At 71.8% G+C, this 54,945-nt stretch carries 56 protein-coding genes and 4 tRNA genes; 38 read left to right on the top strand and 22 right to left on the bottom strand.

What is annotated here, in order from left to right:
• Positions 1-147: 147 nt before the first annotated feature.
• From AB0B35_RS14615 to AB0B35_RS14595, 5 genes are all read right to left on the bottom strand, one after another.
• Positions 148-1,290, bottom strand: a complete 1,143-nt coding sequence (locus AB0B35_RS14615; RefSeq protein WP_360536031.1) for an Mrp/NBP35 family ATP-binding protein — start codon at positions 1,288-1,290, stop codon at positions 148-150.
• Positions 1,291-1,418: 128 nt separating this feature from the next.
• Positions 1,419-1,949, bottom strand: a complete 531-nt coding sequence (locus AB0B35_RS14610; protein WP_361045095.1) for a DUF1003 domain-containing protein — start codon at positions 1,947-1,949, stop codon at positions 1,419-1,421.
• A 138-nt stretch (positions 1,950-2,087) separates the two neighbouring features.
• Positions 2,088-3,338, bottom strand: a complete 1,251-nt coding sequence (locus AB0B35_RS14605; RefSeq protein WP_361045092.1) for a CBS domain-containing protein — start codon at positions 3,336-3,338, stop codon at positions 2,088-2,090.
• 38 nt (positions 3,339-3,376) lie between these two features.
• Positions 3,377-3,865 (bottom strand): hypothetical protein, encoded by a 489-nt coding sequence (locus tag AB0B35_RS14600; protein ID WP_361045084.1) that lies wholly within the window; start codon positions 3,863-3,865, stop codon positions 3,377-3,379.
• Positions 3,866-3,982: 117 nt separating this feature from the next.
• Positions 3,983-4,915, bottom strand: a complete 933-nt coding sequence (locus AB0B35_RS14595) for a DMT family transporter (protein ID WP_361045081.1) — start codon at positions 4,913-4,915, stop codon at positions 3,983-3,985.
• Positions 4,916-5,044: 129 nt separating this feature from the next.
• On the opposite strand from AB0B35_RS14595, the gene AB0B35_RS14590 reads away from it, so the two are divergent.
• On the top strand, positions 5,045-5,770 hold the full coding sequence (locus AB0B35_RS14590) for an HAD family hydrolase (protein WP_361045078.1): 726 nt from the start codon (positions 5,045-5,047) through the stop codon (positions 5,768-5,770).
• A gap of 213 nt (positions 5,771-5,983) precedes the next feature.
• Here AB0B35_RS14590 and AB0B35_RS14585 read toward each other — a convergent pair whose 3' ends face one another.
• The gene (locus tag AB0B35_RS14585) at positions 5,984-6,751 is read right to left on the bottom strand and encodes an SDR family NAD(P)-dependent oxidoreductase (protein WP_203691209.1); all 768 of its coding nucleotides are present in this window, start codon (positions 6,749-6,751) and stop codon (positions 5,984-5,986) included.
• 89 nt (positions 6,752-6,840) lie between these two features.
• Between AB0B35_RS14585 and AB0B35_RS14580 the strand changes: the two genes are divergently transcribed.
• Positions 6,841-7,494, top strand: coding sequence for a DUF4190 domain-containing protein (locus tag AB0B35_RS14580; protein WP_361045075.1), 654 nt, complete (start codon positions 6,841-6,843; stop codon positions 7,492-7,494).
• Between the two features lie 33 nt (positions 7,495-7,527).
• On the top strand, positions 7,528-8,679 hold the full coding sequence (locus AB0B35_RS14575) for an SAM-dependent methyltransferase (RefSeq protein ID WP_361045072.1): 1,152 nt from the start codon (positions 7,528-7,530) through the stop codon (positions 8,677-8,679).
• Positions 8,680-8,804: 125 nt separating this feature from the next.
• Here AB0B35_RS14575 and AB0B35_RS14570 read toward each other — a convergent pair whose 3' ends face one another.
• The 6 genes from AB0B35_RS14570 to AB0B35_RS14545 all read right to left on the bottom strand — a co-directional run bounded on the left by AB0B35_RS14570 (position 8,805) and on the right by AB0B35_RS14545 (position 14,800).
• On the bottom strand, positions 8,805-9,851 hold the full coding sequence (locus AB0B35_RS14570) for a hypothetical protein (protein ID WP_361045069.1): 1,047 nt from the start codon (positions 9,849-9,851) through the stop codon (positions 8,805-8,807).
• A gap of 25 nt (positions 9,852-9,876) precedes the next feature.
• Complete coding sequence (locus AB0B35_RS14565) at positions 9,877-10,815, bottom strand: biliverdin-producing heme oxygenase (RefSeq protein ID WP_361045066.1); 939 nt, start codon at positions 10,813-10,815, stop codon at positions 9,877-9,879.
• 120 nt (positions 10,816-10,935) lie between these two features.
• Positions 10,936-12,666 (bottom strand): DEAD/DEAH box helicase, encoded by a 1,731-nt coding sequence (locus AB0B35_RS14560; RefSeq protein ID WP_361045063.1) that lies wholly within the window; start codon positions 12,664-12,666, stop codon positions 10,936-10,938.
• Between the two features lie 297 nt (positions 12,667-12,963).
• Positions 12,964-13,623, bottom strand: coding sequence for a ferritin-like fold-containing protein (locus AB0B35_RS14555; RefSeq protein WP_361045060.1), 660 nt, complete (start codon positions 13,621-13,623; stop codon positions 12,964-12,966).
• Positions 13,624-13,769: 146 nt separating this feature from the next.
• The gene (locus AB0B35_RS14550; protein WP_120317219.1) at positions 13,770-13,997 is read right to left on the bottom strand and encodes a DUF3107 domain-containing protein; all 228 of its coding nucleotides are present in this window, start codon (positions 13,995-13,997) and stop codon (positions 13,770-13,772) included.
• Between the two features lie 149 nt (positions 13,998-14,146).
• Entirely contained in the window at positions 14,147-14,800 is a 654-nt protein-coding gene (locus AB0B35_RS14545; protein ID WP_144121707.1) for a TetR/AcrR family transcriptional regulator, read from the bottom strand.
• 296 nt (positions 14,801-15,096) lie between these two features.
• Here AB0B35_RS14545 and AB0B35_RS14540 point away from each other — a divergent pair, with 296 nt between their 5' ends.
• The 5 genes from AB0B35_RS14540 to AB0B35_RS14520 all read left to right on the top strand — a co-directional run bounded on the left by AB0B35_RS14540 (position 15,097) and on the right by AB0B35_RS14520 (position 22,110).
• Positions 15,097-17,688, top strand: coding sequence for a hypothetical protein (locus AB0B35_RS14540; protein ID WP_361045058.1), 2,592 nt, complete (start codon positions 15,097-15,099; stop codon positions 17,686-17,688).
• Positions 17,689-17,771: 83 nt separating this feature from the next.
• Positions 17,772-18,614: a DUF3152 domain-containing protein gene (locus AB0B35_RS14535; RefSeq protein WP_361045055.1), complete on the top strand. Its 843-nt coding sequence runs from the start codon at positions 17,772-17,774 to the stop codon at positions 18,612-18,614.
• Entirely contained in the window at positions 18,614-19,492 is an 879-nt protein-coding gene (locus AB0B35_RS14530) for a DUF3152 domain-containing protein (RefSeq protein ID WP_361045052.1), read from the top strand. The genes AB0B35_RS14535 and AB0B35_RS14530 overlap by 1 nt, the downstream gene beginning before the upstream one ends.
• A gap of 209 nt (positions 19,493-19,701) precedes the next feature.
• Positions 19,702-20,883 carry an adenylyltransferase/sulfurtransferase MoeZ gene (gene moeZ / locus AB0B35_RS14525; RefSeq protein ID WP_361045049.1) on the top strand — a complete coding sequence of 394 codons (1,182 nt, stop codon included), beginning with the start codon at positions 19,702-19,704 and terminating at the stop codon, positions 20,881-20,883.
• Between the two features lie 366 nt (positions 20,884-21,249).
• On the top strand, positions 21,250-22,110 hold the full coding sequence (locus AB0B35_RS14520; protein WP_360536064.1) for a squalene--hopene cyclase: 861 nt from the start codon (positions 21,250-21,252) through the stop codon (positions 22,108-22,110).
• Positions 22,111-22,189: 79 nt separating this feature from the next.
• Here the strand turns inward: AB0B35_RS14520 and AB0B35_RS14515 are convergent, their stop codons facing one another.
• A complete protein-coding gene (locus AB0B35_RS14515) occupies positions 22,190-23,434 on the bottom strand; it encodes a glutamate-5-semialdehyde dehydrogenase (RefSeq protein ID WP_361045046.1) in 1,245 nt (414 codons plus the stop codon).
• Positions 23,435-23,612: 178 nt separating this feature from the next.
• Entirely contained in the window at positions 23,613-24,728 is a 1,116-nt protein-coding gene (gene proB, locus AB0B35_RS14510; RefSeq protein WP_361045043.1) for a glutamate 5-kinase, read from the bottom strand.
• A 151-nt stretch (positions 24,729-24,879) separates the two neighbouring features.
• On the opposite strand from proB, the gene AB0B35_RS14505 reads away from it, so the two are divergent.
• On the top strand, positions 24,880-25,173 hold the full coding sequence (locus AB0B35_RS14505) for an MGMT family protein (protein WP_361045040.1): 294 nt from the start codon (positions 24,880-24,882) through the stop codon (positions 25,171-25,173).
• Between the two features lie 94 nt (positions 25,174-25,267).
• On the opposite strand, the gene AB0B35_RS14500 is transcribed toward AB0B35_RS14505, so the two are convergent.
• Complete coding sequence (locus tag AB0B35_RS14500; RefSeq protein ID WP_361045037.1) at positions 25,268-26,671, bottom strand: gamma-glutamyltransferase; 1,404 nt, start codon at positions 26,669-26,671, stop codon at positions 25,268-25,270.
• 28 nt (positions 26,672-26,699) lie between these two features.
• Between AB0B35_RS14500 and AB0B35_RS14495 the strand changes: the two genes are divergently transcribed.
• From AB0B35_RS14495 to AB0B35_RS14480, 4 genes are all read left to right on the top strand, one after another.
• Positions 26,700-28,088: an MFS transporter gene (locus AB0B35_RS14495; protein ID WP_361045034.1), complete on the top strand. Its 1,389-nt coding sequence runs from the start codon at positions 26,700-26,702 to the stop codon at positions 28,086-28,088.
• Positions 28,089-28,220: 132 nt separating this feature from the next.
• A complete protein-coding gene (locus AB0B35_RS14490; protein ID WP_361045031.1) occupies positions 28,221-29,240 on the top strand; it encodes a hypothetical protein in 1,020 nt (339 codons plus the stop codon).
• 48 nt (positions 29,241-29,288) lie between these two features.
• Positions 29,289-29,810: an NADH-quinone oxidoreductase subunit B gene (locus AB0B35_RS14485; protein WP_144121717.1), complete on the top strand. Its 522-nt coding sequence runs from the start codon at positions 29,289-29,291 to the stop codon at positions 29,808-29,810.
• A gap of 52 nt (positions 29,811-29,862) precedes the next feature.
• A complete protein-coding gene (locus AB0B35_RS14480; protein WP_361045028.1) occupies positions 29,863-31,170 on the top strand; it encodes a DUF2252 domain-containing protein in 1,308 nt (435 codons plus the stop codon).
• A gap of 10 nt (positions 31,171-31,180) precedes the next feature.
• Here the strand turns inward: AB0B35_RS14480 and AB0B35_RS14475 are convergent, their stop codons facing one another.
• Together AB0B35_RS14475 and AB0B35_RS14470 are read right to left on the bottom strand one after the other, a co-directional pair.
• Complete coding sequence (locus AB0B35_RS14475; RefSeq protein ID WP_361045025.1) at positions 31,181-32,002, bottom strand: hypothetical protein; 822 nt, start codon at positions 32,000-32,002, stop codon at positions 31,181-31,183.
• Positions 31,995-32,495 carry a SigE family RNA polymerase sigma factor gene (locus AB0B35_RS14470; protein WP_360536082.1) on the bottom strand — a complete coding sequence of 167 codons (501 nt, stop codon included), beginning with the start codon at positions 32,493-32,495 and terminating at the stop codon, positions 31,995-31,997. The genes AB0B35_RS14475 and AB0B35_RS14470 overlap by 8 nt, the downstream gene beginning before the upstream one ends.
• 131 nt (positions 32,496-32,626) lie before the next feature.
• On the opposite strand from AB0B35_RS14470, the gene AB0B35_RS14465 reads away from it, so the two are divergent.
• The 9 genes from AB0B35_RS14465 (at position 32,627) to htpX (ending at position 41,625) form a co-directional block, all read left to right on the top strand.
• Entirely contained in the window at positions 32,627-33,187 is a 561-nt protein-coding gene (locus AB0B35_RS14465; RefSeq protein WP_361045022.1) for an NADH-quinone oxidoreductase subunit C, read from the top strand.
• Complete coding sequence (locus AB0B35_RS14460; protein WP_361045019.1) at positions 33,184-34,140, top strand: complex I subunit 1 family protein; 957 nt, start codon at positions 33,184-33,186, stop codon at positions 34,138-34,140. The genes AB0B35_RS14465 and AB0B35_RS14460 overlap by 4 nt, the downstream gene beginning before the upstream one ends.
• A 44-nt stretch (positions 34,141-34,184) precedes the next feature.
• On the top strand, positions 34,185-34,694 hold the full coding sequence (locus tag AB0B35_RS14455) for an NADH-quinone oxidoreductase subunit I (RefSeq protein ID WP_120317202.1): 510 nt from the start codon (positions 34,185-34,187) through the stop codon (positions 34,692-34,694).
• The gene (locus AB0B35_RS14450; protein ID WP_361045016.1) at positions 34,691-35,230 is read left to right on the top strand and encodes an NADH-quinone oxidoreductase subunit J; all 540 of its coding nucleotides are present in this window, start codon (positions 34,691-34,693) and stop codon (positions 35,228-35,230) included. Before AB0B35_RS14455 ends, AB0B35_RS14450 begins: the two co-directional genes overlap by 4 nt.
• The gene (nuoK, locus tag AB0B35_RS14445) at positions 35,230-35,586 is read left to right on the top strand and encodes an NADH-quinone oxidoreductase subunit NuoK (RefSeq protein ID WP_361045486.1); all 357 of its coding nucleotides are present in this window, start codon (positions 35,230-35,232) and stop codon (positions 35,584-35,586) included. Before AB0B35_RS14450 ends, nuoK begins: the two co-directional genes overlap by 1 nt.
• Entirely contained in the window at positions 35,583-37,352 is a 1,770-nt protein-coding gene (locus AB0B35_RS14440) for an NADH-quinone oxidoreductase subunit L (protein ID WP_361045013.1), read from the top strand. The genes nuoK and AB0B35_RS14440 overlap by 4 nt, the downstream gene beginning before the upstream one ends.
• A 102-nt stretch (positions 37,353-37,454) precedes the next feature.
• Entirely contained in the window at positions 37,455-38,933 is a 1,479-nt protein-coding gene (locus AB0B35_RS14435; RefSeq protein WP_361045009.1) for an NADH-quinone oxidoreductase subunit M, read from the top strand.
• A gap of 11 nt (positions 38,934-38,944) precedes the next feature.
• A complete protein-coding gene (locus AB0B35_RS14430; RefSeq protein ID WP_361045484.1) occupies positions 38,945-40,459 on the top strand; it encodes a proton-conducting transporter membrane subunit in 1,515 nt (504 codons plus the stop codon).
• Positions 40,460-40,749: 290 nt separating this feature from the next.
• Positions 40,750-41,625, top strand: a complete 876-nt coding sequence (gene htpX, locus AB0B35_RS14425) for a zinc metalloprotease HtpX (protein ID WP_360536094.1) — start codon at positions 40,750-40,752, stop codon at positions 41,623-41,625.
• Between the two features lie 206 nt (positions 41,626-41,831).
• Here the strand turns inward: htpX and AB0B35_RS14420 are convergent, their stop codons facing one another.
• Positions 41,832-42,326: a YajQ family cyclic di-GMP-binding protein gene (locus AB0B35_RS14420; RefSeq protein WP_361045006.1), complete on the bottom strand. Its 495-nt coding sequence runs from the start codon at positions 42,324-42,326 to the stop codon at positions 41,832-41,834.
• Positions 42,327-42,452: 126 nt separating this feature from the next.
• On the opposite strand from AB0B35_RS14420, the gene AB0B35_RS14415 reads away from it, so the two are divergent.
• The 3 genes from AB0B35_RS14415 (at position 42,453) to AB0B35_RS14405 (ending at position 44,582) form a co-directional block, all read left to right on the top strand.
• Positions 42,453-42,536 (top strand) — tRNA-Tyr (locus AB0B35_RS14415).
• 262 nt (positions 42,537-42,798) lie between these two features.
• Entirely contained in the window at positions 42,799-42,990 is a 192-nt protein-coding gene (locus AB0B35_RS14410) for a hypothetical protein (protein WP_361045004.1), read from the top strand.
• Positions 42,991-43,229: 239 nt separating this feature from the next.
• A complete protein-coding gene (locus AB0B35_RS14405) occupies positions 43,230-44,582 on the top strand; it encodes an MFS transporter (protein ID WP_361045001.1) in 1,353 nt (450 codons plus the stop codon).
• Between the two features lie 28 nt (positions 44,583-44,610).
• On the opposite strand, the gene AB0B35_RS14400 is transcribed toward AB0B35_RS14405, so the two are convergent.
• The 3 genes from AB0B35_RS14400 to AB0B35_RS14390 all read right to left on the bottom strand — a co-directional run bounded on the left by AB0B35_RS14400 (position 44,611) and on the right by AB0B35_RS14390 (position 46,235).
• Positions 44,611-44,742, bottom strand: a complete 132-nt coding sequence (locus tag AB0B35_RS14400; RefSeq protein ID WP_361044998.1) for a hypothetical protein — start codon at positions 44,740-44,742, stop codon at positions 44,611-44,613.
• Between the two features lie 115 nt (positions 44,743-44,857).
• Positions 44,858-45,670, bottom strand: a complete 813-nt coding sequence (locus AB0B35_RS14395) for a class I SAM-dependent methyltransferase (protein WP_361044995.1) — start codon at positions 45,668-45,670, stop codon at positions 44,858-44,860.
• A 10-nt stretch (positions 45,671-45,680) separates the two neighbouring features.
• Positions 45,681-46,235: a GNAT family protein gene (locus tag AB0B35_RS14390; RefSeq protein ID WP_361044993.1), complete on the bottom strand. Its 555-nt coding sequence runs from the start codon at positions 46,233-46,235 to the stop codon at positions 45,681-45,683.
• A gap of 77 nt (positions 46,236-46,312) precedes the next feature.
• On the opposite strand from AB0B35_RS14390, the gene AB0B35_RS14385 reads away from it, so the two are divergent.
• Positions 46,313-46,900 (top strand): TetR/AcrR family transcriptional regulator, encoded by a 588-nt coding sequence (locus AB0B35_RS14385; RefSeq protein ID WP_361044990.1) that lies wholly within the window; start codon positions 46,313-46,315, stop codon positions 46,898-46,900.
• 40 nt (positions 46,901-46,940) lie between these two features.
• On the opposite strand, the gene AB0B35_RS14380 is transcribed toward AB0B35_RS14385, so the two are convergent.
• The gene (locus tag AB0B35_RS14380; protein ID WP_203692245.1) at positions 46,941-47,162 is read right to left on the bottom strand and encodes a hypothetical protein; all 222 of its coding nucleotides are present in this window, start codon (positions 47,160-47,162) and stop codon (positions 46,941-46,943) included.
• A 273-nt stretch (positions 47,163-47,435) separates the two neighbouring features.
• Here AB0B35_RS14380 and AB0B35_RS14375 point away from each other — a divergent pair, with 273 nt between their 5' ends.
• The 12 genes from AB0B35_RS14375 to rplA all read left to right on the top strand — a co-directional run bounded on the left by AB0B35_RS14375 (position 47,436) and on the right by rplA (position 54,849).
• Positions 47,436-47,651, top strand: a complete 216-nt coding sequence (locus tag AB0B35_RS14375; protein ID WP_361044987.1) for a hypothetical protein — start codon at positions 47,436-47,438, stop codon at positions 47,649-47,651.
• Between the two features lie 50 nt (positions 47,652-47,701).
• Complete coding sequence (locus AB0B35_RS14370; protein WP_361044984.1) at positions 47,702-50,230, top strand: sensor domain-containing phosphodiesterase; 2,529 nt, start codon at positions 47,702-47,704, stop codon at positions 50,228-50,230.
• A 106-nt stretch (positions 50,231-50,336) separates the two neighbouring features.
• Positions 50,337-50,409, top strand: a tRNA-Thr gene (locus AB0B35_RS14365).
• Positions 50,410-50,449: 40 nt separating this feature from the next.
• Positions 50,450-50,522 (top strand) — tRNA-Met (locus AB0B35_RS14360).
• 176 nt (positions 50,523-50,698) lie between these two features.
• Complete coding sequence (gene rpmG / locus AB0B35_RS14355) at positions 50,699-50,866, top strand: 50S ribosomal protein L33 (RefSeq protein WP_018347744.1); 168 nt, start codon at positions 50,699-50,701, stop codon at positions 50,864-50,866.
• A gap of 74 nt (positions 50,867-50,940) precedes the next feature.
• Positions 50,941-51,390, top strand: a complete 450-nt coding sequence (locus tag AB0B35_RS14350; RefSeq protein ID WP_361044981.1) for a MaoC family dehydratase N-terminal domain-containing protein — start codon at positions 50,941-50,943, stop codon at positions 51,388-51,390.
• 1 nt (position 51,391) lies between these two features.
• Positions 51,392-51,799: a MaoC family dehydratase gene (locus AB0B35_RS14345; RefSeq protein WP_360536117.1), complete on the top strand. Its 408-nt coding sequence runs from the start codon at positions 51,392-51,394 to the stop codon at positions 51,797-51,799.
• A gap of 151 nt (positions 51,800-51,950) precedes the next feature.
• A tRNA-Trp gene (locus AB0B35_RS14340) sits at positions 51,951-52,023 on the top strand.
• Between the two features lie 226 nt (positions 52,024-52,249).
• A complete protein-coding gene (secE, locus tag AB0B35_RS14335; protein ID WP_360536119.1) occupies positions 52,250-52,642 on the top strand; it encodes a preprotein translocase subunit SecE in 393 nt (130 codons plus the stop codon).
• 68 nt (positions 52,643-52,710) lie between these two features.
• Complete coding sequence (gene nusG, locus AB0B35_RS14330) at positions 52,711-53,373, top strand: transcription termination/antitermination protein NusG (RefSeq protein ID WP_239167327.1); 663 nt, start codon at positions 52,711-52,713, stop codon at positions 53,371-53,373.
• A 241-nt stretch (positions 53,374-53,614) separates the two neighbouring features.
• On the top strand, positions 53,615-54,046 hold the full coding sequence (rplK, locus tag AB0B35_RS14325; protein ID WP_120317156.1) for a 50S ribosomal protein L11: 432 nt from the start codon (positions 53,615-53,617) through the stop codon (positions 54,044-54,046).
• 89 nt (positions 54,047-54,135) lie between these two features.
• The gene (rplA, locus tag AB0B35_RS14320) at positions 54,136-54,849 is read left to right on the top strand and encodes a 50S ribosomal protein L1 (protein WP_361044978.1); all 714 of its coding nucleotides are present in this window, start codon (positions 54,136-54,138) and stop codon (positions 54,847-54,849) included.
• Positions 54,850-54,945 lie beyond the last annotated feature (96 nt).

The raw sequence follows: 54,945 nt of genomic DNA, 5'->3' as shown, positions 1-54,945 counted from the left end.
CACAATTCCATGATCGACGCGCGGGGTTCGGCTGCGTGGGCCAACGGGCGACGGCTCAGGGCCCCGGACGATTCCGGGGCACTGAGCCGTCATGAGCTGCGTGGCGCTGCCCTAACCCATGGCCCGTGAAGGGCCGGTCGGTGCGGGTCAGCGCTTGGCGGGGGAGAGGCCGAGGGACTTGCCGACGAGAGACTCGCGGCGCAGGGCCAGGCGGTCGGCGATGGCGTTGAGGGCCTTGCCGGCGGGGGAGTCCGGACCGGCCAGGACGGCGGGGACGCCGTCGTCGCCGGCTTCGCGTACACCGGTGTCCAGCGGGATCTGGCCCAGCAGCGGCACCGACGCGCCGGTGAGGCGAGTCAGCGAGTCGGCTACGGTCTGCCCGCCGCCGGCCCCGAAGACCTCCATCTTGCTGCCGTCGGGCAGTTCGAGCCAGGACATGTTCTCGATGACGCCGACCAGGCGCTGGTGGGTCTGCAGGGAGATCGCCCCGGCGCGCTCGGCGACCTCGGCGGCCGCGGCCTGCGGGGTGGTGACGACCAGGATCTCCGCGGTCGGCAGCAACTGGGCCAGCGAGATGGCGATGTCGCCGGTGCCCGGGGGCAGGTCGAGCAGCAGCACGTCCAGGTCGCCCCAGTACACGTCGGCGAGGAACTGCTGCAGGGCGCGGTGCAGCATCGGCCCGCGCCAGACGACGGCGGCGTTGCCGCTGGTGAACATACCGATGGAGATGACCTTCACGCCGTGTGCCTGCGGCGGCATGATCATGTCTTCGACCTGGGTGGGGCGGCCCTGCACGCCGAGCATGCGGGGCACCGAGTGGCCGTAGATGTCGGCGTCGACCACGCCGACGGACAGGCCCCGGGCGGCCAGCGCCGCGGCCAGGTTGACGGTGACGCTGGACTTGCCGACGCCGCCCTTGCCGGAGGCGACCGCGTACACGCGGGTGCGGCTGCCGGGCTGCGCGAACGGGATCACCGGCTCGGCCGCGGCGTTTCCGCGCAGCCGCTTCTGCAGGTCCTGCCGCTGGTCCGGGCTCATCACGCCGAAGTCGATCTCGACCGAGGCCACCCCGGCGACGGTCTTCGCCGCCGCCGTGATGTCGGTGCGCAGGGTGTCCTTGAGGGGGCAGCCGGCGACGGTGAGCAGGATGCGGACGTACGCCACACCCGCGTCGACCTTCACCGACTCGACCATGCCGAGCTCGGTGATGGGACGCTTGATCTCCGGGTCGTTCACGGAGCCGAGCGCGGCCAGGACTGCCTGGTCGTCGGCGTGCACAGCGGTGGACATGCGCCCATGCTACCCGCGGCATCGATCATGACCGCGGAACGCGGGGACCGGGTGGTACGCGCAACATTCTCGCAACCCGTTGCCCCGGTTCGCCCGATCGTGGGACCATCAGACGAACCGGCCGCGCGTCATGCCCCTTGCGACGCGCGGCTCTTCTTTTCCTTGCGCTCGGCCTTCTCCTGCTGGTGCCGCCGGTTCGCCGCGTCGTCCAGCTCCTCGGCCAGCTTGAGCAGCTCCGAGCGGATGTAGTCGCGGGTTGCCACCTCGTTGAGGGCCATGCGCAGCGACGCGATCTCGCGGGCCAGGTACTCCGTGTCGGCCTTCTGCGCCTGGGCGCGGCGGCGGTCCTCATCGAGGGTCAGGCGGTCGCGGTCGGCCTGGCGGTTCTGGGCGAGCAGGATCAGCGGCGCGGCGTACGACGCCTGGGTGCTGAAGAACAGGTTGAGCAGGATGAACGGGTACGGGTCCCACTGCAGCCCGAACACGCCGATCAGGTTGATCAGGATCCAGACGATCACGAAGACCGTCATGTAGACGAGGAACTTCGCGGTGCCCATGAACCGGGCGAACTTCTCCGCGAAGTTGCCGAACGCGTCGGGGTCCCAGCGGGGCAGGCGGATGGTGCGCGGCTCCCGCGGCTGGTCCAGGCGGTCGCTCATGCCTCCTCCTCGCTGCGCTCGTCGGTGGCATGCCTGCTGAGCCTGATGATTCGCTCGCGAGGCTCGCTCATGCCTCCTCCTCGCTGCGCTCGTCGGTGGCATGCCTGCTGTGCCTGCTGATTTGCTCGCGAGGCTCGCTCATGGGGTGCGATCCGCGGCGCGTTCCTGCTCCCGCCAGTCCCGCGGCAGCAGGTGGTCGAGCACGTCGTCCACGGTCACCGCGCCGACCAGCCGGTCGGTCGAGTCCACCACCGCGATCGCGACCAGGTTGTAGGTCGCCATCCGGCGGGTGACGTCGGCCAGCGGCAGGCTCGGCGACAGCGGCGTGATGTCGCGCTCCAGCACCCCGCCGAGCAGGTCGCCGGGCGGTTCGCGCAGCAGCCGCTGGAAGTGCACCACGCCCAGGTAGCGCCCGGTCGGCGTGTCGATCGGGGCACGGCACACGAACACCTGCGCGGCCAGCGCCGGGGACAGGCTCTTCTCCCGGATGCGGGCCAGCGCGTCGGCGACGGTGGCGTCCGGGGTCAGGATCACCGGCTCGCTGGTCATCATCGCGCCCGCGGTGTTCGGCCGGTACTGCATCAGGGCCCGCACCGGCGCGGACTCCTCCGGCTCCATCAGGTCCAGCAGCAGGGCCCGCTCGGTCGGCGGCAGCTCGGCGAGCAGGTCGGCGGCGTCGTCGGCGTCCATCTCCTCCAGCACGTCGGCGGCGCGTTCGCGGTCCAGCCGGGCCAGGATGTCGACCTGGGCGTGCTCGGGCAGCTCCTCCAGCACGTCGGCCAGCCGCTCGTCGTCCAGCGCCGCGGCGACCGCATGCCGGCGCTGGTCGGGCAGGTCCTGCAGTGCGTTCGCGAGGTCGGCCGGGCGCATCTTCTCCAGCACCGACAGCAGCGCTCCGGTGCCCTGCAGCGCCCCCGCGTCGACGAGGCCGGTCAGCTCGTGCCACTCGAACTGGTGCAGCTGGCCGCGCCGGCTCAGCCGGCTGGTGACGTCGCGTACGGCGACGCGCCCGAGGTTCCACTGCCCGGCCCGGTCGGACTCCATGGCGACGTCCACCACGGTGGCGGGGGTGCCGTTGGGCGTGGTGATGCGCCGGTCGAGCAGGTCGGCGAGCACCATCAGCTCGACCGGGCCCTTCTGGAAGCGGCGCAGGTTGATGGTGCCGGAGCCGAGCACCACGCTGTCGGCGTCGATCGAGGTGACCCGGGCGATCGGCAGGAAGATCTGCCGCCGCAGCGGCATCTCCGCGACCAGTCCGACGACCGACGGAGGGCCGTCCGGGCGCAGCCGCGCGACGGCGTCACGCACCCGGCCCACCTGGTCGCCGTTCGGGTCGTAGACGGGCAGGCCTGCGAGCCGGGCGACGAAGACCCTGGTCAGCGTGGCCATATTCGCATGGTATGCGTATTTCTCACATCGGTTGGGTGTTATCGACGGCGGACCCGGTGCAGCCGGAACGGCTTACGGGTCGCGTTGGTCGCCGCGCTCGGCCGGGGCTCGGCCCGCCCCGATTCGTCGCCCGCGGGCACCGGCTCGCCGGCCGGCGTGAGCGCCACCAGAGCGCACTCCCGGCCCCAGCGCTCGGCGAGCGCCTCCGCGGTTCCCGGCGAGTTGAGCCGCTTGCCGGCCAGCGTCACCGCGACCGCGTCCCACAACTCGCCACCCGGCTCGATCCGCTGCACCTGCGCCGGATAGGTCACCACCGCCCCGCCGTGGTCGCCGCGCAGCGTCACCGTCGCGGTCGCCGCCTCCGCCAGCCCCGGCAACTCCTGCTCGCCAGGCCCGACCACCACATGCAGCCGCCCGTCCTGCGGCAGGCACCACACGGCATACGCCGGCCCGCCCCCCACCGACACCCACGCGACCGCCGCCTTCTTCGCGGCCTCCTCCACCAACGGATGCGTCATGCCGCCCATCCTCCCACCCAAAGGAAGGGCACCTTGCCATCGCTATCCGTAGAGGAAGGGCACCTTCTTAACGCCCCACCGCCGGTGAGCTGTTCGCCGGCGCGAGCATGCGAGGTGGTGGGCGGGTCAGCCGTCGCGGGCGGGGAGGTCGACGTCGACGGGGTCGGGGGTGGGCAGGGCGGCCGGGCGGCGGGCGCCCAGGATGACGGCCGCGACACCGGCCATGAGCAGGGCGATGCCGGGCCAGGCGGCGGCGGGCGGAGCCTGGCCCAGCCACACCCAGCCGAGCAGGGCCGCCCCGGGCACCTCCAGCAGGATCAGCACGCTGATGGTGGTGGCGGAGACCTTGTGCAGGGCGTAGTTGAACATCGAGTGCCCGAGCAGCTGCGCCCCGGCGGTCAGCGCGATGATCGCGAGCCAGGTCCGCTCGTCGAAGCCGGTAAGGCCCACTCCGAAGGCCAGGCAGACGCCCAGCAGCAGCACGGCGCAGACCGAATAGCAGACCGTCGTGTACGTCGTCGTCGAGGTGCCGCTGCGCGCCTTCTCGCCGAAGGACGTGTAGATCGCCGCGAGCAGCCCTCCGGCCACCGCGAGCAGGTCGCCGACCACGGCGGTACCGCCTCGGGTGAAGTCCGCGCCCGTCGCGATCGCCGCGCCCACCACGGCGCTGCCGATGCCGAGCCAGGTCCACCGGCCCAGCCGCCGGCCCTGCCAGAGCGCGATCAGCCCGGCCCACACGGGCTGCGTGGCGACGAGGGCGGTGGCGGTGGCGACAGTGGTCATCTTGACGCTGGGCACCCAGGTGGCGAAGTGCCCGGCGAGTGCGAGCCCGGCCAGCACGCTCCACCGCCAGGCGTGGTCGGTGCGCAGACCGCGCAGTTCGGCGCGGCGGCGGGTGAGGGTGACCGGGGCGAGCACGCCGACGGCGAGGGCGTTGCGCCAGAAGGCGATGGCCAGCGCGGGCGCGGCGGCGTACGCGATGAGCGGTCCGGACGACGACACGGCGATGATCGCGATCGTGATCGCGGCGATGGTGAGCGGGTCGAGCCGGGATCGCATGAGGCCCGATCCTGCCAGGAGCAGGTGAGCGGCCTGTCGGCACACTGTCATCTACTCCATGCGTTCATCTGCCCACTGTGCGCGATCATCCTATGTACTTCACGTGATCAGCTGATTACTGTCGCTCGAATGGATTCAGAACCTTCGTTATCCGGCGTACCGCCGCGCGCGATCCTCTTCGATTTCTATGGCACGCTGACCTCGGCGTGCACCCGCGGACCGGCCCACGAACTGGCCCCCCGGCTGCTCGGTTGCGAGCCCGCCGAGTACTTCGCGGTGCTCAACACCTCGTTCTACCCCCGCTGCCGCGGCGCGTACGGCGACGCCCTGGAGACCATGCGCTGGGTGGCCGCCGAGCTGGGCGTACGCGTCACCCCCGCCCGGCTGCGCGCGGCCCAGGCCGCCCGGCTGATGGCGGTGCGCGCCGACACCCACCTGCGGCCCGAGGCGGTGCCCACGCTGTGGCGGCTGCGCCGGGCGGGCGTACGCCTGGCCGTGGTCAGCGACTGCGCCTGGGAGCTGCCCGAGATCATGCGCTCGCTGCCGGTCGACCGGCTGCTCGACGCGAAGGTCTACTCGGTGCAGGTCGGGTGCAGCAAGCCGGACCCGCTGATCTACCGCACCGCCTGTGACCGGCTGGAGGTGGTGCCCGAGGAGTGCGTCTTCATCGGCGACGGCGGTTCGCGCGAGCTGACCGGCGCGCAGGCGCTCGGCATCCGCGCGATCAGGCTCGCGGCCCCGGACCTGGCCGACCACCTGCAGTTCGCCTCCGACGACGCCTTCACCGGCGAGTCGGCGGTCACCCTCGCCGACGCGGCCACGCTCGCGATGACCCCCCAGCCCGCCTGGGCCTGACCACCCACCGCCCACCCCTCCCGCACCAAGTGCAAGGAAGGGCACCTTGTTACCGCTTTCCGTAGAGGAAGGGCGCCTTCTTGACGTCGAGACGACGGCGCGCCCCGCCCACCGCGCTGCCGCACGCCTCCCGCCACAGGCGGGGGCCGTGCCGGCGTTAAGAAGGGCACCTTCTGCAACGCATAGCGTTAAGAAGGTGCCCTTCCTTTGGGTTCAGCCCTGGCGGACTGATTGGCCGCCGTCGATGACGAGCATCTGGCCGGTGATGTAGCCGGCGGCAGGGGAGCAGAGGAAGGCGATGGTCGCGGCGACCTCGTCGGGCGTGCCGGGTCGGCCCATCGGGGTGTCGTAGCCGAGTTTGAGCTCGGCGAGCGTGGACGCCGACGTGTGGATGGTGCCGGGCGCGACCGCGTTCACGGTGATCCCGTCGGCGACCAGCTCCATCGCCAGGGCCCGGGTCAGGCCGAGCACGCCCGCCTTCGCGGCGGCGTAGCCGGCCTCGGCGGGCAGCGCGTTCACCGTTCCGGCGGTGGCGGCCAGGTTGACGATGCGGCCCCAGCCGCGCTCCGACATGCCGCCGAGGAACGCGCGGCTGGACAGGAACGCCGTGGTCAGGTTGCGATCGATCTCGGCCTTCCACTCCTCGAAGGTGAGCTGTGCGACCGGCCGGATGACCTCCGGGCTGGCCCGGCTGGTCAGACCGGCGTTGTTGACCAGGATGTCCACGTCGCCCAGCTGCTCGGTGACCGCGTCGGCGAGCGCGCCGACCTCCGCCTCCAGGGTGAGGTCGGCGACGAAGCCGAGCACGCCCAGTTCGCCGGCGCGTTCGTGGATGCGCCGGGTGGTGGAGACGACGGCGACCTTCGCGCCGAGTGCGGCCAGCTGGCGAGCGGTGGCGAAGCCGATGCCGTGCGGGCTGCCCGCACCGGTGACGAGTGCGACCCGGCCGTCCAGCCGGAAGAGATCCATCCGCTCGTTCATGGCTTGATCCTGCCGGTTTGTCCGAGCTGACGCCAGTAGGAGGCACCGCTTACTCTGTCAGGACCCCTTTTCCGGATGGAGCCAGGCCGATGAGCGACCCGACCGCGCCGCCGCCCGCGAGCCCGGATCCCGGCCTGTCGCAGCCGGTCTTCCCGGAGCCGGTGCCGCTCACGTTCGGCTCGGCCGACCCCTTCCCGGCTGCTCAGGCACCCGCGTCCGGCAGCCCGGCGGGAGACTCGGCCCCGCTCGGCAGCCCTGCCGCCGACTCTGTCGCCGCGGTCCCGGGTCACTGGCCGAACCCGTATCAGGCACCCGGCCAGCCCTCGGCGGGCGGTTATCCGACAGGCGCCTGGCCACAGGTCCCTGGGCAGCCACCCGCCTTCCCACCGCACCCGTACGGCATCCACCCGGGATACGCCCCGTACCCGTATTTCCAGTCACAGCGGCGCATCAACGGCATGGCCATCGGCGCGATGGTGACCGCGCTGGTCGGCGTGCTGGGGATCTGCCTGTACGGGGTGCCCACCCTCATCCTCGGCCCGCTCGGCGCGATCCTGGGTCACGTGGCCCGCCGCAGGATCCGCCACAGCGGCGAGGACGGCGACGGCATGGCCCTGACCGGCGTCATCGTCGGCTGGGTCGGCACCGCGCTGGCGTTGCTCATCATCGCCGGCTTCGTGGCGGCGATCTTCTTCATCGGGGACGATCCCGGCTACCGCAACGAGCCGGGCGGGGCCTTCTGACCGGCTCCGCGGCCCATCGCGCATCCTTGACGTATGGCAGCACTCCCTGAAGCCCTGGCCGAGGTACGCGAACTCCTGCTGGCCCCGGACCTGATCCGGGCCACCGCGGGCGGGCAGCGCAGGGACGGGACGCCGTCCGTGCAGCGCGCCACGCTGCGTCCGGTGACCCTGAAAGCGGGCGACCGGGTGCAGTTGGTCACCGAGGACGGGCAGCGCCCCACCACGGTCAACCTCGCTCCCGGCGCGGAGCTGGCCGACCGGGTCGACGAGCTGCTGGCCGAACCGTTCGGCAGCTGGACGGTGGAGACCGGCCACGGCACGCTGCGCCTGCAGACCACGAAGAAGGGCGCGGTGCTGCACCGCTCGGCAGCCCCGCAGGCCGCGCCCGCCGCCACCGCGCACGACCGGGCGCGGGAGCACCTCATCGACCCCGGCGATCCGCTGTACGCCGTGATCGGCGGCGATGCCGCCAAGCGCCGGCAGGTCGACGCGTTCCTGCGGGCGCTGGACGCCACCCTGCCCGACCCGGCGCACCTGCCGAGCCCGCTGCACGTCGTCGACCTGGGCTGCGGCAACGCGTACCTGACCTTCGCCGCGTACCGCCACCTGTCCGGGCTCGGCCTGGACGTGCGCCTGATCGGCGTGGACGTGCGCGACGACCAGCGCGAGCGCAACACCGCGATCGCCCGCAAGCTCGGCTGGACCGATCACGTCAGCTTCGTCGCGGGCACCATCGCCGACGCCCCGGTGCCGCGGGCTGACGTGGTGCTGGCGCTGCACGCCTGCGACACGGCCACCGACGACGCGCTGGCCCGCGCCCTGTCCTGGGACGCGCGCTGGATCCTGGCGGCGCCGTGCTGCCACAAGGACCTGTCCCGGCAGTTGCGCAAGCACCCGCCGGCCGGCGCGGCGGGGCTGCTCACCGAGCACGGCATCCTGCGCGAGCGCTTCGCCGACGTGCTCACCGACACGGTGCGCGCGGCACTGCTGCGCCGACAGGGGTACGCGGTCGAGGTGGTCGAGTTCATCGACTCGGCGCACACCCCGCGCAACGCCATGATCCGCGCCCACCGCACGGCTCGGCAGCCGTCTCCCGCCGAGGCCGCGGAACTCGACGCCCTGCTCGCCGAGTGGCACATCCAACCTCACCTGGCCACCCTGCTGGCCACCACCCCCGCCACCTGACCGCCCGCGCTGACCGGCCCTGCGTTCAGGGGCCCAAGATCGCTCGACTTGCCAGGCAGGTGGGCGAAAAGCGGCTCAAGATACGCACAGGTGCCAGGCAAGTCGGATGATCAAGGGCCGCTCGGTCAGGGAGTGAGGGCCTTGGCGAGTTCGATGGCGGTGTCGGCGAGCAGGGTGTCCGGAGGCATCGCCGTGCCGGCCAGCACGGCGACGTAGGCGGCGAAGCCGGGCAGCGGGTAGCCGTCCTCCTGCGCGATCGCCGGATCGTGTTTGGCCAGCGAGGCGCGGGTGCGGGCCCAGGCGTCGAGCAGCTCGCGCTGCGAGGGGACACCGAAGCCGTGGCCGACCGGCGCGCTGTGGCGCAGTTTCACCACCGCCGACTCGTTGAGCGCCGCGGCCAGCCGGCAGCCGTGCGTGACGACCTCGGCCTGCCGCGCGTCGAGCCGGCGGTAGACGGTGCACCGGCGGTGGCAGGTGGTCGCGCAGACGCAGAGCGCGTGCGAGGTGTTCGAGTGCTGGCGGTCCAGGTAGGTGCGCCAGCCCGCGTTGTTCTCGTGCGCCACGGTGAGGCTGCGCCGGGCGGCGGACTTCTCCGGCTTGGTGTGCGGGCAGTCCCGGTCGTCGAAGTCGCCCCACGCGCTGCCGTCGCCGCCGACCGCCGCCGGCAGCCGCAGCGGGTCGGCGGCGTGGCCGAGCACCCGTTCCCAGACCAGCAGCGGGCCGTACTCGCTGGCGATGTGCACCGCGGCGACCACGGCCGTGGTCTCGCCGCGCCGGAAACGCGCGTCGATGACCTCCAGCAGCAGCCGGAACGTGGGCCGCATGCTGCCCAGCGCGCCGCGGTGCACCTCCCTGGGCGCCTGCGGCATGCGGCATGCCAGCGCCCGCTCCCGCAGGTGCTCGGGGACGTGGTCGCCGTGCACCTGGTCGGCGACAGTGTGCTCGGTGTTGGCCTCGGCGGCGGCGTTCAGCTCGCCGAAGTCCTCGGCGTCGAGGTCGAGCAGCCGCTGCCCGAACGCGCACAGCTGCTGCACGTGGGCGACGGACTCGGTGGACAGCGCGCCGCCGCCGGCTCGCGGCAGCACGCCGGAGTCCGGGGCGACCAGCGCGGCCACCTCCGCGAAGGCGTACCGCCTGGTCAGCGCGATGAGAACGTCGTGTGCCGTCTCCACACCGGCCAGTGTTCCACGCCCGCGCTCACCGGGCGGGCACCCCGAGCAGGGCGCATGCCTCGCGGTAGAGCCGGGTCACCTCGACGCGCACCTGGGCGCGCTCGGTCAGCCGCTGCGCGAAGGGCACCCGGATCGGCGTCTCGACCCCGTCGATCACGGCCTGGAACTCGATGCCGCGGTTGTCCATGCCCGACATCACCGCCGCCGTGGCGTTCGGGCGGGCCGGCTCCGGCAGCGTGGCCTGGCAGATCAGCAGGGAGTCGGCGGGGTGGTCGTCGTTCATGTGCCGCATGATCTGGGCGATGACCTCCGGCGGGAACGGGTTCGGGTGGATCCGGCCCAGGTCGGCGAGCAGTTCGGTGTTGAGCAGGTAGGCCAGCTTCACCTCGTTGATGATCCGGTCCTGCTCGGCGGTGTCCCAGGGCGCGGCGTCGAGCCGGGCGCGGTAGCCGTCCTTGAAGGCGGTGGGGTCGGCGACGCCGTCGAAGGCGTAGAAGCGCAGGCCGTCGCCGCCGAGGGCGAGCCCGTACGAGCGGGCCAGGGCGCGGGCCACGTACTGGCCGCCGGACAGGTCGCCCAGGTAGCGGTTGTAGTGGTGGGCGACGAAGCCGCCGGGCCAGGTGAAGGCGACCTCGCGCAGGCGGGACGTGTACTCGGCGGTCGTCGCGACCGGGGTGAGCGCGTCGCGCCAGTCGGCGCCGAGCAGGAAGGCGAGGTCGTCGGCGAGCGCGGGCAGGCGGGTGAGCGCGTCGGCGTGGAAGCCGCCCGCGACCGGGTCGCCGCTCCAGTGCGCGGCGGCCTCCTCGAGCACCTGGTAGACGAGGTAGTGCTGCGCGGTCAGCGCGGCGTGGGCGGCGACGGTCAGCCGGCCCCGGGTCAGGTCGTCCAGGAACGTCGTCTGCTCGGCCGAGCTGTGGTCGGACCAGGTGGCGGCGCGCAGGCGGGCGGAGAAGGGCTCACTCATGCGCAGCACCGTACGCGAGTAAGGTCACCCTAACCTCAAACTTTCGTTTGATCCTGGCCTGCGAAAAGGGACGCCCCCACGCTGGTTCTACCGCGTGGGGACGTCCCTCTATCGCAAATGTCAGCTCTCGACCGAGGTCTCCAGCGCGCCCTCGGCCGGTCCACCGGACCCGCCGGAGCGGCGACGGCGACGGCGCGAACGCGAGCGGGAAGCGCCACCCTCGCCTGCCGTGGCGGGCTCCGCCGGGCCGTCGGGGCCGTCCCCGGGGCCGGAGAACAGCGGCGCCAGGCCGCCCTCATGGGTCACCGACGCGGCGACTGCGGCCCCCGTGCCCGCACCCCGGCCGCGACGACGGCGGCGGCCACGGGTGGCCTCGCCCTCGGCGGCGTCGGTGTCGGCGGGGGTGTCCGTGGCGTCGGCCTCGGCCACGGGCGCGGTGTCGTCGTCACCGGACAGGCGACGGCGGCGGCGCGGCGCGCGCTCACGCGGCGGGGCCTGCTCGGCCGCCGGTCCGCGCTTGCCCCGGCCGCCACGAGGGCGGCCGCCCAGGTCCTCCTCGACCTCGGCGGACAGGCCGGCCCGGGAGCGCTGGGCGCTGGGCAGCAGGCCGCTGACGTCGCTGGGGATGTCCAGGTCGGTGTAGACCCAGGGCGAGGTGTGGTACGTCTCCGGCGGGCCGTCCGGGCCGGTCAGCTCCAGGCCGAGCGTCTTGTCGACGATCCGCCAGCGGGGCATGTCCTCCCAGTCGACGAAGGTCACCGCGACACCGGTGGCCCCGGCGCGGCCGGTGCGGCCGATGCGGTGCACGTAGGTCTCCGCGTCGTCCGGGCAGTCGTAGTTGATCACGTGCGTGACGCCGGAGACGTCCAGACCGCGGGCGGCCACGTCGGTGGCGACGAGCACGTCGACCTTGCCGGCCCGGAACGCGCGCAGGGCCCGCTCGCGGGCGCCCTGGCCGAGGTCGCCGTGGACCGCCGCCGCGGCGAAGCCGCGGAAGTCGAGGTCCTCGCTGACCCGGTCGGCGTTGCGCTTGGTCCGGGTGAAGATCATGGTGAGGCCGCGGCCCTGCGCCTGCAGGATGCGGGCGAGCAGCTCCAGCTTGTTGAGCTGGTGCGTGCGGTACACGACCTGCTTGGTCTGCGGGCTGACGCCCGGCTCGGTGGTGTGCCCGGCGTGCACGGTGACCGGCGTGCGCAGGAACCGGCGCGACAGGGTCACGATCGGGTCCGGCATGGTCGCCGAGAACAGCATGGTCTGCCGCTCTTCGGGCAGCATCTTGAGGATCTTCTCGACGTCGTCGAGGAAGCCCAGGTCGAGCATGCGGTCGGCCTCGTCCAGCACGAGCGCCTTGACCTTGTCGAGCTTGAGGTGCTTCTGCTTGCACAGGTCGAGCAGGCGGCCGGGCGTGCTGACCACGATCTCGACGCCGGCCTTCAGCGCCTCGACCTGCGGCTCGTACGCGACGCCGCCGTACAGCGCCAGCACCCGCACGCCGCGGGACTTGCCGGCCCCGGCGAGGTCCTTGGCGACCTGCAGGCCCAGCTCACGGGTGGGCACGACGACGAGCGCCTGCGGCTGGCCGCCGGTCTCGCCCTCACTCGGGGCGACCGCGCGGTCGATCAGCGGGATGCCGAAGCCGAAGGTCTTGCCGGTGCCGGTGGGCGCCTGCCCGATCATGTCGCCGCCGCGCAGCGCGATCGGCAGCGCGTACTCCTGGATGGCGAAGGCGCGCTCGATGCCCATCGCGGCGAGTGCGGCCACGGTCTCGGGGCGCACGCCGAGCTCGGCGAAGGTGGGCGCGAGGGTGATCTTGGGAGTGCTTTCGGTGGTGCTTTCGATGTTTTCGGTCATCAGGTTCTGGGGTGCCCTCTCAGTGATCCGCGTACGGCGGACCCTGCGGGCTGCCCAGCGGATGTCGGTACGCCCGTTTTCATCGAAGGGCGTATATGTAGTCTCCAGCGCGGGGCGCGGCGATGAAGGAAATGGATCCCATCGCGCGGCGCGATCGTTGGGGATCGCGGTGCCGCACACGCGACGACATGGGCATCGGGCCCATGTCAACTCAGCCATCGTACGGCCCGGTGGCCGTCTGGTCACCTGGTGTGTGTCGAATTCCCGGTTCTTAGTGGGATTTCCCACGCAAAACGGTCAGTTATTGAGCCCGACCGCCGTCATTCTGGCCGTGTGCGCGGTGGTCAGCCGCCGGAAAAGCCCGTCCACGGACTCCCCGTCGCCCACGCCCGTCAGCACCAGCGCCGTCAGCGGGGTGCGCTCCTGGGCCACCGACTGCGCCTGCGACAGCGCCTCCCCGGTCAGCCGGCGCGCCCACATCGACAGCCGGTTGGCCACCTTCGGGTCGGCCGCGATCGCGGCGCGGATCTCACCGGCGGCGAAGTCGGCATAGCCGTCGTCGTGCAGCACGTCGAGCACCAGGGCCCGGTCCGGCCCGGCCAGCACCCCCTCGGGCAGCACCTCGGCCACCTCGCGGAAGAAGTCGTCGGAGATGCCCTCGCCGACGTACGCCTTGGTCAGCGCCTCCAGCCAGTCGCCCGGCTCGGTGTTGTCGTGATACGTGCGCAGTGCTGTGACGAACGGGAGCATCGCCTGCTCCGGGTCCACGCCCAGCGCGGTGAGCCGGTTGGCCAGCCGCCGGTAGTTGGCCATCTCCCACGCGGCCATCTCGGCCAGCCGGGCCTGCCGGCCGAGGTCCGGGGCGAGCCGGGAGTCGGCCGCCATCCGGTCGAAGGCAAGCAGCTCACCGTAGGCGAGCATGCCCAGTAGATCGATCACTCCGGCATCGGTCGACACGCCCGCAGACTACCGGCCGTACGCCCGCCGGGCACCCCGCCGCGACGCGGGCCTGCCCGCCCGGCGCGGCGTCGGCGGCGGAGACGGCGAACGGCACGGTGCGCGCTGCACCGTGCCGTTCGCCTGCAGTTATGTGCTGCGCCGCCTCAGCGGGCCGAGAAGCCGACACTCCGCGTCGACGCCTCGGCGATCTCCACATATGCCAGCTTGTCCAGCGGGACGATGACCCGCCGGCCCTTCTCGTCTACCAGCGTCAGCAGCTGGGCCTTCGACGCGAGCGCGTCGGCGACCATCTGCTCGACCTCAGCGGGCGTCTGCGTGCTGTCCACCACCAACTCGCGGGGGGCGAACTGCACACCGATCTTGACCTCCACACAACCTCCTCGGCTCGCTCCCGAGATTACCCCGGTGTCGCAGCTGGACGCTGGCGCGCCGACCCGCCGCCGTCGGCGATCTCGCGCGAAGGGCCCGAGCGGCACCCGAAATACGCGTGTCGTGGGGCCACCCATGCAAGATCGCCGTGTCAGTGATCGGTTCCGCTGAGGGGGAAACTGCTGATGCCGCGCCAGGAGAGGGTGGTGATCAGCTGCTCGGCCTCGTCCTGGGCGATGACCCGACCGCCCGCGAGCCACCAGCGGGCCGAGACCTGGGCGGCGCCGCACAGGCCGGCGGCCAGCACCTCGGCACGGGCGCGGCTGACGCCGGTGTCGGACATGATCGTCTCGGTGATCGCCTCGACGGACAAGCGCTCCATGCGGTCCACCCGCTCCGCGACCGCCGGGTCGTTTCTCAGGTCGGACTCGAAGACCAGCCGGTAGGCCTCGCTCTCGTGCGAGACGAAGTCGAAGTAGGCCTGCATCGCGCCGCGGACTCTTTCCTTGTTGTCCGTGGTGGCCGCCATGGCGGAGCGGATGCGCTCGGCGAACGCGTCGCAGTGCGTGTCGAGCAGGGCCAGGTAGAGCTCCAGTTTTCCGGGGAAGTGCTGGTAGAGCACCGGCTTGGAGACGCCCGCCCGTTCGGCGATGTCGTCCATCGCTGCGGAGTGGTAGCCCTGGGCGACGAAGACGTCCTGAGCAGCGGCGAGCAGCTGCTTGCGTCGTGCCGACCGGGGCAGCCGGGTCGGCCGGCCCGTGGCTGTCGAGCCGGTCGGGTTGGCGCCACTGGTGGCCGCGGTCATCGAATCTCCTCACCCTGCAGACGGATCCTTTGACGGATCTTGCAAACTGGCCCGTCGTTGCAACTTATCGTCATTCGCCGTTCACGGTAGCCTCAGCGTGGGCGACGGAGGAGCGCACGGTGGACGTAACAGGGCAGACCGGAAACACAGCGGGAGCTGACGAACCCGCCGACGGGTCAGCCGGCGGAGTCGGACACCCGACGGCTAACGGGCATAAACCCGCGAGCTGGGCGGATTCCGACCGTACGGATGCATGGTCGAGTGCGGGTGCGGCGTTGGAACCCGGATTCGAACCGTTGACACCGTGGCACGCCACGGTAGCCGATCGCCGGGGGATAGACGCGCTCACGGGCGCCGACCCCGTCACCACCACGCTGGTACGCCCGCCGGACACCGCCCCGTCCACGCGCAACGGCCACACCCGCCCGTACGAGCGGCCCCTGCCGGAACTCTCCTCACCCGGCGAGGACCCGTACGCTGACGAGTTCGCCCAGACCTCGGCCGAGTTCGCCCGCCACGCCGCGTTCGACGAGCCGACCCCCGTCAACGGCTCACCGGCCCTCGGGCTGGACGACACGAGCCGCATCCCCGTGTTCAAGCCGTACCAGCCCGGCCCTGGGGCTGCGGTCGCGCCACCGGAGGTGATCCCGATTCCGGTCATGCCGCCGCTGCCCGCCGGCGCCAATCCCGCGCTGACCATGCCCACCGGCGGTTATCCGGTGCCGCCGCCCGGCCTGCGGCCCTCGCTGCCGGCCGAGCTGTCGGGGCCGGTGCCGTCCGCGCCGCCCGCGGACGCGCCGCTGGCCGCGATGGCCGAGGCCGCCACCCGCGCCGTGCCGCCCGTGCCGGAGCACCCCGCGCCGGCCGCGGCCGCGCTCGATGACGAGCAGGACGAGGACCAGGAAGAGGCGGAGCAGATGTCACTCGGCGCACGCTTCGGCATGGCTTTCGCCGAGCCGGCACCGCAGGCTCGGCGTCCCGCCGCCAACGGTCGCCCGATCCAGGAGCCGGGCCACCCCGAGACCGGGGACGCCGCCGAGCGGAGCCGCACCGGGGAGTTTCCGGTGCTGCCGGACCCGGCCGCCGCGGCTGCCGCGCGGCTCGACGCGGCCCGCGAGGGCTACGCCGCGGCCCAGCTCGGCATGGCCCGCCAGGCGGCCCGCGCGGCGCAGCTCGGCGGCTCCCAGGACGATCACGTCGGCTCGCTGACGGCGACCGGTCACGGCTCCGCCGCACTCCGCGACGCCGCGGCTCTGCGCGACGCGGCCGGACTGCGCGACGCCGCCGGACAGCGCGACTCGTCCGTGCTCCGTGACGCCGCCGCCCTGCGCGACGCGGCCGGACCGCCTGACTCGGCCGACCTTCGCGATCCTGCGGCGCTCCGCGATCCTGTGGCCCTTCGCGATGCGACGGCGCTCCGCGATGCGGCGGCTCCCCGCGATCCTGCGGCACCCCGCGACGGCGCCGCGATCCGTGATGACGCTGCGGGCAACGGCAACGGTGACAGCCGCACCGCGGGTGGTGGCAGCCGGGCCGAGCGCGGCGGGGCGCCGGAGGCGGCGCAGGCTGCGCGCATACCCGGCCAGGAGCCCGGTCGCCCCGGCGGTGGCGACCTGCCTGGCGGTTTCCCCGGCCAGCCCTCGTTCGTCTCGCAGCCGCGACCCTACCTACCGCCGTCACCGCAGCCGCACATCCCGCAGCCCGCGGGCCCGCCCGTCCCGCCCGCGGGTGCGGCGGCCCAGCATCCTTCGGACCGGCAGCCAGGGGTGCCCGAAGCCCGGCGCGCCGAACCCGGCCAGCCCGGGAACGGCCGGCCCGGCAGCGGCCCGGCCGCCGCGGAGCACCTGCCGCAGCGGGTGCCCGCCGTGCCCGACGTGCCGCCCGCCATCCACCCCGTGGTCGAGGCGGAGCCGGTGGTGGCGGCCACGCCCCAGCTCGACCGCATCGCCTCCCACCTGCGCCGCAGTGACGACGTGGGGACCGACGAGCGGCCCGACGGGTTCGACGTCGACGCGGTGCTGCGCGCCGTGCGCGGCGTCGCCGGAGTACGCGACGCGGCCCTGCGCACCACCGCGACCGGTGCCCACCACCTGCGGCTGGACCTGGCTGAGGGGGCCGACCCCGCGGCGATCAGCCGGATGGTGGCCAGGATGCTGCAGGAGCAGATGGGCATCGACGCCGCGCCGGCCGGCCCGCTGGTGCCCAGGCCCGCACCCGCCTCGGACGCCGCCCCGCCGTCGGCCACGCTGCCCGCGCCGCGCTCGGGCGCCGGGGCCGCCCCGCCGCCAGGGCTGACCGGGCTGCACCCGGATCCGCTGTCCGACCAGTCGCCGCGTGAACCGCGCCGCCGCCACCCGGTGAGCGTGCCGCGCCGGGCGCCGGGCGAACTGCGCGACCGGGTCGCCGCGCTGCGCTCGGTGAACAGCGAGCCGGAGCTGCCCGCCGCGGCCTCGCCGCCGCCCCTGCCCACCGAGCGCGACCAGGGCCCCCGCGCGATCATCGAGCACGTGCAGACCAGCACGTTCGGCCTGGACGCGACGGTGGAGGTGCGCCTCAACACCGGCGACCGGCAGGCCGTCGGAGTGGCCAGCGGGCCGGCCGTCGACGCGTACGTGCTGCGCCTGTGTGCCGCGGCGACCGCGGTTGCCATCGACGACCTGCTGCGCGAGGGGACCACGACCGGTGAGTCCGGCCGGTGCTTCGTGGAGCAGGCGACCATCGTGCCGATGGGCAGCTGTGAGGTCGCGGTCGTGGTGGTGCTGCTGGTCTGCGGCGGCTGGGTCGAGCAGCTCGCGGGCTCGGCTCTGGTCTCCGGAGACCCTCGGCGCGCTGTCGTCCGTGCCACGCTCAGCGCGGTGAACAGGCGGCTAGCGGCGCTCCTGCCGTAGGGATGTGGCAGGCTGTGTCGATGCGCACCGCCCTCGCACCGCCGCCGAGGACCGACTGGGAGCCTCCGGTCCGGTCCTCGCGAGTGGAATCCGGGAGGCTCGCCAGGGCCCGCGCCCGCCAGCGCCGCCGCCGCGCTACCGCTGTGTTCCTGCTGCTCGGTGCGGCCTTGCTGGTCGGCGTGGACCTGTTGCGCGGCGCGCCAGACCCCGTCCCGACCCGGCCGGTGGCGTCGACACCGGTGGCGACCGAGAGCCCGGAGCCCGCGGCCTCGCCGTCGGCCCAGCCCTCGCCCAGTGCCGAGCCGGAGCCGGTCTACCAGATGGACGGCGGATTTCCCTCGTCCGGGCCGGGGACCTGGACGTACGCCAAGAGCCAGAGCGAGGTGCTGGGCACCGCCGGCAGCATCAAGCGGTTCCGGGTCGCGGCGGAGAAGAACGTCGCCGCGGAGGAGCTCGACGTGTTCACCGACCTGGTCGACGAGACCCTGGGCGACGCGCGCAGCTGGATCGCGGGCAGGCAGTACCGGCTGCAGCGGGTGCCGTCCGGGTCGTCGTACCAGTTCACGATCTATCTGGCGACCGGTGAGACGACCCGCAAGCTGTGCGCGGCGGGCGGCATGGACACCCGGATGGACGGCGTCTCGTACACCTCGTGCCGGTTGCCGGGGCGCGTCGTCATCAATCTCAACCGCTGGCGTTTGTCGGTGCCCGACTACGTCAATGGCAAGATCGACCTGCACGACTACCGGCAGTACGTGATCAACCATGAGGTGGGCCACGAACTCGGCCGCTTCCACGAGGGCTGCCCCGGCAAGGGCAAACCCGCACCGGTCATGCAGCAGCAGACGTACGGACTGAAGGGCTGCACCGCCAACGCGTGGCCGTACGTCGGCGGCAAGCGCTACACCGGCCCCCCGGTGGCGTGATGCACGACGAACTGGAGCTCTTCGAGCAGCGGGAGGCGGCCCCGCGCCGCGCGCCGGACGAGGCGTCCGGATCCCGGGCGCGCCGCCGTGCCGTGATCCAGGCCCGGCGACGGCGCAACCTGTTCGTCGTGGCCGGTGTGCTGGGCGTCATCGTGGTGCTGGTCGGCATCGACCTGGCCCGCGGCGGCGACGGCCTGCTGCTCGACGGGCCCGCCGCGCCGGTGGCCGGCTCGCCCGTTCCGGGCAGCCCGTCGGCCGAGCCCGGCGTGTCGGAGCAGCCCCGCGAGGAAAGCACGGCGGCGCCGGCCGGTAGCGGCAAGTTCGGGTTCGCCACCGGCGCGGGCAAGGTCCTCGGCAGCGCGGGCACGGTCCGCAAGTTCCGCGTCGCCGTGGAGAAGGACACCGGCACCGACGTCAAGGCGTTCACGGGCGAGGTCGAGCGGATCCTGGCCGACCCCCGCGGCTGGACCGGCGGCGGCAAGCACCGCTTCCAGCGGGTGGCCGAGAAGACCTCGAACGAGTTCACGGTGTACCTGGCCACGGCCGGCACCACCCAGAAGATGTGCGCCGCGGGCGGCCTGCACACCGAGGGCTTCACCTCCTGCCGCCTGCCCGGCCAGCTCATCATCAACGCCGACCGCTGGCGCGACGCGGTGCCCGGCTACGGCGCGCCGCTGCCCGACTACCAGGCCTTCGCCCTCAACCACGAACTCGGCCACCAACTCGGCTACGGCCACGACGCCTGCCCCGCCCCCGGCAAGCCCGCCCCCGTCATGCAACAGCAGTCCACCGGCCTCAAGGACTGCACCCCCAACCCCTGGCCCCACCCCGCCGCCCCCACCGACCCGGCCCTCTACCGAGGCCCCGCCATCCCGTAGCGGGGCCATGGCCTCCGCCCCGCCCCGCCCCGGCCCGCCCCGCCCCGGCCCGGCCCGGCCCGGTGATCATGAACTTATGGCACGGTTCGGCGGCGTGTTGCGGGAATAAGTTCATGATCAAATGAAGGTTGATCAGCGCGTGATGCAACTCGCATCCCAGCGGGTTGGAGATCATGGCATTCCCTACCGCGGCGAGCGAGAATGTGCCTATGTCGTTGCCGCCGCTTGTGGAGCCTGCCGAGTCGCTCTCGGTGGACGAGATCCGCCGCTACAGCCGCCACCTGATCATCCCCGACGTGGGCGTCGAGGGGCAGAAGCGGCTCAAGAACGCCAAGGTGCTGTGTGTCGGCGCCGGAGGGCTCGGCTCGCCCGCGCTGATGTACCTGGCCGCGGCCGGTGTCGGCACGCTGGGCATCGTCGAGTTCGACACCGTCGACGAGTCGAACCTGCAGCGCCAGATCATTCACGGCCAGTCGGACATCGGCCGGCCCAAGGCCGAGTCGGCCGCCAACAGCGTCCGGGAGATCAACCCGTACGTCAACGTGGTCATCCACGACACCGCGATCGACCGCGACAACGTCTTCGAGATCTTCGGGCAGTACGACCTGATCGTCGACGGCACCGACAACTTCGCGACGCGTTACCTGGTCAACGACGCCGCGGTGCTGCTCGGCAAGCCGTACGTCTGGGGCTCGATCTACCGCTTCGACGGCCAGGCCAGCGTCTTCTGGGCCGAGCACGGCCCCTGCTACCGCTGCCTCTACCCGGAGCCGCCGCCGCCCGGCATGGTCCCGTCGTGCGCCGAGGGCGGCGTGCTGGGCGTGCTGTGCGCCAGCATCGGCTCGATCCAGGTGACCGAGGCGATCAAGCTGCTCACCGGCATCGGCGAGCCGCTGGTCGGGTCGCTGATGGTGTACGACGCGCTGGAGATGACGTACCGCAAGATCAAGGTTCGCAAGGACCCGTCCTGCGTGCTGTGCGGCGAGAACCCCACCGTCACCGAGCTGCTCGGCGACTACGAGGCGTTCTGCGGCGCGGTCTCCGCCGAGGCGGCCGAGGCCGTGATCGACGCGACCATCACCGCCCGCGAGCTCAAGGAGTGGCAGGACGCAGACAAGGACTTCCTGCTCGTCGACGTGCGCGAGCCGGCCGAGTACGAGATCGTGCGCATCCCCGGCAGTGTGCTGATCCCCAAGGGCGAGATCCTGTCCGGTGAGGCGCTGGCCAAGCTGCCGCAGGACAAGCAGATCGTGCTGCACTGCAAGTCGGGCGTACGGTCCGCCGAGGCGCTCGCCGCGCTGAAGGCCGCCGGGTTCAAGGACGCGGTCCACGTCCAGGGCGGCGTGCTCGCCTGGGTCAAGACCGTCGACCCCTCCCTGCCCAGCTACTGAGGTCCAGCCCGGACCATCCGGTCCGCACCGCGGAGGCCGGCGACTGATGAAGTCGCCGGCCTCCGCCGTTCCCGGACGCCGCACCGCGCTTCGCGGCACGGGCGGCGGAGCGCGATCGGCAACCGCCCGACGCGCGGCCCGGTGGGTGGGCGCGGTTGTCGGGAATCCGGCTGTGACTTCGATCACCGTCCATGCGTGAGGTTCGTCTCGCGGCATGCTCCCGAAGGCGGAAAACGCCGCCGTACGGCGCTTTTGTAGGTCGTCACGGAGGCTGGAAACGGCTGTTTCCGAATTTATTTCACCCGCCCGTTCTGTTGACCTTGACCAACCTGATGAGGCCGGAGGGTCACCGGGCACGTACCCTCGATGACCGTGGTGGATCTCGACGCGGCTATCGGATTCGTGGTGAAGAAGGGCGACCCGGTCGACCGGGCACGCCTGTCATACCTGCGTACCGGCGTTTCGCCCGCCGAGGACATCCTCGCCGCGGCCGAAGCCGGACAGGCCGACGGCGGAGGCTGGTTCGCCACCCAGCGCGGCAAGATCCCATCCGTCGACGTCACCTGCTTCCGGCTCGCCCAGCTCGACGACCTCGGCGCGCTCGCGCGGCCCGGTGTCAAGCGCGCCTTCGACTGGCTGGCCGGTCGCCAGGCCGCCGACGGCAGCTGGCAGGAGGCCAAGGAACTCGCCGCGGACGCGCCCGAGTGGGCCCAGCCCGGCGACCCGGAGGCGACGCTCTACCTGACCGCGAACGCCACCTTCTGGCTCACCGTGATGGGGCTCGACGTGCGCTCGTCACTGCCGTACGGCGACCCGACGCCGATCCCGTACGCCGACGCGGCCCTGCGCGGCGCGGAGTTCATCAAGGCCAGCCTCAACTCCGACGGCACCTGGCCGTCCTACCTGGTCACCGGGTGGCTCGGCGCGGCCGTGATGTACCGCCAGGACATGTTCTACGAGGCCGCGCGCATGCAGGCGGTGCTCGGCGAGCGCCTGCCCGCGATGGCCCCCGCCGACGCCGCCGCCATGGCGGCCTCGATGCGCCGGGTCGGCGTGTCGGCCGACGACTGGACGATGATCGCCGCCAAGCGCCGCCTGGCCGAGACGCAGCGCACCGACGGGGGCTGGGACTCCGAGGACGGCGAGACCTTCGACGTACACCTCACCCTCAACGTCATCCGCGCGCTGTACGAGATCACCCCACCCGGCCAGTCCACCCTCCTCTGACCACCCGCGGCGGCCGGGCGGCGCGCCTGGCCCACCTGCCTGCGCCGGGAGGCGCGGCGCGCCGCTCGGGCTGGGTGGGTCAGGGGCGGACGTGGCCTTCGCCGGTGATGACGTACTTGGTGCTGGTCAGTTCGGGTAGGCCCATGGGGCCGCGGGCGTGCAGCTTCTGGGTGGAGATGCCGATCTCCGCGCCGAAGCCGAGTTCACCGCCGTCGACGAAGCGGGTCGAGGCGTTCACCAGCACCGCCGCCGCGTCGACCTGTGCCGTGAACCGGTTCGCGGCCGGCAGCGAGGAGGTGATGATCGCCTCGGAGTGGCCGGAGCCGTACCGCCGGATGTGCGCGACCGCCTCGTCCAGCGACGCCACGACCCGCGCCGACAGCTCCAGGGCCAGATACTCGGTGCCCCAGTCCTCCTCGGTCGCTGCCACGACGTCCGCGGAGTACGCCGCGACCTCCGGCGATCCGTGCACGGTCACCCCTTGCTCGCGCAGCGCGGCCAGGGCCTTCGGCAGGAACGTGTCGGCGACGGCCGCGTGCACCAGCAGCGACTCGGCGGCGTTGCACACCGACGGCCGCTGCACCTTCGCGTTGAGCAGGATGGCCAGCGCCATGTCCAGGTCGGCGGACTCGTCGACGTAGATGTGGCAGTTGCCGACGCCGGTCTCGATCACCGGCACCGAGGACTCCTCGACCACGGTGCGGATCAGCGACGCGCCGCCCCGCGGGATCAGCACGTCGACCAGCCCGCGCGCCCGCATCAGCTCCTTGACGGTGTCCCGGGTGGCCGAGTCGACCAGCTGCACGGCGTCGGCGGGCAGCCCCGCCTGGACCAGCGCGTCGCGCAGCACGGCGACGATCGCCGCGTTGGAGCGGGCCGCCGAGCCGGAGCCGCGCAGCAGCACCGCGTTGCCGGACTTGAGGGTCAGCCCGGCCGCGTCGGCGGTGACGTTGGGGCGGGCCTCGTAGATGATGCCGACGACGCCGAACGGCACCCGCAGCTGGCGCACCTGCAGGCCGTTGGGCAGGGTGCCGCCGCGTACCACCTCGCCGACCGGGTCGGGCAGGCCCGCGATCTGGCGCAGGCCGTCGGCCATGCCCGCCAGCCGCGACTCGCTGAGCGCGAGCCGGTCCACGGTCGACTCGGGGGTGCCCTGCTCGCGCGCCGCGGCGACGTCCAGACCGTTGGCTTCCAAAATCTCGGGGGTACGCGCGGCGAGCGCGTCGGCCATCGCCGCCAGCCCGGCGTCCTTGGCCTTGCGCGACGCCGTGGCCAGCACCTGTGCCGCCGTCCGGGCGCGCGTCGCATGCTCGATGACGCTCATGTCGTTTCCAGCCTTCCGTGGGTGCTGAAGTTGGTCGGCGCGCCCGCGTCAACCGGGACGCGGGCCCGGCGCGAGCCGCCCGCCTGCCCTGCGCTCGCCGCAAAGCCGCAGCTCAACCCGCATGACGCGATGGGAAGGTGCCCTTCCTCTACGCATAGCGATAACAAGGTGCCCTTCCTTACAGCAGGACGAGGTCGTCGCGGTGGATTACCTCGCGTTCGTAGGCGGGGCCGAGGGTGGCGGCCAGTTCGCCGGTGGAGCGGCCGAGCAGGCCCGGCAGTTCCAGGGCGTCGTAGTTGACCAGGCCGCGGGCCACGGCACGGCCGGCGATGTCGATCAGGTCGACGGGGTCGCCGGCGGTGAACGCGCCGTCGACGCGGGTGATACCTGCCGGGAGCAGGGAGGCGCGGCGGTCGACCACGGCGGTGACCGCGCCCGCGTCCAGGTGCAGGCGGCCGCGGGCGGTGGTCGCGTGGGCGAGCCAGTGCAGGCGGGCGGTCGCGCGTACCCCCGCGGCGTGGAAGAGCGTGCCCACCGGCTCGCCGGACAGGGCAGCGGCGGCCAGCGGGGCGGCGGTCAGCACCACCGGGATGCCCGCGTCGGTCGCGATGCGGGCCGCCTCGACCTTGGTGACCATGCCGCCGGTGCCCACCCCGGCGCTGCCCACGCCGCCCACCGACACCTCGGCGAGCTGCGCGAAGTCGGTGACCTCGGCGACCTTCCGGGAGCCCGGCTGCGACGGGTGGCCGGTGTAGAGCGCGTCCACGTCCGACAGCAGCACCAGCAGGTCGGCCTGCACGAGGGCGGCCACCAGCGCGGCCAGCCGGTCGTTGTCACCGAACCGGATCTCCTCGGTGGCCACCGTGTCGTTCTCGTTGATGATCGGCACGGCCCGCATGTCGAGCAGTTTGCGCAGCGTACGGTGCGCGTTGCGGTAGTGCGCCCGCCGCGTCACGTCGTCCACCGTCAGCAGCACCTGCCCGACGGTCCGCCCGTGCCGCCCGAACTCCTCGGTGTACGCGTGCATCAGCCGCCCCTGGCCCACGCTCGCCGCCGCCTGCTGCGTGGCCAGGTCCCGCGGTCGCCGCGCCAGCCCCAGCGGAGCCAGCCCCGCCGCGATCGCCCCCGACGACACCAGCACGACCTCCCGCGGTCGGTCCCGGTCGTCCACGCTGCACAGCGCCCCCACCAGCGCCGCCAACCGCTCCGGATCCAACCCTCCGGCGGCCGTCGTCAACGAGGACGACCCCACCTTCACCACCACCCGACGAGCCCGGGTGACCACTGCACGCATCAACCCATTCTGCCGCCCCACCTCCCCCTCCCCCCGCACCGATCCCACCCACTGGCGCGCCCCACCCGCCCCTTCCGCGTTGATCATGAACTTATGGCACGGCTCGACGGCGTGTCGCGTGCACAACTTCCTGATCAATTAGCCTTCGGCTATGACTCCCGAGGAGTACACCGAAGCGGTACTGAAGATGGTCGAGTCGATCCCGCCCGGCCGCGTGATGACCTACGGCGCGATCGCCGACGCGCTCGCGGATGAGTCCGGCCGCAACTCGGCCCGCCGCATCGGCACGATCATGGCCCGGCACGGCGGTGGTGTGCCCTGGCACCGCGTCGTCGGCGCCGGCGGCCGCCTGCCTCCGGGCCACGAGAACGAGGCCCGCCGCCGCCTGATCGCCGAGGGCGTGCCCTTCCGTGGCGACCACGTCGCCACGTCCGCCATCAACTGATCACCGCCGCGCGGCCCGGCACCGTTTGATCATGAAGTTGTGGCCGCGACACGCCGCCGAGCCGTGCCATAAGTTCATGATCAACGCTGAAGGGTCAGCCGGTGAGGCGGGCGGCGCCGCCGCGGCGGGGGTCGCCGGAGGCGCCGGCGGTGCCGATGGCGGAGACGCCGCCGAAGTAGTGGCTGCGGGAGGGCCAGCGGTTGACGGTGTAGCCCGCCTCGGCCAGGGCCATCTCCTCGGGGACGGGGAAGTGGGGTTCGACGTGGACGACGTCGTCGACGGGGTGCAGGCGGGGAGCGCGTACGGCGTCCGGGGTGTCCAGGCCGTCGACGAGCACGCCGATCAGGGTGCGCAGGAGCGCGGAGCGGATGCGGGACGCGCCGGCCGAGCCGATCGCCAGGCGTAGCCCGCCGTCGGGGTCGAGCACCACCAGCGGGCACATCATCGAGGCGAGGCGCTCGCCGGGGGCCAGCTCGCCGGAGTACAGCTCGCCCTCGCCGAGCATGGAGTTCAGGTGCACGCCCAGCCCGGGCAGCCAGACCCCGGAGCCGAGGCCGAGGGTGGTGGTGATGACGCAGGCGTTGCCGGCCGCGTCGACGGCGGTGACGTTGGTGGTGTCGCCGAGCCGGTCGTCGGGGCCGCGTACGTCGAGCGCCCCGGCCAGCACCACGGCGCGTTCGGGCCGCGGCAGGTCGGCGAGGTCCGGGGGCAGCCCGCGCAGGGTCGACACGGTCCGGTTGAGGTCGGCCCGCCCGTGCACGGTGTGCCCGGCCAGTTCGGCGGTGGTCACCGCCCGTTCGAGCACCTGGTACGCGGACAGGTCGAGCGGCCCGAGCGCCCCGCCGTCGGCGCGTACCGACTCGACGACGGCGCTGCCGAGTTTGCCGGTGTAGCAGGTGGACGGACCCTCCGCCGCGATGATCTCCAGTGCCTCGGCGAGCCCGGCGTGGAACAGCCGGTCCCCGCCCTGCAGCAGCCTCCCGCCCGGGGCGTACGCGGAGCCGCCCTGGCCGGGCAGCATGGCCTCGACCAGCGAGGGCAGCGTGACCGCGTGCGCGAACGGCATGGCCACGCCCGCGCGGGCCAGCTCGGCGGCGGGCGCGACGACGTCGGCCCAGGGCAGCGCACCCCAACGTGAGTGAATCTCGCCACATCCGGCGGGCAAGCCGGGCACCGCGACGGAGGCTCCGCCGATCTCGTACGGCAGCGGCACCTCACCGAACCGCACCGCGATCGGCGTCATCGGCTCTGCCTTACGATCCCCATCCAGACCAGGCATTGCTACGAAGAAATCAAGGCAGGTAACGCGCCCGGTCGAAGATTCGTAGTACGTGGCGAATCCGCCGCCGCCCAGCCCCGTGAAGATGGTCTCGGCGACGCAGGCGGCCAGGGTCGCGGCCACCCCCGCGTCGGCCGCCGTTCCGCCCATCCGCAGTACCCGAAGGCCTACCTCGGCGCTGGCCGGATGGCCAGCTGCCACACCGGCAGGTACCAGCATTCACTCGCCTCCCGTACCATCCGCGCTCATGACATCCAGTGTGGAGGTGATGGAGGCCCCGGACGAAGCGCTTCCCACTCGAGTGCGAGTCGGATATTCGCTCGGCTCCCTGGTGACCGGTGCTTTCGGCACCGTCCCGGGCCTGCTGCTGCTGCCGTACCTGACCGACACCCTGGGTGTCGCCGCCGGCCTGGCGGGACTGCTGGTGCTGCTCCCCAAGGCCTGGGACGTCATGCTCAACCCCGTGGTCGGCCGGATCTCGGACCGCACCCAGACCCGCTGGGGCGCCCGCCGCCCCTACCTGCTCTTCGCCGGCCTCGGCATGGCCGTGCTGTTCGCGCTGCTGTTCGCCGCCCCGTTCGGCGACGGCGGCCAGGCGGGCCTGTACGTCGCGGTGATGTTCCTGCTCACGGCCACCGCGTTCGCGTTCTTCCAGGTGCCCTACGTCGCCATGCCCGCCGAGATGACCAGCTCCTATTCCGAGCGCACCCGGCTGATGACCTGGCGGGTCGCGCTACTGGCCACCTCGATCCTGGTCTCCGGCGCGATGGCCCCGATCATCCGCGACGCGATGGGCGGCGGCCTGCCCGGCTACCGCTGGATGGCGCTGTTCGTCGCGACGATCATGGTCGCGGGCACGCTGATCGTCTTCGTGAGCACCCGATCCGCCCCGACCGGCGCCATCACCGCCAGCGAGCCGTCACTGCGCGCCCAGCTCAAGGTGGTCGCCGCGAACCGGCCGTTCCGGGTGCTGGTCGCCTGCTTCGTGGCCCAGTCGACCGGCGTGGCCTGCATGCTCGGCGGCGTCGAGTACTTCGCCAAGCACGTGCTCGGCGACGCGGGCACCACCACCGCGCTGTTCGTGGTCGTGGTCAGCCCGGCGCTGTTCGTGATGCCGGTCTGGCGGCGGGTCGGCGAGCGCCTCGGCAAGCTCAAGGGATACGTGGTCGCCTCGATCACGCTCACCGTCGCGACGCTCGCGCTCGCGGCCGCCCCGTTGCTGCCGCACTGGACGATCTACTCGATCATCGCGGTGATGGGCTTCGGCTACGCCGGCCAGCAGCTGTTCGGCCTGTCGATGCTGCCCGACTGCATCGCGTACGACACCGCGCGCACCGGCAAGCGGCAGGCGGGCGTGTTCACCGGGGTGTGGACCGCGGGGGAGACCCTGGGCCTGGCGCTGGGGCCGTTCATCTTCGGCATCGTGCTCCAGCTGTTCGGTTACATCTCCACCACCGCAGGTGAGACGGTCGCGCAGAGCGATCTCGCGAAGACGGGAGTACTGCTCGGGTTCACCGTGGTGCCGGGTCTTATCGTGGGCATCGCGCTGGTGCTGCTGCGCGGGTACGACCTCGGCGGCGACCCGGCCGTGACCGAGAACCGCGAACCGCTGCCCGCGGCGGCTCCGGCCAGCTAGCTCCACGTTTGTGTCATGACCGCCGGCTACCGCAGCCTTGATCGCTGTCATCCTCCACTCCGTTGCGGATGACAGCGAGCGGCTGCTACCGCGGGCGGCTCGTACAGGACCTCAGGGGAGGGTGCACGCCACATGTTCGTGCAGCAGGTTCAGCGGTTCCACCAGCTCATCCTCGGCCAGGACGTGAACTCCGCGCTGGCCGCGGTGGCACCGCTGGTGCAGGCCGCGCGGCTCGCCCCGGCGCACGAGCTGACCCCGGCGGTGACCCACCTGGCCCCGGCCATCGGGGCGGCGCCCATCCCGTTCGTCGCGGCGACCGCGGCCACCGCCGCGGGCGCGCTGGTCGAGCTGGGCGGCTCGCCCGGCCCGCTCACCCGGATCGTGCTGGAGCGCCTCGGCAGCGCGCTGACCGGCACGCACGCGTTCATCGACGCCTGGCTGGCGTACGGCGGCGGACGGCCGCTGCCGGAGCGCACGCAGATGGACATCACCGTGGCGACCGGACTGCTCGCCTCGCAGCTCGGCCCCGACCGGGCGATGCCGCTGGTCGCGGCGTGGCGCGACGCTCCGCACTGGGCGCTGGCCGCGGTGGCCTGCCTGCACCACGCCGACGCGCGGGCCCAGCTCGGCGACCGTGCCCCCTGGACCGCGCAGGTCGACCCACTGCACTCGGCCGCGCCCGCGTTCATGCGGCTCATCCTCGCGCTGCGCATCATCGACGAGCACCTGCTGGTGCTGCACCGGCCGACCCGGCGCGGGGCGATGGTGTTCGTCAGCGGCGTGGCCGACAACTTCCAGCTGCAGACGCTGCTCGCCGACGCGCTCATCGGGGCGGGCCTGGTGCAGGGCAAGCGGCCCGACGCGCGCTGGGTCAGCGCGTTCCAGCACGGGCCGGACGGCACCGTGCTGGAGCATGTGGACGACGCCTTCCACCTCACCGACGCTACCGGCGCGACCATGCGCAACGAGGCCGGCCCGGCCGACATCGCCGTGGTCAGCGGCTCGCGCATCCTGGTGCTGGACGACGCCCGCTACAGCCGCCACTGGCGGCCGGGGCGGCGTTTCCCGATCACCGCGCAGGTCCGCGTCGACCGCATCCTGACCCAGGAGGAGGTCGAGGCGTGGTTGGGCTACGTCCCGCCGGTGGCGTGACGAGGACGCGCTGGGTCCGATCCGCCCCCAAGGTTTAGGCTTCCCGGTATGGCCCTGCCCTCGGTGCTCGGAGATCCGATCAAGTTCGTGCTGAACTGGGGTCGGCGCTACTCGCTGTGGGTGTTCAACTTCGGGCTGGCCTGCTGCGCGATCGAGTTCATCGCCAGCAGCATGGGGCGGCACGACTTCATGCGGCTGGGTGTGATCCCGTTCGCGCACGGCCCCCGCCAGGCCGACCTGATGGTCGTGTCGGGCACGGTCACCGACAAGATGGCCCCGGCCATCAAGCGGCTGTACGACCAGATGCCCGAGCCGAAGTACGTCATCTCGTTCGGCGCGTGCAGCAACTGCGGTGGGCCGTACTGGGACTCGTACTCGGTGACCAAGGGCGTGGACCAGATCATTCCGGTGGACGTGTACGTGCCCGGCTGCCCGCCCCGCCCCGAGGCGCTGCTGCACGGCATCCTGCGCCTGCAGGAGAAGATCGCCGCGGAGCAGTCCGGCTTCGGCGGCGTGCACCGCCCCGACCCGGCCGCGCTGACCGCCCCGATCGTGTCACCACCGGCCTGACCTGTCCTGTTTCCGCAGCGGCCGGTTGCGGTCGCGCGTTAGCGTTCGGCACATGACGCGATCCGAGCAGATCCTGGACGTGCTGGTCACCGAGTTCGGGCCGCTGATGACGGCGGAGCCGGCCGCGTTCCGCCGCAAGTTCCGCAAGATGGCGTCCAGCGCGTTCGCGTTCTACCGCGGCAGCGCGTCCCTGTTCTACGCCGACATGACCGGGCAGTACGCCGACGACACGTTCCTGACCCCGCAGACCAGCCGGGTGTGGATCCACGGCGACCTGCACGCGGAGAACTTCGGCACCTACATGAACGCCGAGGGCGTGCTGGTCTTCAACGTCAACGACTTCGACGAGGCGTACGTCGGCCCGTTCCTGTGGGACCTGCGCCGGCTGTGCGCCAGCATCGCCCTGCTCGGTTACGCCAAGGCGCTGTCCGACGAGACCATCGGCTACCTGATCAAGGACTTCGCCGGGGCTTACCTGGCCGAGTTGCGCGCGATCGCGCTCGGCGGCGACGACGCCATCGGCTCGCTGACCCTGTCCACCACGACCGGCCCGCTGCACCGGGTGCTCCAGCAGGCCCGCCTGAACACCCGGGTGGACCTGCTGCAGGGCATGACCGTGATCGACCGGTACGAGCGCCGCTTCGTCGAGCGCGAGGGCGTGTTCCGGATCGACGCGCCGACCCGGGCCGCGGTGGAGGAGGCCTTCCGGGGCTACCTCGGCACACTGAACCCGCACCACGCGCACAGCGGCCACGAGCGCGTCGAGCGCACGATCAAGGACGTGGTGCTGCGCAAGGGCGTGGGCATCGGCTCGGCGGGGCTGCCGTCGTACAGCCTGCTGCTGGAGGGGCACACCCAGGCGCTGGAGAACGACGTGGTCGTCTACATGAAGCAGGCGCAGACCCCGGCCGTGGCCCGGCACATCGACGACGCGCGGGTGCGCGGCTACTTCCTGCACCAGGGCCACCGCACCGCCGAGTCGCAGCGCGCCCTGCAGGCCGCCGCGGACGCCTGGCTGGGCTACACCGAGCTGGACGGGGTCGGGCAGCTCGTCGCCGAGGTCTCGCCGTACGCCGCCGACCTGGACTGGTCCGACGTCAACGAGCCCGACGAGCTGGTCAGCGTGGTGCGCGAGCTGGGCCGCGCGGTGGCCCGCATGCACTCGGTCGCCGACGACGAGTCGAGCCACGACCTGGTCGATTTCTCCACCGAGGAGGCGATCGTGGCCGAACTCGACCGGGACGAGGCCGGGTTCGTCGGCGGGCTGGTCGGGTTCGCGCACGCGTACGGTGCCCAGGCCCGCGGCGACCACCAGCTCTTCGTCGACCTGTTCCGCAACGGCGCGATCCCGGGCGTGTGACGCCGCAGTCTCAGCAGCCCTCCGGCGGCACCAGGTAGTGGCGCAGGAAGACTCCCGTGGTGCGGCCCGGTGCCCACGACGGCAGGTCGAGGTGCTCGCCACGGGGGAACGTGTCGGGCAGCGTCGGGAGGCTGCCGAAGTAGAAGTAGCGATCGCCGGGGCAGCCGTACTCGCCGCCGAGCCGGCGGGTCCGGGTCGGCGACGCGGCGGTGAGCACGAAGTCGTCGCCGCTGGTGTACATCTGGGTCTCCGCGTCGTAGGTGTGGTAGGCCGCCCAGCTCACGTGGATCTCCCAGCCCTCGCAGAGCCGGTCCAGGTCGGCCGGGGCGATGCTGAACGTGATCGAGGTCGGGGCGGGCGTCGCCGCATTGGTGATCTGCGGGATCACGATGTCCACGCAGGCGGGCGGCGGTGCGGGAGACGGGGAGGGGCTGGCACCCGGGTCCGGGTTCGCCACCGGCTGCCCGCTCGGCCGTGGCGTGCCGCTGGGCGGCGTTCCGGGTGACGGCGAGCCACCCGGGCCCGGTGACGGCACGGGGGTCGTAGACAGCAGGGCCGTCGGCGTCGCCGCGGGCCAGGATGGCGAGGCCGACGGGTCGACGGTCGGGCCCGTGGACGGGGTCGGCAGCAGCGGCGGCACCGGCGACGTGGACCGCGGGATGAGGTTCGTGCCGAGGACGAGCGCCAGCACCAGCACCAGGGCCAACCCCGACACCCGCGTGACCCGGCGTCGCCGCAGGGTCCGGCGGGCGGCCTCGTGGCCGGGTGGGCGTACGTGCGGCAGAGCGGCTCGACCGGCGTCGGCGAGCAGGCGGCGTAGGTCGTCAGACACGGTCGACCTCCTCCGGGGCCAGCTCGGACAGCCGGTCGGCGAGGGTGGTCCGGGCCCGGTGCAGCCAGGACTTCACGGTGCCCTCGGCCACGCCGATCATCGCAGCGATCTCCGCGATCGGCAGATCCTCCAGATAGTGCAGGATCACCGCCTGTCGCTGGCGGGTGGGCAGGTCGGACAGCGCGGCCACGATGGCCACCCGGTCAGGTTCGGGGCCCGGCGCGAGCTCCTCTCGGTGCCCGCGGGAGGCGAGTTCGAGACCACGGCGCACGCGCCGCCAGCGGCTGGTGGCGATGTTCCAGGCGACCCGGCGCACCCACGCGGCCGGCTCGTCGTACGTGGACACGGTCGACCATCGGGCCAGCGCACGGATCATGGCTTCCTGCACCACGTCCTGGGCTTCGGCAAGGTCCCCGGTGTACACGTACAGCGCGGCGGCGAGCTTCTGGAACGACGCGCTGTAGAACTCCGCGAACTCGCGGTGTTCGGTCACGGGCAGCTCCAGGGGTGTCAGAAATCCGCCGCAGCATAGCGGGTCTGATCAAATGTCCCGGAGGGCCGTTCGGGCGGTCGCCGCCGGTGAGGTGGGGCGTGGTGGGCGGTCGCGGGCATAGGATGCCGGGCATGACGCCGGAGGAGATCGGAGCGCGCCTGGCGGAGGCCGTCACGGGCGCACAGGCGGGCGTGTCGGGCGGCGGAGCGTACGCCCGCGCGGTCGTCGACGTGCCCGCCGGATCGTGGCTGCCCGCGCTGACCGCCGCGCGCGACGAGCTGGGCTGCGACTTCTTCGACTGGCTGTCGGCCGTGGACGAGCTGGACGCGGGCTATGACGTGGTCGCGCACCTGTGGTCGACGAGCGCGCGGCACGGTGTGCTGGTGCGCACCCGGGTGCCGGTGGACGGGGCCTCGCTCGCGTCGGCCGTGGACGTGTACCCCGGCGCGGCGTGGCACGAGCGGGAGACGTACGAGATGTTCGGCATCGGCTTCCCCGGACCGCTGGAGCCGCTGCTGCTGCCTCCCGAGTTCGAGGGCCACCCGCTGCGCAAGAGCTTCGTGCTGGCCAGCCGGGTCGCCAAGCCGTGGCCCGGGGCCAAGGAGCCGGGCGAGTCGGAGACCGGCTCCAAGCGCCAGGCGATCCGCCCGCCGGGCGTGCCCGCGCCGGGGGAGTGGGGTCCCGCGTCATGACCTGGGAATTGATCTTGAGGGTGGCCCTGGTGGCCGTGGCGTTCCTGACGCTGCCGCTGCTGGTCGGCCAGACCGAGCACAAGGTGATGGCGCACATGCAGGCCCGGCTCGGCCCGATGTACGCGGGCGCGTTCCACGGCTGGGCGCAGCTGATCGCCGACGGCGTGAAGTTCGCGCAGAAGGAGGACGTGACCCCGCGTGCCGCGGACGGCCCCGTGTTCCGGCTCGCACCCGCCGTGGCGCTGCTGCCGTACCTGCTGGTGCTGCTGGTCATCCCGCTCGGCCCCGGTGACCTGGTCGGGCAGCCGCTCGACGTGGGCCTGTTCTTCGTGCTGGCCGTGGTCGGTGTGGGCGTGATCGCGGTGCTCATGGCGGCGTGGGCCTCGGCCAACAAGTACTCGCTGCTGGGCGGCCTGCGCGCGGCCGCCCAGCTGCTCGGGTACGAGCTGCCGTTCGTGCTGTCCGCGGCGAGTGTCGCGATGGCCGCGGGCACGCTCAGCCTGCCCGGCATCGTGGCCGCCTGGGAGCCGTGGTGGCTGCTGTGGCAGCTGCCCGCGACGATCGTCTTCTTCGTGTCGGGGCTGGCCGAGATCCGCCGCCCCCCGTTCGACATGCCGATCGCCGACTCCGAACTGGTCTTCGGCTACCTGACCGAGTACACCGGCCTGCGCTTCGCCTTCTTCCTGCTCGCCGAGTACGTCGGCATCGTGGTCATCTCGGCGCTGACCGCGGCGCTGTTCCTCGGCGGCTGGCACGGCCCGTGGGCCGAGTCCGTCGGCTGGCTGTGGATGCTGCTCAAGACCGGCGCGGTGGCTTTCGTCGTGATCTGGCTGCGGGTCTCCTGGCCCCGGCTGCGCGAGGACCAGCTGCAGCGCCTGTGCTGGCTGGTCCTGGTGCCCCTGGCACTGGCCCAGCTGGTGCTGACCGCCGGCGTCCGCGTGGCGCTGAGCTGACCTGCTACTCGCGTGGTGACTCCTCAAACGGCAGGATGAGAGACATGAGCATTCCGGGTGCGGGACTCGGCAAGGGTCTGGCGGTCACGCTGAAGACCCTGGTGACCCCGTCGACGACGCAGCAGTATCCGGACGTGGCCCCTGAGCTGCCGCCGCGCTCCCGGGGCGTGATCGCCCTGCGCGAGGAGAACTGCACGGTGTGCATGCTGTGCTCGCGCGAGTGCCCGGACTGGTGCATCTACATCGACTCACACAAGGAGGAGGTCGTGGTGCCGGGCGCGGCCCGCCCCCGGCAGCGCAACGTCCTCGACCGGTTCGACATCGACTTCTCCCTGTGCATGTACTGCGGCATCTGCATCGAGGTGTGCCCGTTCGACGCCCTCTACTGGTCGCCGGAGTTCGAGTACGCCGAGTACGACATCCGCGACCTGATGCACGACAAGGACCGGCTCGGCGAGTGGATGGCCACCGTGCCGCCGCCGCCCCCGCACGATCCGCTCGGTGAGCCGTCGAAGGAGGAGACCGCCGTGGCCAAGCGCGCGAGCGCCTCGTGACGTTGCAGGACGTGCTGCTGTCGGTGGCCGGCCTGGTCGCGGTCGCGGGCGGGCTCGCGGTGGTGACCACCAAGCAGCTGGTACGGGCCGGCCTGTGGCTGGTCGTCGCGCTGGGCGCGGTCGCCGTGGAGTTCCTGCTGCTCGGCGCGGAGTTCGCAGCCTGGGTGCAGGTGCTCATCTACGTCGGCGCGGTGGTCGTGCTGCTGCTGTTCGCGGTGATGCTGACCCGCGCGCCGATCGGCCGCAGCACCGACCTGGACCGCCCGGCCCTGCCCGCGGCACTGGTCGGCGCGGCTTCCGGGCTGGGCCTGTCGGCGCTGTTCATCGCCGTGTTCGGGCAGTTCCGGGTCACCCCGCCCGCGGTCGGCACGGCCGAGCGCATCGGCGGGTCGGTCTTCGACGACTGGGTGCTGCCGTTCGAGGTGCTGTCGATCCTGCTGCTGGCCGCGCTGGTCGGCGCGATCGTGCTGTCGCGCCCGTCCGCCCCGCCGGCCGATGCCCTGGCCGACGCGGTCGCGCAGGGGAGCAGCCGATGATCCGACCGGTGATCCCGCTGGTGACCGCGGCGCTGCTGTTCGGGCTGGGTGCGTACGGCGTGCTGCGGCGGCGCAACGCGGTGCTGGTGCTGATGTCGGTCGAGCTGATGCTCAACGCGGTGAACCTGATCCTGGTCACCGGCGACACCCTGCGCGAGCGGGTGACCGGCCAGGTGTTCGCGCTGTTCGTCATCGTGATCGCGGCGGCCGAGGTGGGCGTGGGCCTGGCGCTGGTGCTGCGGCTGTTCCGGCTGCGCCAGGACATCAACACCGACCGGGTGGCGCTCGACGACGAGCCGCGCGCCGCCGCGCCGTCCGAGGAGCCCGCGCTCGCGCTCGACGGGGAGCAGGCATGATCGCGACTCTGGTGCTGGCCCCGCTGGTGTGCGGGCTGGTGGGCCTGCTGCTGCCGATGCGCAACCGGCCGCTGGGCGCGGCCCTGGGCATCGCGGGCGCGGCGATCAGCCTGGCGCTGACGGTGCTGCTGCTGGCCGACGGCACGCGGGGCGAGTTCTCGGCGACCTGGGTGCGCTTCGGCGACCTCGGGGTGACGCTGACGGCGCTGGTCGACACCCGCGCGCTGCTGATGTCCCTGGCGGTCGGCGTGGTCGCGCTGTGCGTGCAGGTGTACTCGGTGGGCTACCTGGCCGGGGACGGGCGCTACGGTCCGTACGCCGCGCAGATCTCGATCTTCACCGGCGCGATGCTGACCGTGGTGTTCTCCGGCGACCTGATCTCCCTGCTGATCGGCTGGGAGGTGATGGGCGCCTGCTCGTACCTGCTCATCGCGCACGACCGCACCCTGCCCGAGGCGCCCGCCGCCGCGGTGAAGGCGTTCCTGGTCACCCGGGTCGGCGACGTCGGCTTCCTGCTCGGCATCGTGCTGCTGGGCGTGACCGCCGGCAGCTTCCGGATCACCGAGGTGCTGGCCGCCGTCCCGGCGATGTCCGGCGTGACGGTGACCACGGCGGCCCTGCTGCTGCTCGCCGGGGTGGCCGGCAAGAGCGCGCAGTTCCCGCTGCACACCTGGTTGCCCGACGCGATGGCCGGCCCGACGCCGATCTCGGCCCTCATCCACGCCGCCACCATGGTCGCCGCCGGTGTGTACGTGGTAGCCCGCCTCTTCCCGGTTTTTGCGGCCTCCCCGACGGCGCTGGCCGTGATGGCGGCCATGGCCGGGATCACGCTGCTGCTCGGCGCGCTGGCCGCGACCGCCGCCGACGACATCAAGCGCGTGCTGGCCTGGTCGACGGTCTCGCAGCTCGGCTACATGATGGCCGCGCTGTCCGCGAAGGCCGTCGACGCGGCGATGTTCCACCTGCTGGCCCACGCGGCGTTCAAGGCGCTGCTGTTCCTGTGCGCGGGCTCCGTGATCCACGCGGTGGGCAGCAATCTGATGTCGCGCATGGGCGGCCTGCGCAAGGACATGCCACTGACCTTCTGGACCATGACCATCGGCCTCGGCGCGCTGATCGGCCTGCCGCCGTTCGTCGGCTTCTTCAGCAAGGAGGCCGTGGTCGGCGCGCTGCACACCCAGCCGGCGCTGTGGCTGGCCGCGCTGCTCGGCGTCGCGCTCACCGCCTGGTACTCCACCCGCCTGTGGCTGCTGACCTTCTTCGGCCCGGCCCGCGACAGCGCGGTGCACGCGCACGAGCCCGGCTGGGCCATGCGCGCCCCGCTGCTGCTGCTCGCTGTGCCCGCGGCGGGCCTGGGCGTCGGCGCGCTGGTCGCCGACTACGAACTCGCCCACCTGGGCGTCGAGCTGGTGCTGCCGCTGGTCCTGGCCGTGCTCGGCGTGGCCGCCGCCTGGTGGGGCTGGCGTCGCGCGGACGCCGGAGACCCGGCGGCGGTGCTCGGCCAGGCCGGACCGTTCCTGGCGGGCGGCCTCGGCCTGGACACGGTGCAGGACCGGCTCGTGGTGCGGCCGGTGCGGGCCCTGTCGAGGGCGGTCACCGCGGTCGACGTGTCCGGCGTGGACGGCGCGGTCAACGGCCTCGGCCGGGCAACCGCCGGGGCCGGAGCCGGGCTGGCGGCCTGGCACCGCGCGGCGCTGCCCCGAGCCCTGGCCGGGGTGCTGATCGGCGCGGTGCTGGTGACGGTGACGGCGGTGGTGTTCGCATGAGCGAGCTCCGCGAGCGAATCAGCGGGCTCAGCAGACATGCCACCGACGAGCGCAGCGAGGAGGAGGCATGAGCGAGGACTTCGGACGGCCTGGGGTGGCGGCATGAACACTTCCGCGTTGCTGCTGATCGGGTCGTTGGCGGTGCCGCTGGTCGGCGCGGTCGCCGCGCTGCTCGTGCGTGGTCGCGGCGGCACGGTCGTGGCGACCGTCGCTGCCGCGCTCACCCTGCTGCTGACCGCGCCGCTGCTGCTGGGCCGGGAGACCGCCCGGCCGTCCGGGCTGTGGCACGAGGTCGACAAGCCATGGGTGCCCGACCTGCAACTGCGGCTGCACCTGGGCGTGGACGGCATCTCGTACCCCCTGGTCGTGCTGACGGCGCTGCTGACCCTGCTGTGCTGCGGCTACCTGCTGTGGCAGCGGCCGGAGCGGGCCAACCAGCTCGCCGCGCTGCTGCTGGTGATCGAGGTGGGCATCCTCGGCACCTTCCTCGCCTTCAACCTGGTGCTGTTCTTCCTCGCGTTCGAGGTGGTGCTGCTGCCGATGGCGGCGGTCATCGCGGGCTGGGGCGGCCCGGCCCGGCGCGCGGCGGCGCTGAAGTTCGCGCTGTACACCCTGGCCGGGTCGGTGCTGCTGCTGGTCGGCGTGGTCGCCGTGGTGACGCAGACCGGCACCGCCGACATCGCCCGGCTCACCACCGAGCAGGGTCTGCTGCCGCACGACGCCCAGCTGTGGATCTTCGGGCTGTTCGCGGTCGCGTTCGCGGTGAAGAGCCCGCTGTGGCCGCTGCACACCTGGCTGCCCGACGCGCACACCGAGGCCCCGACCGTCGGCAGCGTCATCCTGGCGGGGGTGCTGCTGAAGATGGGCACGTACGGCCTGATCCGGGTCGGGGTCGGCGTGACGCCCGAGGGCGCTTCGGCGTTCGCGCCCGCGCTCGGCGTGCTCGCTGTCGCCGCGATCCTGATCGGCTCGCTGGTCTGCCTCTCCCAGACCGAGGTCAAACGCCTGATCGCGTACTCGTCCGTCGGGCACATGGGTTTCGTGCTGCTCGGCATCGCCACCCTCAACGAGATCGGCCTGCAGGCCGCGCTGATCGGCAACATCGCCCACGGCCTGCTCACCGGCCTGCTGTTCTTCCTGGCCGGTGCGATCAAGGACCGGGCGCACACCGGCCTGCTCGCCGACCTGGGCGGGCTGCGCGAACGCCAGCCCTGGCTGGCCGGCGTGCTCGGCTTCGCCGCCCTCGGCAGCCTCGGCCTGCCCGGCCTCGCCGGGTTCTGGGGCGAGGCGTTCGCGGTGGTGGCCGCCGTGCAGCGCGACGGCACGCTGTGGACCGTGCTGGCGGTGCTGGCCGCGATCGGCGGCGCGCTGACCGCGGCGTACCTGCTGCGCCTGCTGCGCCGGGTCAGCCACGGCCCGCAGGCCGCGGCGCTGGCGGGCGCACCTGAGGCCCGCGTCCCGGAACTGGTCGCCTGGTCGCCGCTGGTGGCCCTGGCACTGCTGCTCGGCGTGATGCCGATGCTGGTGCTGGGCATGTCCGCCGACGCGGTGGCCGCACTGACGAGAGCGGTGGCGCCGTGAACCTGCAACTGATGCTGCCCCTGCTGGTCGCCGCCGGGACCGCCCTCGCGGTGCTGGTGGTGGATCTGATCACGCAACCGCGCTGGCGCTGGCCGCTCGGCGTCGGACTGCTCGGCGCGGTGGCGACCGCCGTGACCGCTGCCTTCACCGAGCCGCGCCAGATCGGCACCTTCTGCGCCGGCCTCGCCGCACCCGGCAGCGACGCGATCATGCCGGTGGACTGCGCGCTCGTCTTCGACTCCCGGGCCCGCCTGGTGGCGGTGCTGGTGGCGGCGCTGACCGTGGGCGCGCTGCTGCTCTACGTCCCGGCGCTGCGCCGCGGCGATGCCCCCGCGGGCGAGACGGTCTTCCTGTTCGCGTGCGCGATGACCGGTGGCGTCGCCCTCGCCTCCGCGGGCGACCTGATCACCCTGATCGTGGCGCTGGAGACACTCACCATCCCGCTGTACGCCCTGGTGGCGCTGCACCGGCGGCGGGCGGGCGAGGCCGCGGCGGCCGCGGTGACCTTCTTCGCCAACAGCGTCGCCGCGACCGCGGTGACCCTGCTCGGCGCGGCGCTGCTCTACCTCGCCTCGGGCACCGTGCAGCTGCGCGGCCTGGTCTCCGCGCCGCTGTTCGCCACCGGGCAGTGGCGTCCCGTCGCGCTCACCGGCCTGGCGCTGATCCTGGTCGGCCTCGGCTTCAAGGTCGCCGCGGCGCCCTTGCACGCCTGGGCCCCGGCCACCTACGAGGGCGCGCCCGTGCCCGTCGCCGCGTTCCTGTCCACCGCCTCGAAGCTGGGCGGCGTGGTGGCGATCCTGATCGTCGTCGACGGCGTGCTGGCCACCGGCGCGGCCGGCGACGACCGCAGCATGTTCATCACCGCCGGCATCACCCTGGCCGTGCTGGCCGCCCTGTCGATGCTGATCGGCACCCTGGTCGCCCTGCGCCAGCGGCGCACCGTACGCCTGCTCGCCTGGTCCTCGATCGCGCAGGCCGGGTTCATCCTCGCGCCGCTGGGCGGGCTCACCGGGCTGGCGCTGGCCGGTCAGGCCGACGGGCTGCTCGACGCCGCGCTCGCGTACACCGTCTTCTTCCTGGTCCTGGAACTCGCCGCGTTCAGCGCGGTGGTGGCGCTGCGCCCGGACGCGGCGGACGGCGGCAGCCTCGCCGACCTGCGCGGCCTCGGCCGGACCGCGCCCTGGCGGGCCGCCGCGCTCACCTTCGCCCTGGTCGGCCTGGCCGGCCTGCCGCCGATGCTGGCCGGCCTCTTCGCCAAGATCACGGTGATCCAGGCGCTGCTGCGCGTCGACTCCTACCGGCTCGCCCTACTGGTCGCCCTGGTCTCCGTCATCGGCCTCGCCGTGTACTGGCGACCCGTCGCGGCGCTCTACGGCGCGGCCGACGTGTCCGGCGGATCCGATGCCGGCCCGGCCGCCCGCGTGGCGTGGGCTCCGGTGGCCGCCCTCGGCCTGGCCACCGCGGCCGGGCTGCTGCTGACGGTCGACCCGCAACTGGTCTACAGCGTGGTCACCGCCTGGCGGTGACCACGCTCCGGCCGCGGTTCGGCGCTTCGAGCGCGCCCGGCCCGCGCGAGCGGTGCGTCGTGTGCGCCTTCACATCAATTTTGATGTGGCCACATCAAAATTGATGTGAACCGCCATCCCGAGTGACCCTGCCGCGAGGCGGCTGATTTGCCTTGAACCGGGCAAGCCGCTCGCAACGGATAACATGAACTTTCAGCATGTTCACAGCCCGCAGCGGGAACGTGGATGCCAGGAGCACTGGTTGCACCAGATGCGCGGCACACCCACCGCGCCACTCGTGGAGGGAAGGCATGCACAGCCACAACGGTCTGAAGACCGCAGCCCTACTGGGCCTGCTGACAGCGATCATCCTCGGCATCGGCTACTGGTTCGGGGGCAGCACCGGCCTGTTCATCGCCGTCATCGTGTCGCTGCTCATGAACGGTGTGAGCTACTTCTTCTCCGACAAGCTCGCACTGCGCTCGATGCGCGCCCAACCGGTCAGCGAGGCTGATTTCCCCCAGCTCCACCAGATGGTGCGGGAACTGTCGCAGCAGGCCGGACAGCCCATGCCCCGCCTGTACGTCAGCCCGACCATGCAACCCAACGCCTTCGCCACCGGCCGCAACCCGCAGCACGCGGCGGTCGCGGTCACCGAGGGCATCACCCGCATCCTCGACTACCGCGAACTGCGCGCCGTCATCGGCCACGAGCTGTCGCACGTCTACAACCGCGACATCCTCATCTCCAGCGTTGCCGGAGCACTGGCCGGCATCATCACGATGCTGGCCAACCTCGCCTGGTTCATCCCGCTCGGCGGCGACGACGAGGACGGCCCCAACCCGCTGGCCCTGATGATGATGCTGATCCTCGGCCCGCTGGCCGCCACGATCATCCAGCTCGCCATCAGCCGCAGCCGCGAGTTCCAGGCCGACGCCTCGGGTGCGCAGCTGACGAACGACCCGCTGGCCCTGGCCAGCGCCCTCAAGAAGATCCACATGGGGGTACAGCAGATGCCGCTGCCCGCCGAGGGGCAGCTCGCCAGCTCTGCCCACCTGATGATTGACAACCCGCTGAAGGGCGGCGGCATCGCGTCGCTGTTCTCGACGCACCCGCCGATGGAGGAGCGGGTCCGGCGCCTGGAGGCCATGGCCGCCAGCTCCGGCCCCATCCAGTACATGCGCTGACGCAGCACGCGAAAGGCCCCGCCACATGGCGAGGCCTTTTCGTGTCCTCAACGTTTGGACCCCCGCGCCTTCCGGGGCGTAGCTAGGGCCCCGAACCCCCGCGAGGGCAGGACCAACGTACGACACCCGTACGACAGAATCGCGGGGCTGTGCCGGGATCCTGGCGTGCCTGCGTTGATGCGGGTCAGCCGTGATCCCGGCTACTGCTACCGGTAGTTGGTGAACTGGAGGGCGACCTCGAAGTCGGCTCCCTTGAGCAGGGCGATGACCTCCTGCAGGTCGTCCTTCTTCTTGCCGGTGACCCGGAGCTGGTCGCCCTGGATCTGCGCCTGGACGCCCTTGGGGCCCTCGTCGCGGATCTTCTTGGAGATGGCCTTCGCCTTCTCCTGGTCGATGCCCTGAATGATCTTGCAGTCGATCTTGTAGACCTTGCCGGAGGACTTCGGCTCGCCGGCGTCCAGCGACTTCAGGGAGATGTTGCGCTTGATCAGCTTCTCCTTGAAGACGTCGAGCGCGGCCTTCGCCCGGTCCTCGGTGTTGGCCTGGACGGTCACGCCCTCCTCGCCGGCCCAGGCGATGGATGCTCCCGTGTCACGGAAGTCGAACCGCGTGCCCAGCTCCTTCTCAGCCTGGTGCAGAGCGTTGTCCACCTCCTGCCGATCAACCTTGCTGACGATGTCGAACGACGGGTTAGCTGCCATGCGTACCGTTTTAGCAGATCCGGCGGCGCGCCGTGCTCATGGTCCAACCCGCTTGCACACGGCTGCGGACATACCGCTATCCTTAGCGAGCCAACATCGCGTGCGGTGCTGGCGACGCTGTTACCAGGCGGGTTGCCCGAGCGGCCAATGGGAGCGGACTGTAAATCCGTCGCGAAAGCTACAGAGGTTCGAATCCTCTACCCGCCACCAGCAGCAAGAACGCGGCTCTGACCGGCAAGAACGGTCAGAGCCGCGTTTCGTATGTGGTCCCGGCGTGTCCGGCTGAGTCTGGCTGTCTGCGGCTGTGTCGGGGATGGTGGGCGGGGTGCGACTCCCCGGGGCCGAGGTTGAGCAGCCGCCGACAGAGGGTGAGCCGCCGCAGGCGGCCTATCTGAGGTCACGACCGCCACCGGTCACCCCTGGCTGCTTGCAGGGGCGGCGGCGATGGCGCACGGCTCATACCCTTCGCACCATGATGAAGAAATCGATTGCCTTGATCGGGAACGTGGGCGGCATCTGCATTGCTGTGGCGTTCTTCATGCTGCTCAGCCTGTTCACGACGAAGCTCGGGCCGGAGGGAATCGTGACCGTGGCCGGGGTCCTTTTCATCGGCGGCGCTCTGCTGCGCATCGAGGCTGCGATACGACGGACCAAGTCCGACTGAGCCTCCTGCATGAAGGCCCGGCCCGCGACGGTGCGGGCCGGGCATGGTGGTCGGGTAGATGGGCCAGAACGCGAGCCCGTACGCCTCGTGGATGTGCACGTACTCGATGTCGGTGCGGGCGGCGCGCATGGCCTGCATCGGCCGGCGCTGCCGATTCCGCTGTGGGATGTGGCGGCGAGCGTGGCGGGGACGGGTTAATTGGGGCGACAACTGTCGCACCGCACCCAGAGAATCCCCGCGTGACGCTCTCCGCCCTTCTCAGTCGTGCTCGCCCCCCGTCGCCCCTGGCGGGCCGCCTGTCCGTGCAGTCGCTGCTGTTCGCGCTCGGCGAGGGCACGTTCATGACGGGCTCGGCGGTGTTCTTCACCAAGATCGTCGGACTGTCGGCTGCCCAGGTCGGTCTCGGCCTGACGCTCGCCGGCATCGCCGCCTTCCTCGCCGCGGTGCCGATGGGCAAGCTGGTCGATCGGTACGGGCCGAAGAAGATGTGGGCGGTCAGCGCTGCCGGGCAGGCGGCGATGTTCGCGGTCTGGCCGTTCATCACCGACTTCAAGGGCTACGTGCTGATGGCTGTCGGCATGGAGGTGATCGGCGCGCTCGGCGCCGCCGCCTACGGGGCATACACGATCGACGTGCTGCCGCCGGACGAGCGGGTGAAGTCACGCGCCTACATGTACTCCGCGCTCAACCTCGGCTTCACCCTCGGCTCGGTGATGGGCGGTATCGCGCTCGCGTTCCACTCCAACGAGGTGCTGCACGCGCTGCCCTGGTTCACCGCCGCGGTCTTCCTGGTCAACGCCGCTGCCGTCACCCGGCTGCCCAAGGCTTCACACGACGAGCGCACTCCGGAAGACCGCAAGGTGCGCATTCCCGGCCCGGGTCCGCTGCGCAACACGGGCTGGCTGCTCACCACGTTCTTCAGCGGGGTGTTCTGGACCAACCAGGTGCTGCTGAACGTCGTCATCCCGCTCTGGCTGGTCGAGCAGACCGACGCGCCGCGGGTGCTGCTGGCCTTCCTGTTCGCCACCAACACCGTGATGTGCATCTTCCTGCCGATGGTCACCTCGCGCGGCGTCAAGGATCTGCCGACCGCGCTCAAGGCGATCCGGCTGTCCTCGGCCTTCTTCGTGCTCTCCTGCCTGATCACGCTAGCCACGCACGACACCGTCGGCTGGGTGACGATCGCTCTGGTCTGGCTGGGCCACGTCACCGTGACCGGGGCCGAGCTCTACCTGTCGGCGGCGAGCTGGTCCTTCGAGGCCGAGCTGATGGATCCGCGCCAGCGCGGCGCCTATCAGGGCGCGGCCGAGCTGAGCGGCACCCTCGGCAAGGTCTGGGCGCCGGCGGTGTACACCTTCCTCGCGTTGAGCTGGGGCGCGGCCGGTTGGCTGGTGATCGCCGGCATCATCCTGCTCGCCACCGTCGCCATCCATCCGTCGACCCGGCTGGCCCGGCGATTCCTCGAACGGCACGTCCCCGCGGATGTGCTGGCCGACGCCCGCGCCTCCGCTGGCGATGCCGACGAAGGCGCCGGTGCGCCGTCACCCGGTCCGGCCGACGTGTCGCCGCCGGAGCCGGTCGGCAGCCGCTAGGCGCGCTGCCGCTTGGTGGAACAGCCGGTCAGTCGGGGGTCTGGCCGGAGGGCCGCCGCCGGGCGAAGGTCCGGCCGCCGAGGTAGGCCAGACCGACGACCAGCAGGGCGGCGGCGGCGAACAGGAACAGGATTTCAGGGACGCTGAGGTTCTCGAACACCCCGCGAGGATAGGGGTAAGGGGCCGAGCGTGCAGCCCCGGATCGGACGAACGTATGAGTTCGTCGATGCGTGGCCGCCGCCCGGCCGCGAAAGCCGGCTCTGGGCGGCCTTCGATCAGGGGACCTGGCCTGCGGCGATGACTGCGGCGGTGGGCATCGCGAGCCGGCCGCCCTCGTCGAGATGGGCCGCCACGGTCCGGTCGTAGCACGCCTTGACCTCCGCGACCGCCGCGTCGTCCAGGACGGCCAGCATCGCGCCGAGCACGCCTATCCCGTTCGCCGGTCCGGCCCACCAGTCCTCGGGGTCGGCGCGGTGGATCCAGGTGACGGTGTGCGCGGAGACCTCCGCCAGGCCCGCACCGCGCAGCAGGTTCGCGAGTCCGTCGGTGTCCCGGGTGAAGTTCAGCTCCTCGGCGACCAGCGGTGCGGATTCCGGGCGGCGCAGGCCGCAGGCAGCCGCGATGGTGGCCCAGAGCTGCTGGAGCGGTGGTGCGGGAGCCGGCCAGACGCTCACCGCGATCCGGCCGCCCGAGCGGGTGACGCGGCGCAGTTCCGCGACCGCCGCAGCGGGGTCCCCGACGTGGTTGACGACGAAATTGCCGACCACGGCGTCGAAGCACCGGTCGTCGAGCGGCAGGTCGGGCAGCACGCCTTGGCGTACGTCGGCGCCGGGCGCCTCGTGGCGGGCCGCCTCGACCATGCTCTGCTCGGCGTCGACCGCGGTGACCACCGCGCCGCGCGCCAAGCCGAGCGCCGCGACGGTGCCGGGTCCCGTGCCCGCGTCGAGCAGCCGGGTCCGCTCGCCGACCTCGGCCGCGTCGAGCAGTGCCCCGGCGGTGTGCCCGCACAGGGCGGCAAAACTGCGCCGGTACGCCGCGGCGCGGTCCCGCCACAGGCGACGCTCGTAGTCGTCGAAGGGTGTCGTCACCGGCCGGAGCCTACCGGCGGCTTCGGGCCCGCCACTCGGCGGCGAGCAGCGAGTAGACCTGTGCGTCGTGCTTCACGCCCTGGTAGGGGAAGGCTTCGCGCAGGACGCCGTCGAGGGTCATGCCGAGCCGCTTCGCGCAGGCGATGCTGCGCGCGTTGCCGGGCACGGTGCGCCACTCGACGCGGTTGATGCCACGCTCGTCGATCGCCCAGGCGATCATGCGCGTGGCGGCCCGGGTGATCAGGCCGCGTCCCTCGGCGTGCGGGGCGAGCCAGACGCCGATCTCGGCGGTGGAGAAGCGGACGTCGAACGTGCGGAAGAGGGTGCCGCCGACCAGTTCGCCGTCGAGCCAGATTCCGTAGATGCGGCCGGCGTCGCGAGCGGCTTCTTCGGCGTATCGCTGCAGCCAGGCCCGGGTCAGCGGCTCGTCGGTGAGGGCGACGGACCAGGGGAGCCAGGGCGCGAGATGGGCGCGGTGCCGCTCGATGAAGGCCGTGAACTGCTCGGCGTAGGCGGGTTCGAGGGCGCGCATCTCGGCGGTGTCGGTGAGGCGGTGGGTCAGCACGGGGGGCTCCAGTCTCGCGTACCAAACGTTTGTTATGTATGTTGGCGTAGCGTAACCGATGGACCAGAGGAGTGGCGATGCCCGCGCGCGGTGACCATGACGCCAGGCGTCGGGACGTTTCCCAGGCGGTGTGGGAGGTGCTCGCGGCGAAGGGCTTCGGCGGGCTGACCCTGCGCGCCGTCGCCGCGCAGCTGGGTGCCTCGACCGGGCTGCTCACGCACTACTTCCCCAGCAAGAAGGCGCTGATGCGCCATGCGCTGGAGGTCGCGCACGAGCACGGGCAGCGGCGCGAGCGACCGGTGGCCGAGGGTGAAGGGCTGCCCGGCCTGCGCGCCGCGCTGCTGCACGTGATGCCGCTGGACCCGGAGATCGCCGCGATGAACAGGGTGTGGGTGAGCTTCTGGGACGCCGCGCTCGGGGACGACGAACTCGCCGCGGCCGAGCTGCGGCGATACGAACGCTGGCGGGGCATGCTGCGGCCGCATGTCGAGGCGGCCGTCCGCTTGGGGCAGTTGCCGGCCGACGCCGATCCCGACGACGTCGTGGCCACCGTGGCCGGGTTCGCGCACGGGCTGGTGGTGCAGGCGCTCTTCGACCCGGCCCGGTTCCCGCCGCAGCGGCAGATCAAGCTGGTGGACGACTTCGTGGCACTGCTGGCCCGCTGACCGGTGGGAGGGGACGCCTCGCGGTGGCGGCTCCGGCGGGTCAGCGGTGCAGGTGCTCCAGGTTGCGCCATTCGCCCTGCGCGCACAGGCCGTCGGCGACCCTCCGGGCCTCCCGCTCGGTGGCGTACTCCCGCATCACGGAGCGCCCGTGCTGGCGGTGCTCGACCTCCCATGGCCCGGCCGGGTTGACGCGCAGGAACACGTCCTGGCGCCGGTAGCTGGCGGTGGTTCCGTTCCAGCGGTGCTCTACCAGTCGCATCATGGCGGTATCGTACACATGTTCGAACCACGGTCAAAGACTGTTCGGGGCCTGCCCAGGGACGTACAGTGTTGCTTCGCGCACCTGCCGTCGGGAGGGCTGGTTCGGCCGGATATTCGAATCACCACCGAACGGCTAATTATCCGCGTGTCGGCGGCGTGGCACGTCATCCGGACTTCCTCCGTGCCAGCGACTGTGGCACGATCCATGGCAGTCCCTTATCTTTTCTGCTGTCCTATGGAGTCGAAGATGCGCACACGCAGGCTTGGCCGTCTGATGAGCCGTGGAGCTGTCCTCCTCGCTCTCAGCGCGGCTGCTCTCGGCGTCGCGAACCCGGCTCAGGCGGACCGGGGGACGCCGGACAAGCCGGCCGAGCCGGCGGCGGAGCTGCTCAGCACCGACTGGGGAATCGTCCAGCCAGTCCAGCCGGACCGCGGCGAGCAGGACCTGGACGGCCCCATTGTCCGTACGGAGTCCACCGACTGGGGCTGACGGGCAGGCCCCGTGGTCCCAGATCGGTCTGAGCGGAGCGGACAACGGCATTGGCTAGAGCTATCCGACGCGCCCAGCGTTCCGCGGAGCTCGCGTGGCTGATCACCGGACCGCTCGTCCTGATCACCCTGGGGCTGACGGCGCTGGTGGTGAACCGGAGCGTCGCGCCGCCCGTGGGCGACTGGGACCTGGCGCTGGTATTCCTCGGGCTCTTCCTCGGCGCCGAGATGGCCGTGGTCCAGTTCGAGATCCGGCGCCATCATTTCGTCGTCACGCTGGCAGACATCCCGTTCGTGCTCGCCCTGGCCTATCTGCCGCCGGTGACGCTGCTCGTGGTCCGAGTGCTGGTCTACGCGTTCGTCCAGTGGCGCCGCGGCACGGTGCCGGTCAAGGCCGCCTTCAACATCGCGCTCATGGCCGCGGGCACCGCCTGCGCGAACCTGGTCGTGTTGAGCGGCGGCCCGATCGACCCGAGAGACCCGGGGACGTGGGCCGTGCTGGCCGTCGCCGTGCTGACCACGGACGCCGTGCAGGTCGCCGGCGTCGCGGGTGTCATCAGCCTGGTGCAGGGCCGTCTCGCGCCGCAGGAGCTGGCCTCCACGGCGGTGCCCGGCGCTGTCGTGGCCGTCGTCAACACCACCATCGGTCTGGCCGTGCTGGTGATCCTGCAGCAGGGCCCGGCGGCCTACCTGCTGCTCGCCGTGCTGGTCGCGTTCTTCTTCCTCATGTACCGGTCGTATGCGCGCTCCTCGAACCAGCACCGCACGCTGACCGAGATCTACGACCTCACCGGCGCCATCTCCGACACCCCGCATGACGGCACCCTGCCCGACGTCCTGCTGGGCCGGGTTCGGCGGCTGCTGCAGGCCGAGTACGCCACGCTGTGGCTGCCCGCCCAGGGCCGCCACCCCGAGGTGCTGCTGAGCGCGCGGGCCGACGACAAGGGCCTGCTCGACGTGGCGGGCACGCCGGAGTCCCTGCGAAAGCAGGCGGTCGAGACCGGGCAGACGGTCGCCGCGAGTGCCAAGCTCGGCGACGACCAGCTGCGGACGCAACTGCGCGAGCACGGCACCAAGGACGCCATCGTCGTGCCGCTGCGGGCCAGCTCGGCCGTCATCGGCACGCTCGAGGTGGCGGGCCGGCTCGGTGACAACCTGTCCTTCGACCCCAACGACGTCCGCCTGCTGGAGGCGATCGCCGCGCACGCCGCGGTGGCGGTGGAGAACAACCGCCTGGTCGACCGGCTGCGGTTCGACGCGTACCACGACGCCCTCACCGCGCTGCCCAACCGCCGGCGCATCAACCAGGCGCTGGAGGAGGCGGTCCGCGTCCGGGCGCCCGGCGAGGTCGTGGCGGTGCTGATGTTCGACGTCGACGGGCTGCGCGACGTCAACGACTCGCTCGGCCACGCCGCGGGCGACCAGCTGCTGGCCGAGGTCGCCACCCGGCTGCGCACGCTGTCGCCGCCCGCCGCCCTGGTGGGCCGGGTCGGCGGCGACGAGTTCGTGGTGACGCTGCGCCTGCCCAACGCCGAGGCGGCGCTGCAGCTGGCGGCGGAGCTGCGCGGCCAGCTGCAGGACCCGATGACCTTCGGCTCGCTTACACTGGACGTCGACACGGCGGTCGGGCTCAGCCTGCACCCGGAACACGGCTCCGACCCGGCGACGCTGCTGCAGCGCGCCGACGTGGCGACCCACTCGGCGAAGGCGCTGGCCGGCGGGGTGCAACTGTTCGACCTGGCACTGGAGTCGCGCTCGGTACGCCGGCTCGGGCTGGCCGGAGACCTGCGCCGCGCCCTGGACAACGACGAGCTGGAGGTCTACTTCCAGCCCAAGGTCACGCTGCGGGACCGCCGCCTGGTCGGCGTCGAGTGCCTGGCCCGCTGGGAGCACCCGACCCACGGCGCGGTGCAGCCGGAGGACTTCGTCGCGGTGGCCGAGCACACCGGGCAGCTGGCCCGGCTGACCGAGGTGGTGCTGCGGGAGGGCCTGCGCCGGGCCCGCCAGTGGGTGGACGCCGGCCGGCCGCTGTCGGTGGCGGTGAACCTCTCGCCGCGCACGCTGGTCGACCCGGCCTTCCCGGACCGGGTGGACGAGCTGCTCCAGGAGTACGGCGTGTCCCCCGACCGGCTGACCCTGGAGATCACCGAGGACGGCGTGGTGGACGGCGTCGACCGGCTGCTGCCGACCCTGCGCCGGCTCTACGACCTCGGCGTGCACCTGAGCGTGGACGACTTCGGCACCGGCTACTCGTCCCTGTCCTACCTGCGCCGCCTGCCGGTGCACGAGGTGAAGGTCGACCGCTCGTTCGTGCAGGGCATGGCCACCGACCCCGGTGACCTGGCCATCGTGCGGGCCGTGGTGGACATCTCGCGGCACTTCGGGCTGAGCGTGGTCGCCGAGGGTGTGGAGAGCGAGCTGACGCTGGAGCTGCTGGAGGAGATCGGCTGCGACATCGGGCAGGGCTTCCTGTTCAGCCGGCCGCTGCCGTACGAGCGGCTGGAGGCCTGGCTGGGCGCTCAGACCGATGCCGAACCGACCCCGCTGGGCGAGGTTCGCCGCCTGCGTGCGGTGGGCTGAGCCACACCGCGCCGCGCCGGGGGTAACCCGATTTCCGCGGCGGCTGGTTGTTGTGTACTCTTACCAAGGCGCGCGGCGAGGTGGGAAATCACCTGGCAACGAGCACGCCCCCTTAGCTCAGTCGGCAGAGCGTCTCCATGGTAAGGAGAAGGTCTACGGTTCGATTCCGTAAGGGGGCTCGACCGGACTCCCGGTGCATCCACCGGGAGTGCCCGCCACGGCGGTGTAGCTCAGATGGCAGAGCAAGCGGCTCATAATCGCTGTGTCGCCGGTTCAATTCCGGCCACCGCTACGCTGTGTTGAATCGCTGGCGCGTGTCGCCAGTCAACGCGAGATCGCAGATCGGTGAGATATTCCCTGGTCGCGGTGTGAGGGTCGCCATGGCGAGCCTTTTTGCATGTCTGGATGGACGTCGTCTATCGTGGCATGCCGGTAACTCAAAGAAGCTTGTTCTAGAAAGGCACTCCCGTGGCCAAGGCGACTGACGTACGTCCAAAGATCACCATGGCGTGCGTGGACTGCAAGGAGCGGAACTACATCACCAAGAAGAACCGGCGTAACGACCCGGATCGGATTGAGCTGAAGAAGTTCTGCCCGCGCTGCGGCAAGCACACCGCGCACCGCGAGACCCGCTGACCTGACGGTCGAGCAGACGTTCCCAGCAGGGGGCGGCCCATCGGGCCGCCCCCTGCTGGCATAGGTTCACGGGTATGCCGTTGGACCAGTCATTCACCGGTCGGACCTATCCGCCGACCGAGCCCTACCAGGTGGGCCGCGAGAAGATCAGGGAGTTCGCCACCGCCATCGGCGCGGAGGACGCCCTGTACCACGACGTGGAGGCCGCGCAGAAGGCCGGCTATCGCGACGTCGTGGCCCCGCCCACCTTCCCGATCATCCTGAGCTTCGCCGCCATGGAGCAGATCGTCACCGACCCGGAACTGGGCATGGACTACACCCGCGTGGTCCACGGCGACCAGCGCTTCTCGTACCGCCGCCCGATCGTCGCCGGGGACGAGCTGGTCGTCGTCAGCAGCATCGACGACATCACGCACCGCGGCGGGCACGACTTCCTGACCACCCGCGCAGAGCTGGCCACGCCGGCCGGCGAGCCCGTGGTGACCGTGGTGTGCAAGCTCGTCGTCCGAGGGCATGGTGAGTGAGATGGCGTACGAGAAGGGGCAGCAGCTGCCCCTGCAGACGTTCCGGGTGACCCGGGCCGACCTGGTCCGCTACGCGGGCGCGTCGGGCGACTTCAACCCGATCCACTGGAGCGAGCGCACCGCCGTCGGCGTGGGCCTGCCCGGGGTGATCGCGCACGGCATGTACACCATGGCGCTGGCGGGCCGGGCGGTCACCGGCTGGGTCGGTTCCGCCGACGCGGTGCTCGACATCGGGGTCCGGTTCACCCGTCCGGTGCCGGTGCCCGACACCGATGAAGGCACCGAGGTGGAGTTCACCGCGGTGATCAAGAGCGTGTCCGAGGACGATCTGGTGACCTTCGACCTCACCGCGACCTGTGCGGGCGAGAAGGTGTTGGCGCAGGCCAGGGTCGTGGTCAAGCAGATCTGAGGACGGCTCGATTGGGCGGCCGGCCGGTGCCGAGAGAAAATAGGGAGTGCCAGTTGGCCCACTCGCCTGTCTACCCGTACACTGGTCGGCCGTGGGGTTAGTGAACTCCGCCGGTGGCTTTCGGCCTCCGGCAGGGTGCTCTTTCCCGCACAGGGGTGTGGCGCAATTGGCAGCGCAGCGGTCTCCAAAACCGCAGGTTGCAGGTTCGAGTCCTGTCGCCCCTGCTGGCTCTGGCCTACCGGCCCGCGGTGGGCGATCATGGGAATCGGCCCACCGGTTGTCTTCCGCGACGACCTCGGCTGGTGGACCATGGTCGTATGGCCCGTATCGGCCCCACAGCGTGGGGGCGGGTCAGATGTGACAGGTGCTCCTCGTGCGACTGCGTCGGGCACACGGGATCGTGTCCCTTCACGGTTCCGACACCACCCCGCGAGATGGAAGTAGGGCGAAGTGGCCGAGAGCAACCGACGTGGCGAGGACGCCGCGGCCGAGCACGTTGACGACGTGTTCGACGACGCTGTCGACGACGACACCCAGGACGACGAGTCCGGCGTCTCCGGCGGTGGCACCGCGACCAAGTCCCGCAAGGTGACGGACGGCAAGGGCTCCCGCGCGGTCAAGAGCGCCGAGAAGGCCGAGAAGGTCGGCTTCTTCGGCCGTATCGGACGTTTTGTCCGTGAGATCGTCGCCGAGCTGCGTAAGGTCATCTGGCCGACGCGGAACGAGCTGCTGACGTACACCGCGGTGGTCCTGATCTTCGTGTCGTTCATGATGGCTGTCGTGACGCTGCTGGACCTCGCCTACGCCAAGGGCGTGCTGTTCGTCTTCGGCGACGCGAAGTAACACAAACTACGGAAGTGAGCGGCTACGTGCCTGAGTACGACGAGACGGCCCAGACGGAAGACACCGAGGTGACCTCCGCGGTCGCGGTGACCGACGAGCCCGCACTTGCGACGGCACCCGCTGAGGACGAGTTCGACCCCGCCGCCGAGCTGCGCCAGAAGCTGCGCTTCGCGCCCGGCGACTGGTATGTCGTGCATTCGTACGCCGGTTACGAGAACAAGGTCAAGACCAACCTCGAGACCCGGATCACGAGCCTCGACATGGAGGAGTTCATCTTCCAGGTCGAGGTTCCGACCCGCGAAGAGGTCGAGGTCAAGAACGGCAAGCGCACCCAGGTGCAGAGCAAGGTCTTCCCCGGCTACCTGCTGGTCCGCATGGACCTCACGCCCGAGTCGTACTCGTGTGTGCGCAACACCCCGGGTGTGACCGGCTTCGTGGGTGCGACGGACCGGGCCGACCGCCCGGCGCCGCTGAGCCTCGACGAGGTGCTGAAGTGGCTGCTGCCCGCGGTGGAGCAGCCCGGTGCCGGCCAGAAGAAGGCCAAGGCCGAGGTCCGGGTGCTGGACTTCGAGGTCGGCGACTCGGTCACCGTCACCGACGGCGCCTTCGCCTCGCTGCCGGCCACGATCTCCGAGATCAACGCCGACCAGCAGAAGCTCAAGGTGCTGGTGTCGATCTTCGGCCGGGAGACCCCGGTCGAGCTGAACTTCAACCAGGTCGCCAAGATCTAGTTGCGGATGTGACCGCGCGGCGGGTGCCCTTCGGGGCCCCGCCGCGCGGCGTTTCCGGCGCTCCGCAGGTCACCTCAGGTGCGATGGCCCACCTCGCCGGATAGGCGTCCGCGAGTATGCGCTAACCTAGAACGTCCGGCCTGTGCCGCGTGCTGACCGTGCGCGCGAACGCACCGGCCGGTCCGGTGTAAACCACCCTGATCCGCCGAACGGGCGGGTCGACAAGTCCCAGGAAGTAGACATGCCTCCGAAGAAGAAACTCGTCAAGACGTTCACGCTGCAGCTGAAGGCCGGCCAGGCCACCCCGGCTCCGCCGGTCGGTCCGGCGCTGGGCCAGCACGGCGTGAACATCATGGAGTTCTGCAAGGCGTACAACGCCCAGACCGAGTCGCAGCGCGGTGACATCGTCCCGGCACAGATCAGCGTGTACGAGGACCGCTCGTTCACGTTCGTGCTGAAGACGCCGCCGGCCGCCCGTCTCCTGATCAAGGCTGCCGGTGTCGCCAAGGGCTCCGGCGTGCCGCACACCACCAAGGTCGGTTCGGTGACGCGTGCCCAGGTGCGCGAGATCGCCGAGAAGAAGATGTCCGACCTGAACGCCAACGACCTGGACATGGCCGAGCGCATCATCGCCGGCACCGCCCGGTCGATGGGCATCACCGTCAAGGACTGAATGCCGCACGCGGCATCCGCCGCCTGACGGTCGAAGTTTCGTGGGAGGGCCCGCCGAGGGCTCGACACAACCACAGGAGATCTTGAGAAATGAAGCACGGCAAGAGCTACAACAAGTCCGCTGAGCAGGTCGACCGGGACAAGCTGTACACCCCGGTCGAGGCGATCAAGCTGGCGAAGGACACCACGAAGGTCAAGTTCGACGCCACGGTCGAGGTCGCGATGCGCCTCGGCGTCGACCCCCGCAAGGCGGACCAGATGGTCCGCGGCGTGGTCAACCTGCCGCACGGCACCGGTAAGACCGCCCGCGTGATCGTCTTCGCCTCCGGCGAGAAGGCCGCCGAGGCGACCGCCGCCGGCGCCGACGCCGTCGGGACCGACGAGCTGGTGGCCCGCATTCAGGAGGGCTGGCTGGACTTCGACGCCGCGATCGCGACGCCGGACCAGATGGCCAAGATCGGTCGGATCGCGCGGATCCTGGGCCCGCGCGGCCTCATGCCGAACCCGAAGACCGGCACGGTCACCATGGACATCGCCAAGGCGGTGGCCGACATCAAGGGCGGAAAGATCACCTTCCGCGTGGACAAGCACTCGAACCTGCACCTGATCATCGGCAAGGCGTCGTTCTCTGCGGAGCAGCTGGTCGACAACTACGCCGCGGTGCTGGAGGAGGTGCTGCGGTCCAAGCCGTCGGCGTCCAAGGGCAAGTACCTGAAGAAGGTCTTCGTGACCACCACGATGGGCCCCGGCATCCCGGTCGACCCCAACGTGACCCGCAACATCCAGGAGAACCCCGAGGCCTGATCCGCCTCGCCACTCCACGCCGAAAGCGCCGCCCCCCCCAGCGGGGGGGGGGTTTCCCGTTGGCCCCCCCCCGCCCCCCCCCCCCCCCCCCCCCCC

The sequence above is a fragment of the Catellatospora sp. NPDC049133 genome (assembly GCF_040648455.1).
Lineage (GTDB): Bacteria > Actinomycetota > Actinomycetes > Mycobacteriales > Micromonosporaceae > Catellatospora > Catellatospora aurea.
The sequence above is the reverse complement of the archived record's forward strand: the minus strand, read 5'-3'. Positions and strand labels throughout refer to the sequence as shown.

Coding starts and splice junctions, on each gene's coding strand:
- rplK (WP_120317156.1), top strand. CDS start 53,615: ATGCCTCCGAAGAAGAAACTCGTCAAGACGTTCACGCTGCAGCTGAAG.
- AB0B35_RS14380 (WP_203692245.1), bottom strand. CDS start 47,162: ATGATGCGACTGGTAGAGCACCGCTGGAACGGAACCACCGCCAGCTAC.
- AB0B35_RS14565 (WP_361045066.1), bottom strand. CDS start 10,815: ATGAGTGAGCCCTTCTCCGCCCGCCTGCGCGCCGCCACCTGGTCCGAC.
- proB (WP_361045043.1), bottom strand. CDS start 24,728: ATGCGTGCAGTGGTCACCCGGGCTCGTCGGGTGGTGGTGAAGGTGGGG.
- AB0B35_RS14610 (WP_361045095.1), bottom strand. CDS start 1,949: ATGAGCGACCGCCTGGACCAGCCGCGGGAGCCGCGCACCATCCGCCTG.
- AB0B35_RS14520 (WP_360536064.1), top strand. CDS start 21,250: ATGACCGTGGTGGATCTCGACGCGGCTATCGGATTCGTGGTGAAGAAG.
- AB0B35_RS14455 (WP_120317202.1), top strand. CDS start 34,185: ATGAGCATTCCGGGTGCGGGACTCGGCAAGGGTCTGGCGGTCACGCTG.
- AB0B35_RS14465 (WP_361045022.1), top strand. CDS start 32,627: ATGACGCCGGAGGAGATCGGAGCGCGCCTGGCGGAGGCCGTCACGGGC.
- AB0B35_RS14595 (WP_361045081.1), bottom strand. CDS start 4,915: ATGCGATCCCGGCTCGACCCGCTCACCATCGCCGCGATCACGATCGCG.
- moeZ (WP_361045049.1), top strand. CDS start 19,702: ATGTCGTTGCCGCCGCTTGTGGAGCCTGCCGAGTCGCTCTCGGTGGAC.
- AB0B35_RS14350 (WP_361044981.1), top strand. CDS start 50,941: ATGCCGTTGGACCAGTCATTCACCGGTCGGACCTATCCGCCGACCGAG.
- AB0B35_RS14615 (WP_360536031.1), bottom strand. CDS start 1,290: ATGTCCACCGCTGTGCACGCCGACGACCAGGCAGTCCTGGCCGCGCTC.
- AB0B35_RS14480 (WP_361045028.1), top strand. CDS start 29,863: ATGACGCGATCCGAGCAGATCCTGGACGTGCTGGTCACCGAGTTCGGG.
- AB0B35_RS14515 (WP_361045046.1), bottom strand. CDS start 23,434: ATGAGCGTCATCGAGCATGCGACGCGCGCCCGGACGGCGGCACAGGTG.
- rplA (WP_361044978.1), top strand. CDS start 54,136: ATGAAGCACGGCAAGAGCTACAACAAGTCCGCTGAGCAGGTCGACCGG.
- AB0B35_RS14575 (WP_361045072.1), top strand. CDS start 7,528: ATGGCAGCACTCCCTGAAGCCCTGGCCGAGGTACGCGAACTCCTGCTG.
- AB0B35_RS14580 (WP_361045075.1), top strand. CDS start 6,841: ATGAGCGACCCGACCGCGCCGCCGCCCGCGAGCCCGGATCCCGGCCTG.
- AB0B35_RS14410 (WP_361045004.1), top strand. CDS start 42,799: ATGATGAAGAAATCGATTGCCTTGATCGGGAACGTGGGCGGCATCTGC.
- AB0B35_RS14435 (WP_361045009.1), top strand. CDS start 37,455: ATGAACACTTCCGCGTTGCTGCTGATCGGGTCGTTGGCGGTGCCGCTG.
- AB0B35_RS14460 (WP_361045019.1), top strand. CDS start 33,184: ATGACCTGGGAATTGATCTTGAGGGTGGCCCTGGTGGCCGTGGCGTTC.
- AB0B35_RS14485 (WP_144121717.1), top strand. CDS start 29,289: ATGGCCCTGCCCTCGGTGCTCGGAGATCCGATCAAGTTCGTGCTGAAC.
- AB0B35_RS14605 (WP_361045092.1), bottom strand. CDS start 3,338: ATGGCCACGCTGACCAGGGTCTTCGTCGCCCGGCTCGCAGGCCTGCCC.
- AB0B35_RS14530 (WP_361045052.1), top strand. CDS start 18,614: ATGCACGACGAACTGGAGCTCTTCGAGCAGCGGGAGGCGGCCCCGCGC.
- AB0B35_RS14440 (WP_361045013.1), top strand. CDS start 35,583: ATGATCGCGACTCTGGTGCTGGCCCCGCTGGTGTGCGGGCTGGTGGGC.
- AB0B35_RS14375 (WP_361044987.1), top strand. CDS start 47,436: ATGAGCCGTGGAGCTGTCCTCCTCGCTCTCAGCGCGGCTGCTCTCGGC.
- AB0B35_RS14600 (WP_361045084.1), bottom strand. CDS start 3,865: ATGGGCGGCATGACGCATCCGTTGGTGGAGGAGGCCGCGAAGAAGGCG.
- AB0B35_RS14430 (WP_361045484.1), top strand. CDS start 38,945: ATGCTGCCCCTGCTGGTCGCCGCCGGGACCGCCCTCGCGGTGCTGGTG.
- AB0B35_RS14500 (WP_361045037.1), bottom strand. CDS start 26,671: ATGCTGGTACCTGCCGGTGTGGCAGCTGGCCATCCGGCCAGCGCCGAG.
- AB0B35_RS14490 (WP_361045031.1), top strand. CDS start 28,221: ATGTTCGTGCAGCAGGTTCAGCGGTTCCACCAGCTCATCCTCGGCCAG.
- AB0B35_RS14545 (WP_144121707.1), bottom strand. CDS start 14,800: ATGACCGCGGCCACCAGTGGCGCCAACCCGACCGGCTCGACAGCCACG.
- AB0B35_RS14345 (WP_360536117.1), top strand. CDS start 51,392: ATGGCGTACGAGAAGGGGCAGCAGCTGCCCCTGCAGACGTTCCGGGTG.
- AB0B35_RS14560 (WP_361045063.1), bottom strand. CDS start 12,666: ATGACCGAAAACATCGAAAGCACCACCGAAAGCACTCCCAAGATCACC.
- AB0B35_RS14420 (WP_361045006.1), bottom strand. CDS start 42,326: ATGGCAGCTAACCCGTCGTTCGACATCGTCAGCAAGGTTGATCGGCAG.
- AB0B35_RS14385 (WP_361044990.1), top strand. CDS start 46,313: ATGCCCGCGCGCGGTGACCATGACGCCAGGCGTCGGGACGTTTCCCAG.
- htpX (WP_360536094.1), top strand. CDS start 40,750: ATGCACAGCCACAACGGTCTGAAGACCGCAGCCCTACTGGGCCTGCTG.
- AB0B35_RS14590 (WP_361045078.1), top strand. CDS start 5,045: ATGGATTCAGAACCTTCGTTATCCGGCGTACCGCCGCGCGCGATCCTC.
- AB0B35_RS14495 (WP_361045034.1), top strand. CDS start 26,700: ATGACATCCAGTGTGGAGGTGATGGAGGCCCCGGACGAAGCGCTTCCC.
- AB0B35_RS14585 (WP_203691209.1), bottom strand. CDS start 6,751: ATGAACGAGCGGATGGATCTCTTCCGGCTGGACGGCCGGGTCGCACTC.
- AB0B35_RS14505 (WP_361045040.1), top strand. CDS start 24,880: ATGACTCCCGAGGAGTACACCGAAGCGGTACTGAAGATGGTCGAGTCG.